Annotated in this window: 59 protein-coding genes and 1 tRNA gene (2 of these 60 cut by a window edge); 24 read left to right on the top strand and 36 right to left on the bottom strand. The window is 73.3% G+C overall.

What is annotated here, in order from left to right; genetic code table 11:
- On the bottom strand, positions 1–671 hold the 5' portion of the coding sequence (gene lysA / locus ACYU8I_RS05540) for a diaminopimelate decarboxylase (protein ID WP_460838329.1). It extends 760 nt beyond the left edge of the window; only the first 671 of its 1,431 coding nucleotides appear in the window; it begins with the start codon at positions 669–671; its stop codon lies beyond the left edge, outside the window.
- Between the two features lie 2 nt (positions 672–673).
- Complete coding sequence (argS, locus tag ACYU8I_RS05535) at positions 674–2,329, bottom strand: arginine--tRNA ligase (RefSeq protein WP_460838327.1); 1,656 nt, start codon at positions 2,327–2,329, stop codon at positions 674–676.
- Positions 2,330–2,445: 116 nt separating this feature from the next.
- On the opposite strand from argS, the gene ACYU8I_RS05530 reads away from it, so the two are divergent.
- Positions 2,446–2,518 (top strand) — tRNA-Arg (locus ACYU8I_RS05530).
- Between the two features lie 35 nt (positions 2,519–2,553).
- On the opposite strand, the gene ACYU8I_RS05525 is transcribed toward ACYU8I_RS05530, so the two are convergent.
- The 4 genes from ACYU8I_RS05525 to ACYU8I_RS05510 all read right to left on the bottom strand — a co-directional run bounded on the left by ACYU8I_RS05525 (position 2,554) and on the right by ACYU8I_RS05510 (position 6,584).
- Positions 2,554–3,252 (bottom strand): TetR/AcrR family transcriptional regulator, encoded by a 699-nt coding sequence (locus tag ACYU8I_RS05525; RefSeq protein ID WP_460838325.1) that lies wholly within the window; start codon positions 3,250–3,252, stop codon positions 2,554–2,556.
- A 5-nt stretch (positions 3,253–3,257) separates the two neighbouring features.
- A complete protein-coding gene (locus ACYU8I_RS05520) occupies positions 3,258–4,952 on the bottom strand; it encodes an FAD-dependent oxidoreductase (protein ID WP_460838323.1) in 1,695 nt (564 codons plus the stop codon).
- 21 nt (positions 4,953–4,973) lie between these two features.
- A complete protein-coding gene (locus ACYU8I_RS05515; RefSeq protein WP_460838321.1) occupies positions 4,974–5,957 on the bottom strand; it encodes an AurF N-oxygenase family protein in 984 nt (327 codons plus the stop codon).
- A 126-nt stretch (positions 5,958–6,083) separates the two neighbouring features.
- Positions 6,084–6,584, bottom strand: coding sequence for a CAP domain-containing protein (locus ACYU8I_RS05510; RefSeq protein WP_460838319.1), 501 nt, complete (start codon positions 6,582–6,584; stop codon positions 6,084–6,086).
- A gap of 329 nt (positions 6,585–6,913) precedes the next feature.
- On the opposite strand from ACYU8I_RS05510, the gene ACYU8I_RS05505 reads away from it, so the two are divergent.
- Together ACYU8I_RS05505 and ACYU8I_RS05500 are read left to right on the top strand one after the other, a co-directional pair.
- Positions 6,914–10,807, top strand: coding sequence for a multifunctional oxoglutarate decarboxylase/oxoglutarate dehydrogenase thiamine pyrophosphate-binding subunit/dihydrolipoyllysine-residue succinyltransferase subunit (locus ACYU8I_RS05505; RefSeq protein WP_460838316.1), 3,894 nt, complete (start codon positions 6,914–6,916; stop codon positions 10,805–10,807).
- A gap of 20 nt (positions 10,808–10,827) precedes the next feature.
- Complete coding sequence (locus ACYU8I_RS05500; RefSeq protein WP_460838313.1) at positions 10,828–11,013, top strand: DUF6104 family protein; 186 nt, start codon at positions 10,828–10,830, stop codon at positions 11,011–11,013.
- A gap of 315 nt (positions 11,014–11,328) precedes the next feature.
- Here the strand turns inward: ACYU8I_RS05500 and ACYU8I_RS05495 are convergent, their stop codons facing one another.
- From ACYU8I_RS05495 to ACYU8I_RS05485, 3 genes are all read right to left on the bottom strand, one after another.
- On the bottom strand, positions 11,329–11,535 hold the full coding sequence (locus tag ACYU8I_RS05495) for a hypothetical protein (RefSeq protein WP_460838311.1): 207 nt from the start codon (positions 11,533–11,535) through the stop codon (positions 11,329–11,331).
- A gap of 89 nt (positions 11,536–11,624) precedes the next feature.
- Positions 11,625–12,806, bottom strand: coding sequence for a fatty acid desaturase family protein (locus ACYU8I_RS05490; RefSeq protein ID WP_460838309.1), 1,182 nt, complete (start codon positions 12,804–12,806; stop codon positions 11,625–11,627).
- Positions 12,807–12,856: 50 nt separating this feature from the next.
- Positions 12,857–13,951 carry a ferredoxin reductase gene (locus ACYU8I_RS05485; RefSeq protein WP_460838307.1) on the bottom strand — a complete coding sequence of 365 codons (1,095 nt, stop codon included), beginning with the start codon at positions 13,949–13,951 and terminating at the stop codon, positions 12,857–12,859.
- A gap of 127 nt (positions 13,952–14,078) precedes the next feature.
- Between ACYU8I_RS05485 and ACYU8I_RS05480 the strand changes: the two genes are divergently transcribed.
- Together ACYU8I_RS05480 and ACYU8I_RS05475 are read left to right on the top strand one after the other, a co-directional pair.
- The gene (locus tag ACYU8I_RS05480; RefSeq protein ID WP_460838306.1) at positions 14,079–15,311 is read left to right on the top strand and encodes a metal-dependent hydrolase family protein; all 1,233 of its coding nucleotides are present in this window, start codon (positions 14,079–14,081) and stop codon (positions 15,309–15,311) included.
- 9 nt (positions 15,312–15,320) lie between these two features.
- Entirely contained in the window at positions 15,321–15,980 is a 660-nt protein-coding gene (locus ACYU8I_RS05475) for a TetR family transcriptional regulator (RefSeq protein ID WP_460838303.1), read from the top strand.
- A gap of 9 nt (positions 15,981–15,989) precedes the next feature.
- Here ACYU8I_RS05475 and ACYU8I_RS05470 read toward each other — a convergent pair whose 3' ends face one another.
- The 5 genes from ACYU8I_RS05470 to ACYU8I_RS05450 form a co-directional block, all read right to left on the bottom strand.
- The gene (locus tag ACYU8I_RS05470; protein WP_460838301.1) at positions 15,990–17,447 is read right to left on the bottom strand and encodes an MDR family MFS transporter; all 1,458 of its coding nucleotides are present in this window, start codon (positions 17,445–17,447) and stop codon (positions 15,990–15,992) included.
- A gap of 122 nt (positions 17,448–17,569) precedes the next feature.
- Positions 17,570–18,241 (bottom strand): SDR family oxidoreductase, encoded by a 672-nt coding sequence (locus ACYU8I_RS05465; RefSeq protein WP_460838299.1) that lies wholly within the window; start codon positions 18,239–18,241, stop codon positions 17,570–17,572.
- Complete coding sequence (locus tag ACYU8I_RS05460; protein WP_460838296.1) at positions 18,238–19,218, bottom strand: zinc-binding dehydrogenase; 981 nt, start codon at positions 19,216–19,218, stop codon at positions 18,238–18,240. Before ACYU8I_RS05460 ends, ACYU8I_RS05465 begins: the two co-directional genes overlap by 4 nt.
- A 75-nt stretch (positions 19,219–19,293) precedes the next feature.
- Positions 19,294–20,532: an NAD(P)-dependent malic enzyme gene (locus ACYU8I_RS05455; protein WP_460838293.1), complete on the bottom strand. Its 1,239-nt coding sequence runs from the start codon at positions 20,530–20,532 to the stop codon at positions 19,294–19,296.
- Between the two features lie 132 nt (positions 20,533–20,664).
- A complete protein-coding gene (locus ACYU8I_RS05450) occupies positions 20,665–21,006 on the bottom strand; it encodes a S24 family peptidase (protein ID WP_460838290.1) in 342 nt (113 codons plus the stop codon).
- 104 nt (positions 21,007–21,110) lie between these two features.
- On the opposite strand from ACYU8I_RS05450, the gene sodN reads away from it, so the two are divergent.
- From sodN to ACYU8I_RS05435, 3 genes are all read left to right on the top strand, one after another.
- A complete protein-coding gene (sodN, locus tag ACYU8I_RS05445; RefSeq protein ID WP_460838288.1) occupies positions 21,111–21,512 on the top strand; it encodes a superoxide dismutase, Ni in 402 nt (133 codons plus the stop codon).
- Between the two features lie 179 nt (positions 21,513–21,691).
- A complete protein-coding gene (locus tag ACYU8I_RS05440) occupies positions 21,692–22,063 on the top strand; it encodes an ATP-binding protein (RefSeq protein WP_460838498.1) in 372 nt (123 codons plus the stop codon).
- A 19-nt stretch (positions 22,064–22,082) separates the two neighbouring features.
- The gene (locus ACYU8I_RS05435; RefSeq protein WP_460838286.1) at positions 22,083–22,871 is read left to right on the top strand and encodes an RNA polymerase sigma factor SigF; all 789 of its coding nucleotides are present in this window, start codon (positions 22,083–22,085) and stop codon (positions 22,869–22,871) included.
- A gap of 16 nt (positions 22,872–22,887) precedes the next feature.
- Here ACYU8I_RS05435 and ACYU8I_RS05430 read toward each other — a convergent pair whose 3' ends face one another.
- Positions 22,888–23,820: a threonine/serine dehydratase gene (locus ACYU8I_RS05430; protein WP_460838284.1), complete on the bottom strand. Its 933-nt coding sequence runs from the start codon at positions 23,818–23,820 to the stop codon at positions 22,888–22,890.
- On the bottom strand, positions 23,817–24,230 hold the full coding sequence (locus ACYU8I_RS05425; protein WP_460838282.1) for a hypothetical protein: 414 nt from the start codon (positions 24,228–24,230) through the stop codon (positions 23,817–23,819). Before ACYU8I_RS05425 ends, ACYU8I_RS05430 begins: the two co-directional genes overlap by 4 nt.
- A 306-nt stretch (positions 24,231–24,536) precedes the next feature.
- Between ACYU8I_RS05425 and ACYU8I_RS05420 the strand changes: the two genes are divergently transcribed.
- Positions 24,537–24,788, top strand: a complete 252-nt coding sequence (locus ACYU8I_RS05420; RefSeq protein WP_460838279.1) for a WhiB family transcriptional regulator — start codon at positions 24,537–24,539, stop codon at positions 24,786–24,788.
- Positions 24,789–24,802: 14 nt separating this feature from the next.
- Here the strand turns inward: ACYU8I_RS05420 and ACYU8I_RS05415 are convergent, their stop codons facing one another.
- Positions 24,803–26,290, bottom strand: coding sequence for a sensor histidine kinase (locus ACYU8I_RS05415; RefSeq protein ID WP_460838276.1), 1,488 nt, complete (start codon positions 26,288–26,290; stop codon positions 24,803–24,805).
- 80 nt (positions 26,291–26,370) lie between these two features.
- Between ACYU8I_RS05415 and ACYU8I_RS05410 the strand changes: the two genes are divergently transcribed.
- The gene (locus ACYU8I_RS05410; protein WP_460838273.1) at positions 26,371–28,059 is read left to right on the top strand and encodes an acetolactate synthase; all 1,689 of its coding nucleotides are present in this window, start codon (positions 26,371–26,373) and stop codon (positions 28,057–28,059) included.
- 11 nt (positions 28,060–28,070) lie between these two features.
- Complete coding sequence (locus ACYU8I_RS05405) at positions 28,071–28,580, top strand: GNAT family N-acetyltransferase (RefSeq protein ID WP_460838271.1); 510 nt, start codon at positions 28,071–28,073, stop codon at positions 28,578–28,580.
- Positions 28,581–28,584: 4 nt separating this feature from the next.
- Here ACYU8I_RS05405 and ACYU8I_RS05400 read toward each other — a convergent pair whose 3' ends face one another.
- The 7 genes from ACYU8I_RS05400 to ACYU8I_RS05370 form a co-directional block, all read right to left on the bottom strand.
- Positions 28,585–28,962, bottom strand: a complete 378-nt coding sequence (locus tag ACYU8I_RS05400) for a thioesterase family protein (RefSeq protein ID WP_460838268.1) — start codon at positions 28,960–28,962, stop codon at positions 28,585–28,587.
- Positions 28,959–29,477 (bottom strand): DUF6882 domain-containing protein, encoded by a 519-nt coding sequence (locus ACYU8I_RS05395; RefSeq protein WP_460838265.1) that lies wholly within the window; start codon positions 29,475–29,477, stop codon positions 28,959–28,961. Before ACYU8I_RS05395 ends, ACYU8I_RS05400 begins: the two co-directional genes overlap by 4 nt.
- 99 nt (positions 29,478–29,576) lie before the next feature.
- Positions 29,577–29,651, bottom strand: a complete 75-nt coding sequence (locus ACYU8I_RS05390) for a 50S ribosomal protein bL37 (protein ID WP_369759046.1) — start codon at positions 29,649–29,651, stop codon at positions 29,577–29,579.
- 83 nt (positions 29,652–29,734) lie between these two features.
- Positions 29,735–30,007, bottom strand: a complete 273-nt coding sequence (rsrA, locus tag ACYU8I_RS05385) for a mycothiol system anti-sigma-R factor (RefSeq protein WP_460838262.1) — start codon at positions 30,005–30,007, stop codon at positions 29,735–29,737.
- Positions 30,004–30,681 carry a sigma-70 family RNA polymerase sigma factor gene (locus ACYU8I_RS05380; RefSeq protein ID WP_460838261.1) on the bottom strand — a complete coding sequence of 226 codons (678 nt, stop codon included), beginning with the start codon at positions 30,679–30,681 and terminating at the stop codon, positions 30,004–30,006. Before ACYU8I_RS05380 ends, rsrA begins: the two co-directional genes overlap by 4 nt.
- 190 nt (positions 30,682–30,871) lie before the next feature.
- The gene (locus tag ACYU8I_RS05375) at positions 30,872–31,507 is read right to left on the bottom strand and encodes an alpha/beta hydrolase family protein (RefSeq protein WP_460838259.1); all 636 of its coding nucleotides are present in this window, start codon (positions 31,505–31,507) and stop codon (positions 30,872–30,874) included.
- Positions 31,504–32,280, bottom strand: coding sequence for an SOS response-associated peptidase (locus ACYU8I_RS05370; protein ID WP_460838257.1), 777 nt, complete (start codon positions 32,278–32,280; stop codon positions 31,504–31,506). Before ACYU8I_RS05370 ends, ACYU8I_RS05375 begins: the two co-directional genes overlap by 4 nt.
- 111 nt (positions 32,281–32,391) lie before the next feature.
- On the opposite strand from ACYU8I_RS05370, the gene ACYU8I_RS05365 reads away from it, so the two are divergent.
- From ACYU8I_RS05365 to rsgA, 3 genes are all read left to right on the top strand, one after another.
- A complete protein-coding gene (locus ACYU8I_RS05365; RefSeq protein WP_460838256.1) occupies positions 32,392–32,919 on the top strand; it encodes a DoxX family membrane protein in 528 nt (175 codons plus the stop codon).
- 100 nt (positions 32,920–33,019) lie between these two features.
- The gene (gene aroA, locus ACYU8I_RS05360; RefSeq protein WP_460838496.1) at positions 33,020–34,285 is read left to right on the top strand and encodes a 3-phosphoshikimate 1-carboxyvinyltransferase; all 1,266 of its coding nucleotides are present in this window, start codon (positions 33,020–33,022) and stop codon (positions 34,283–34,285) included.
- A gap of 2 nt (positions 34,286–34,287) precedes the next feature.
- Entirely contained in the window at positions 34,288–35,283 is a 996-nt protein-coding gene (gene rsgA / locus ACYU8I_RS05355) for a ribosome small subunit-dependent GTPase A (protein ID WP_460838254.1), read from the top strand.
- Between the two features lie 4 nt (positions 35,284–35,287).
- Here rsgA and ACYU8I_RS05350 read toward each other — a convergent pair whose 3' ends face one another.
- Positions 35,288–35,710 carry a DUF2231 domain-containing protein gene (locus tag ACYU8I_RS05350; protein ID WP_460838252.1) on the bottom strand — a complete coding sequence of 141 codons (423 nt, stop codon included), beginning with the start codon at positions 35,708–35,710 and terminating at the stop codon, positions 35,288–35,290.
- 41 nt (positions 35,711–35,751) lie between these two features.
- Between ACYU8I_RS05350 and hisN the strand changes: the two genes are divergently transcribed.
- Positions 35,752–36,630 (top strand): histidinol-phosphatase, encoded by an 879-nt coding sequence (gene hisN, locus ACYU8I_RS05345; RefSeq protein WP_460838250.1) that lies wholly within the window; start codon positions 35,752–35,754, stop codon positions 36,628–36,630.
- 81 nt (positions 36,631–36,711) lie between these two features.
- Positions 36,712–37,143: a CBS domain-containing protein gene (locus ACYU8I_RS05340; protein WP_460838248.1), complete on the top strand. Its 432-nt coding sequence runs from the start codon at positions 36,712–36,714 to the stop codon at positions 37,141–37,143.
- Position 37,144: 1 nt separating this feature from the next.
- Here the strand turns inward: ACYU8I_RS05340 and ACYU8I_RS05335 are convergent, their stop codons facing one another.
- Positions 37,145–38,359 carry a macrolide family glycosyltransferase gene (locus ACYU8I_RS05335; protein WP_460838246.1) on the bottom strand — a complete coding sequence of 405 codons (1,215 nt, stop codon included), beginning with the start codon at positions 38,357–38,359 and terminating at the stop codon, positions 37,145–37,147.
- A gap of 53 nt (positions 38,360–38,412) precedes the next feature.
- Between ACYU8I_RS05335 and ACYU8I_RS05330 the strand changes: the two genes are divergently transcribed.
- Positions 38,413–39,006, top strand: a complete 594-nt coding sequence (locus ACYU8I_RS05330) for a TetR/AcrR family transcriptional regulator (protein WP_460838244.1) — start codon at positions 38,413–38,415, stop codon at positions 39,004–39,006.
- A gap of 15 nt (positions 39,007–39,021) precedes the next feature.
- On the opposite strand, the gene ACYU8I_RS05325 is transcribed toward ACYU8I_RS05330, so the two are convergent.
- Positions 39,022–39,684 (bottom strand): HAD-IA family hydrolase, encoded by a 663-nt coding sequence (locus ACYU8I_RS05325; protein WP_460838243.1) that lies wholly within the window; start codon positions 39,682–39,684, stop codon positions 39,022–39,024.
- Entirely contained in the window at positions 39,677–41,455 is a 1,779-nt protein-coding gene (locus ACYU8I_RS05320; RefSeq protein WP_460838241.1) for a DEAD/DEAH box helicase, read from the bottom strand. The genes ACYU8I_RS05325 and ACYU8I_RS05320 overlap by 8 nt, the downstream gene beginning before the upstream one ends.
- 83 nt (positions 41,456–41,538) lie before the next feature.
- On the opposite strand from ACYU8I_RS05320, the gene ACYU8I_RS05315 reads away from it, so the two are divergent.
- Genes ACYU8I_RS05315 through ACYU8I_RS05300 form a run of 4 tightly spaced genes read left to right on the top strand, consistent with a single transcriptional unit; the run spans position 41,539 to position 44,130 of the window.
- Complete coding sequence (locus ACYU8I_RS05315; protein WP_460838240.1) at positions 41,539–42,552, top strand: permease; 1,014 nt, start codon at positions 41,539–41,541, stop codon at positions 42,550–42,552.
- Complete coding sequence (locus tag ACYU8I_RS05310) at positions 42,549–43,211, top strand: TIGR03943 family putative permease subunit (RefSeq protein ID WP_460838238.1); 663 nt, start codon at positions 42,549–42,551, stop codon at positions 43,209–43,211. Before ACYU8I_RS05315 ends, ACYU8I_RS05310 begins: the two co-directional genes overlap by 4 nt.
- A 32-nt stretch (positions 43,212–43,243) precedes the next feature.
- Positions 43,244–43,618, top strand: coding sequence for an FKBP-type peptidyl-prolyl cis-trans isomerase (locus ACYU8I_RS05305; protein ID WP_460838236.1), 375 nt, complete (start codon positions 43,244–43,246; stop codon positions 43,616–43,618).
- A gap of 5 nt (positions 43,619–43,623) precedes the next feature.
- Entirely contained in the window at positions 43,624–44,130 is a 507-nt protein-coding gene (locus ACYU8I_RS05300) for an ASCH domain-containing protein (RefSeq protein ID WP_460838234.1), read from the top strand.
- A 280-nt stretch (positions 44,131–44,410) separates the two neighbouring features.
- Here the strand turns inward: ACYU8I_RS05300 and ACYU8I_RS05295 are convergent, their stop codons facing one another.
- Together ACYU8I_RS05295 and ACYU8I_RS05290 are read right to left on the bottom strand one after the other, a co-directional pair.
- Complete coding sequence (locus ACYU8I_RS05295) at positions 44,411–44,644, bottom strand: RNA-binding S4 domain-containing protein (RefSeq protein ID WP_460838494.1); 234 nt, start codon at positions 44,642–44,644, stop codon at positions 44,411–44,413.
- Positions 44,645–44,700: 56 nt separating this feature from the next.
- Positions 44,701–45,969: a DUF445 domain-containing protein gene (locus tag ACYU8I_RS05290; protein ID WP_460838231.1), complete on the bottom strand. Its 1,269-nt coding sequence runs from the start codon at positions 45,967–45,969 to the stop codon at positions 44,701–44,703.
- Between the two features lie 118 nt (positions 45,970–46,087).
- Here ACYU8I_RS05290 and ACYU8I_RS05285 point away from each other — a divergent pair, with 118 nt between their 5' ends.
- The 3 genes from ACYU8I_RS05285 to ACYU8I_RS05275 all read left to right on the top strand — a co-directional run bounded on the left by ACYU8I_RS05285 (position 46,088) and on the right by ACYU8I_RS05275 (position 48,949).
- On the top strand, positions 46,088–46,567 hold the full coding sequence (locus ACYU8I_RS05285) for a glutathione peroxidase (RefSeq protein ID WP_460838229.1): 480 nt from the start codon (positions 46,088–46,090) through the stop codon (positions 46,565–46,567).
- Between the two features lie 85 nt (positions 46,568–46,652).
- Entirely contained in the window at positions 46,653–47,813 is a 1,161-nt protein-coding gene (locus tag ACYU8I_RS05280; protein WP_460838227.1) for an acyl-CoA dehydrogenase family protein, read from the top strand.
- 8 nt (positions 47,814–47,821) lie between these two features.
- Entirely contained in the window at positions 47,822–48,949 is a 1,128-nt protein-coding gene (locus tag ACYU8I_RS05275; protein WP_460838226.1) for an acyl-CoA dehydrogenase family protein, read from the top strand.
- 62 nt (positions 48,950–49,011) lie between these two features.
- On the opposite strand, the gene ACYU8I_RS05270 is transcribed toward ACYU8I_RS05275, so the two are convergent.
- The 6 genes in view from ACYU8I_RS05270 to ACYU8I_RS05245 are tightly spaced (at most 11 nt apart) and all read right to left on the bottom strand, a layout consistent with a single transcriptional unit that may run on beyond the window.
- Positions 49,012–50,451 carry an FGGY family carbohydrate kinase gene (locus tag ACYU8I_RS05270; protein WP_460838224.1) on the bottom strand — a complete coding sequence of 480 codons (1,440 nt, stop codon included), beginning with the start codon at positions 50,449–50,451 and terminating at the stop codon, positions 49,012–49,014.
- A complete protein-coding gene (locus ACYU8I_RS05265) occupies positions 50,448–51,524 on the bottom strand; it encodes an NAD(P)-dependent oxidoreductase (RefSeq protein WP_460838223.1) in 1,077 nt (358 codons plus the stop codon). The genes ACYU8I_RS05270 and ACYU8I_RS05265 overlap by 4 nt, the downstream gene beginning before the upstream one ends.
- Positions 51,521–52,762, bottom strand: coding sequence for a sugar ABC transporter permease (locus ACYU8I_RS05260; protein ID WP_460838221.1), 1,242 nt, complete (start codon positions 52,760–52,762; stop codon positions 51,521–51,523). Before ACYU8I_RS05260 ends, ACYU8I_RS05265 begins: the two co-directional genes overlap by 4 nt.
- Entirely contained in the window at positions 52,759–53,598 is an 840-nt protein-coding gene (locus ACYU8I_RS05255; RefSeq protein WP_460838219.1) for an ATP-binding cassette domain-containing protein, read from the bottom strand. Before ACYU8I_RS05255 ends, ACYU8I_RS05260 begins: the two co-directional genes overlap by 4 nt.
- Before the next feature lie 11 nt (positions 53,599–53,609).
- Positions 53,610–54,707, bottom strand: coding sequence for an ABC transporter substrate-binding protein (locus ACYU8I_RS05250; RefSeq protein ID WP_460838217.1), 1,098 nt, complete (start codon positions 54,705–54,707; stop codon positions 53,610–53,612).
- A protein-coding gene (locus tag ACYU8I_RS05245) for a histidine phosphatase family protein (protein WP_460838216.1) crosses the window boundary here: on the bottom strand, positions 54,704–54,813 show its 3' end. It continues 577 nt past the right edge of the window; the window shows 110 of its 687 coding nt (coding positions 578–687); the start codon falls outside the window, past its right edge — the gene reads right to left on this strand; the stop codon is at positions 54,704–54,706. Before ACYU8I_RS05245 ends, ACYU8I_RS05250 begins: the two co-directional genes overlap by 4 nt.

Genomic DNA, 54,813 nt, shown 5'->3' with positions numbered 1-54,813 from the left:
CGGCGTACGGCCTCGAGCGCGTCGCCCGAGCTGATCGAGAAGCCGAACTTCTGGTCCTCGTGGGCGGTGGCGATGTACTCGTGGGTGTGCGCCTCCACCCCCGGCGTCACCCGCACCATGACGCGGGCGGTGCGCCCGGTCTCCTCGGTCAGCGCCTCGAGCCGGGCCAGCTCGTGGAAGGAGTCGACGACGATGCGGCCGACGCCGAGCTCGAGCGCCCGGCCCAGCTCGGCGACCGACTTGTTGTTGCCGTGCAGCTCGACGCGCTCCATCGCGAAGCCCGCGCGCTCGGCGACGGCGAGCTCGCCCGCGGTGCAGACGTCGAGGTGCAAGCCCTCCTCGTCGATCCAGCGGGCGACCTCGGTGCACAGGAACGCCTTGCCGGCGTAGTAGACGTCGAAGTCGTGGAAGGCCTCGCGGAAGGCGGCGGCGCGGGCACGGAAGTCGGTCTCGTCGAGGACGTACGCCGGCGAGCCGTGCTCGGCGACGAGGTCGACCAGCCGGACGCCGCCCACCTCGAGCACCCCGTCGACCTTGCGGGCCGTGGTCGACCACAGCCGCGGGACGAGCGCGTTGACGTCGCCACCGTCGCCGGAGCGGGGGTCGCGCAGCCAGGCCGGGCCGCGGACCGAGACCGCGGCGTGGGCCCATCCGGCTTCGTGCGCACGCACGACTACATCCGCTCGGGCGCGGACACGCCCAGCAGGTCGAGGCCGTTGGCCAGCACGGTGCGCGTCGCCTGCACCAGCAGCAGCCGGGCGCGGTGCAGGTCGGTGGTCTCCTCGTCGCCCATCGGCAGCACCCGGCAGGTGTCGTAGAACCGGTGGTAGGTGCCGGCGAGCGACTCGAGGTAGCGCGCGACCCGGTGGGGTCCGCGCAGCTCGGCGGCGCTCGTCACGACCCTCGGGAAGTCGGCGAGCGCACGGAGCAGCTCGCCCTCCTTCTCGTGGGTCAGCAGCGCCGGGTGGGAGGCGGCCTCGACGCCGAGGTCGGTGGCGTTGCGCATCAGGCTGGCGACCCGGGCGTGGGCGTACTGCACCGTGAAGACGGGGTTGTCGTTGCTGCGGCTCGCCCACAGGTCGAGGTCGAGGTCGATGTTGGAGTCGGTGGAGTAGCGAGCCAGGGCGTAGCGCGCGGCGTCGACCCCGATGGCGTCGACCAGGTCGTCGATGGTGACGACGGTGCCGGCGCGCTTCGACATCCGCAGCGGCTGGCCGTCGCGCACCAGGTTGACCATCTGTCCGATGAGGATCTCGAGGTTGACGCCCGGCTCGTCACCGAAGGCGGCGCACATCGCCATCATGCGGCCGACGTAGCCGTGGTGGTCGGCGCCGAGCATGATGAAGCAGCGGTCGAAGCCACGGCTGCGCTTGTCGAGGTAGTAGGCGAGGTCGCCCGAGAGGTAGGCCCCGGTGCCGTCGGCCTTGATCACGACCCGGTCCTTGTCGTCGCCGAACTGCTCGGTGCGCAGCCACAGAGCGCCGTCCTGCTCGTAGGTGTTGCCCAGCTCGCTCAGCCGGGCGATGGCCTTGTCGACGGCGCCCGACGTGTGCAGGTCGTTCTCGTGGAAGTAGACGTCGAAGTCGACGCCGAAGTCGTGCAGGGTCTGCTTGATCTCGGCGAACATCAGCTCGACGCCGACCTGGCGGAAGACCTCCTGCGCCTCGTCGTCGGGCAGGTCGAGCACGTCGGGACGCCGCTCGCGCACCTGCGTGGCGATCTCGCCGACGTAGGCGCCGCCGTAGCCGTCCTCCGGCACGGGACGACCGTGGGCGGCGGCGAGCAGCGAGCCGCTGAAGCGGTCGATCTGGCCGCCGTGGTCGTTGAAGTAGTACTCCCGCGTCACCTCGGCGCCGGTCATGGCGAAGATGCGGCCCAGCGCGTCGCCCACCGCCGCCCACCGCACGCCGCCGATGTGGATCGGCCCGGTCGGGTTGGCCGAGACGAACTCGAGGTTGATCTTCTCGCCCGCGAACGCCTCGGTGCGCCCGTACGCCGCTCCGGCCGCGACCACGTCGGCCGCCACCTGACCCTGGGCGCCGGCCTCGACGGTGATGTTGAGGAAGCCCGGGCCGGCGACGTCGACCGCGCCGACCCCGTCGGTCTCGCGCAGCCGCGCCGCGAGCAGGTCGGCGAGCGCGCGCGGGTTGGTGCCGGCCTTCTTGGCCAGCTGCATCGCGACGTTGGTGGCGTAGTCGCCGTGGCTGCGCTGGCGGGGTCGCTCGACCGTGACCTGGGTCGGGACACCCTCGGGGAGCGCGAGGTCACCGGAGGCGACCAGGGCCTCGAGGGCGTCGACGACGGCTGTCGACAGCTGCTGCGGAGTCACTTCCCCAGGGTATCGGCGGCACCGGTTTCACCGACCGCCGGACCGCCCGGTACTGTCTGCCCCCGAGCAGCACCCGCGCGGCCGCCACAGCACCGTCTCACCACCAGGTCGCGCGAGCCTCCGTAGCTCAGGGGATAGAGCACTGGTTTCCGGTACCAGGTGTCGCAGGTTCGAATCCTGCCGGAGGCGCCCACATCGTCAGGCCCGCTCGTCAGGCCCCCTCGTCAGGCCGTCTCGGCGGCCTGCAGCAGCTGCTGCAGGCTCAGGTGCGGGTCGATGTCGAGCCCGAGCCGCCGCGCGTGGCCGTCGAGCAGGTACCACACCGACTGCGCCAGCAGCACCGACAGCCGCTCGGCCGCCGGCTCCTCCGCGCCCCGGGCGACCCAGCGTCGTACGGCGCCGAGCACCGCGCCGACGAGCCCGTAGGCGAGCGGCGAGACGGACGCTCGCTCGTCGTCGCCGAGCTCGACGCCGAGCAGGTCGATGGCGGTCTCGAGGACGACCACCAGCGTCTCCGCCACCGCGGCGACGCCCTCCTCGGCGCCCCCGCCGGTGTCGGCGAAGGCGTAGAGCGCGGGGTGCTCGACCACCCAGGACACGTAGGTGGCGACGATGCGACCGATGATCTCGTCGACGGTGCCGTCAAGATTGACCTCGGGCAGCAGCCGCGAGCTGAGCCCGGCGCCGATCTGCACCTGGATCGCACGGTCGAGGTCGGCCCGGTCGGCGAAGTGGCGGTAGACGACGCTGCGGTTGAGCCCGGCGCGCTCGGCGATCTGCTGGACGTGGAACTCCGCCCCGGGTGCGCCACCCTCGACCACCTCGAGCGCGGCGTCGATGATGTCCTGGCGTCGCTGGCGGTTGTGGGCGTCCCAGCGCGACTGGCGACCGTCCTTCGGGGTGCTCGTCGGCCGTGTCGCCACCGTGCTCACCCCCGTCGGCCGGACCCCCTGGTCAGGACCGTGCTGAGCCGCAGCGTAGACCGCGGCCCGGGTCGGGGTCGCGCGGCGACGGCGACCGCGACGGCCTCGTCGACGTCGACGACCTTCTCGCGCGGGGCTCCACGACCGGCGCCTCGGCGCCGCTCCTCGCGGTCGAGGGCCCGCCAGTCGGCCAGGTCGAGCCCGACCACGAGGTCGGGGCCTGGACCGGCGGCTGGGCCGACTCCTGCGTCGAGGTCGTCGAGCAGGCTCGCCACGGTCTCCTCGGCGTCGCTCTTGTTGGTACCGATGAAGCCGCTGGCGCCGCGCTTGACCCAGCCGGCGACGTAGAGGCCCGGGCGCACCCGGCCTCGCTGGTGGGGCACCGTGCCGGTGACCGGGTCGTGCGGCAGGTCGGTGACCGGCCGGCCGCGGTAGCCGATGGAGCGCAGCACCAGGCCGCAGCCGATCACCTCGTGCTCCCCCGTCGGCTCCGCGACGACGGCGCCACCGGCGCCGGTGACCAGCCGGGTGCGGGCCACCACCAGCCCGCCCACGCGGCCGGAGCCGTCGTCGAGCAGCCGGACCGGCTGCGCGCAGAACCGCAGCACCACGGCTCGGCGGCCCGGCGTGCGCGGGCGGTCGGCGAGCCCGGCGAGCAGGGCCACCCGCTGACGCGCGGCCGGGTCGTCGCCGGTCGGCTCGAGGGCCTCGGCAGGCGCCTCGACGACGACGTCGACGGCCCCGCTGTCGGCCAGCGCGACCAGGCCGACGAGCTCGGGCACGGTGAAGGCGGCCTGCGCGGGACCGCGTCGGCCGAGCACGACGACCTCGCGCAGCCGGCTCGCGTCGAGCGCGGCGTGGGCGTGGGGGGCGACGTCGGTGGCGACGAGGTCGGCCGCCGGGCGGGCGAGCAGGCGGGCGACGTCGAGCGCGACGTTGCCGTTGCCGACCACGACCGCGCGCTCGTGGTCGAGCGGCACCTCGAGGTCGCGGGCGTCGGGGTGGCCGTTGTACCAGGCGACCACCTGCGTGGCCGGGAGCGAGCCGCGCAGCTGCTCCCCCTCGATCCCGAGGGCACGGTCGGTCGCGGCGCCCACGCAGTAGACGACGGCGTCGTAGTGCCGCTCGAGGTCGGCGAGGCTGACGTCGCGACCCACCTCGACACCGAGCCGGTAGCGGAACCCCGGCTGGTCCTCGATCGCGGTGAACAGCCGCTCGACGCGCTTGGTGTGCGGGTGGTCCGGGGCGACGCCGGCACGGACCAGGCCGTACGGCGCCGGCAACCGGTCGAGGACGTCGACCGACACCTCCGGGTGCTTGAGCAGCTCGTCGGCGGTGTAGAGCCCCGCCGGCCCCGCTCCCACGACGGCCACCCGGAACGGACCGGGTCGTCGCAGCCGCCGCTGCTCGGCGACGGGGGCGAGGGGGGCACGGTCGGCGTGGGGGAAGCAGTCGTAGTAGGCCGCGTTGATCGCCACGAACGGCTCCTCCGAGGGCGACAGCCGCGTGTGCGGCTTGACGGCGTCGACCGGGCAGGCCGACGCGCACGCCCCGCAGTCGACGCAGGAGGTGCCGTCGACGTACAGCATCTCGGCGGTGGCGAAGCCGGGCTCGCCCGGCGTGGGGTGGATGCAGTTGACCGGGCAGGCGACGACGCACGAGGCGTCGGCGCAGCACGCCTGCGTGACGACGTAGGGCACGGGGCGGACCGTCCGTGGGCCTCAGGCCGCGGCCGAGGCGACCTGGCTGCGGTGGCGCGAGGCCCGCCCGTCGATGCCCAGACGGCGCCAGACCCAGCGGGCGGGGCGGTTCATCAGGCCGCAGTCCTCGACCAGCATCCGCACGTCGCCGAACAGGTCGCGCAGGAACTTGCGCGACTCCGGGGAGTCGAACCACACCTCCCGGGCGACCTGGCGCGGGATTCCCATGTCGCGCCGGGCGCGGCGGCTCGGCACGAGGATCTCGCCGGCCAGCCAGCGCATCACCACCGGGACCGCGACCGAGAGCAGGGCGCGGTCGAACCGGGTGAGCCGGTCGGCACGGTGCTCGAGGTACTGGTGGGCGAAGCCGATGTGCCGGGCCTCCTCGGCCACGTGGATCTGCATGATGCGACGCAGCAGCGGCGGCATGTCGTCGCCTGCCCGCAGGATCGACTTCTGCACGTGGTCGATCGGCTCCTCGCCCGCCAGGACGCCGAAGAAGAATCCGTACGGCACCAGCGTGGCCGCGATCGGCAGCACCGGCGCGAGCGTGGTGAACAGCCGCGAGCCGCCCGGGACGTCCTGCCCGCTGCGGTTCACGAACTCCTGGAACATCTGGGTGTGGTGGGTCTCCTCGGTCGCCTCGTGGGTGCAGTAGCGGAACTCCGCGGACCCGTGGGGCAGCGAGAACGCGTAGTTCATCAGCCCGGCGATGAGGATCTGCTCGAACTGCAGGCCGACCTTGGTGACGTTGGCCTGCCGGTAGAGCCCGATCCGGATGCGCTCCTCGAGCGGCAGCGCCTGGTACCAGGAGTGCCGTCCGAGCGCGTCGACCTCCGGCAGCACCCACCGCGGGTCGGTCGGGTCGACGGCGTGGTCGGGATCGTCCCAGGCGATGTCGAGGAACGCGTCGAAGTGCCGGTGGACCGACGCCTCCGAGAGGGTGAGCAGCCGCTCCTCGTAGCTCGCCCCGTCGGCCTGGCCACGATCCTGCGTCGTCGTCATCGCGCTCACCTCTCGTCGTGCGCCCGGGCGACGACCGGGCGGCGGGTCGGTCCGACGAGGTTAGTGCGACTCGGTGTCGCGAGTAAAGGGGTTACCGCAACGCGTGTCGCGGTTACCGCGGCGCCGTCAGGAGCCGAAGACCTGAGCGGCGTACACCCGGCCGCTGCGGGCGTGCTGCACGGCGTCGACCCCGATGGTCCGGTAGCGCTTGCTGAGGATGTTGCGCTTGTGGCCGGGCGACTTCATCCACATCTGCACCACCTGGGCGGCGGACATGCTCGGCGAGCGCCAGGCGACGTTCTCTCCGGCGGTCCGCAGGTTGCACTCGCGCAGGACGGGACGCAGGACCTGGTGGTACATCCGGTTCTTGCGGGCCATGGCGTTCGCCTGCTTGGCGGCGAAGCGGTCGACGCAGCTCGCCGCACGCAGCGGCTTGAGGTCGCGCTCGGCGCGCTCGGCGTTGACCAGGGCGATCACCTGGTCGTCGAAGCTCGACTCGATCGCCCGGGTGGCCGGCTCGCCGCCGGCCTGGGCCGGCGCGGCCGCGAGGCCCAGCGACAGCGAGGAGGTGACGACGAGGGCGCCCACGAGACGGGCGGCGCGGGTGGCGACGATGCGGTGGTGCATGATCTCGGTCCTTCGTGATGGCGGGTCCCCGTATAGGACAACCGTCACATAGAACGCGTACCGGTGCATACCAATCGAGACTATTAGTCCGAATTATGTGCGTATCGCCCTCGCGTGTGGTGGCCGCGGCCCGGGGACGTGGTCGGACCTCCCGTCACCCCCGCGACCCGGCACGACCTGCTGGCCGACGGGCCGGCTGACGGGCCGACTGACGGGCCGACTGGCGGGCCGACTGGCGGGTAGCGGCCTGCGGTGCAGGCGCGGGTGGCCTGGGACTAACCTGTCCAGAGGTCACACACCCACGGTCTGGAATAGAGGCGGAACACACCGTGCCCGAGTCCTCGGAAAAGGCAGCACCCTCCGGTTTCGGAGCCAACGAATGGCTCGTGGAGGAGATGCACGAGCGCTACCGCAAGGACCCGCACAGCGTCGACAAGGTGTGGTGGGACTTCTTCGACCACCAGGGCGACGACGCCCGGTCCGGCGAGGCTGCGGGGGGCACCAACGGTGCCGCCGAGAAGACCGCCGAGACGACCGCCGAGAGGGCCACGCAGGAGCCGGCCGGCACGCAGGACGAGAAGCCGACCGCGAAGGCCGCCCCGACGTCCGGGCGACCTGCTGCCGAGCCCGCCGAGAAGCCCGCCGAGAAGCCCGCCGAGAAGCCCGCCGACAAGCCCGCCGCTGCGAAGAAGAGCGAGACCGTGACCCAGAGCGCCTCCGAGCCCGAGCAGAAGACGAACCAGAAGCAGGCCACCAAGCCCGCCAACAAGACCGGCACCAAGAACGGCACCAAGAACGGCACCAAGAACGGCACCGAGGACGGGAGCGACCAGGCCGCGGAGAAGCCGGCCGAGCCGACGTACACCGTGCTGCGCGGCGCGCCCGCACGCACGGCGGCCAACATGGACGCCAGCCTCACGGTGCCGACCGCCACCAGCGTGCGCTCGGTGCCGGTCAAGCTGCTGTGGGACAACCGCATCGTCATCAACAACCACCTCGCCCGCGCTCGAGGCGGCAAGGTGTCGTTCACCCACCTGATCGGCTTCGCCCTGGTCAGGGCGCTGCAGTCGATGCCGGAGATGAACGTCGGCTTCGACACCGTCGACGGCAAGCCCAACCTCATCACCCCGGCGCACGTCAACCTCGGCCTGGCCATCGACCTGCCGAAGCCCGACGGCACCCGCCAGCTGCTGGTGCCGAGCATCAAGGGCGCCGAGCAGATGGACTTCGCCCAGTTCTGGACCGCCTACGAGGAGCTCGTCCGCAAGGCGCGCGGCGGCAAGCTCACCGTGGCCGACTTCCAGGGCACCTCGATCAGCCTCACCAACCCCGGCACCATCGGCACCAACCACTCGGTGCCCCGCCTGATGAAGGGCCAGGGCGCCATCATCGGCGTCGGCTCGATGGAGTACCCGCCCGCCTTCCAGGGGGCCTCGGAGGAAACGCTGACGCGCAACGCGATCAGCAAGGTCATGACGCTGACCTCGACCTACGACCACCGGGTCATCCAGGGGGCCCAGAGCGGCGAGTTCCTGCGCCGGGTCCACCAGCTGCTGCTCGGCGAGGACAACTTCTACGACGACATCTTCCGCGCGCTGCGCATCCCCTACGAGCCGATCCGCTGGTCCAACGACATCTCGGCCAACCACGACGACGAGATCAGCAAGCAGGCCCGCATCCTCGAGCTGATCCACGCCTACCGCGTGCGCGGCCACATGATGGCCGACACCGACCCGCTCGAGTACAAGCAGCGCAGCCACCCCGACCTCGAGGTCGAGAGCCACGGACTGACCCTGTGGGACCTCGACCGCGAGTTCGCGACCGGGTCCTTCGGCGGCGAGCGCCGGTTCATGAAGATGCGCTCGATCCTCGGCATCCTGCGCGACTCCTACTGCCGCACCGTCGGCATCGAGTACATGCACATCCAGGACCCCGAGCAGCGCCGCTGGATCCAGGAGCGTGTGGAGCAGCCCCACCGCAAGCCCCCGCGCGAGGAGCAGCTGCGGATCCTGCTCAAGCTCAACCAGGGCGAGGCCTTCGAGACCTTCCTGCAGACCAAGTTCGTCGGGCAGAAGCGCTTCAGCCTCGAGGGCGGGGAGACCACGGTCGCGCTGCTCGACGAGATCTGCGAGGCCGCCGCCGAGGCCGGCCTCGACGAGGTCAGCATCGGCATGGCCCACCGCGGCCGGCTCAACGTGCTGGCCAACATCGTCGGCAAGAGCTACAGCCAGATCTTCCGCGAGTTCGAGGGCAACATCGACCCCCGCACCGTCCAGGGCTCGGGCGACGTGAAGTACCACCTCGGCGCCGAGGGCGAGTTCGTCTCCGACCACGGCGACACCGTCAAGGTGTCGGTGGCCGCCAACCCCTCGCACCTCGAGGCGGTCGACCCGGTCCTCGAGGGCGTCGTGCGCGCCAAGCAGGACGTGCTCAACCAGGGCGAGGTCTTCCCCGTGCTGCCGCTGCTGGTGCACGGCGACGCGGCGTTCGCCGGCCAGGGCGTGGTCGCCGAGACCCTCAACCTCTCCCAGCTGCGCGGCTACCGCACCGGCGGCACCGTGCACGTCGTCGTCAACAACCAGGTCGGCTTCACCACCTCCCCGGCTGCGTCGCGCTCGTCGCTCTACTGCACCGACGTCGCCCGGATGGTCCAGGCCCCGATCTTCCACGTCAACGCCGACGACCCCGAGGCGTGCATCCGCGTCGCGCGGCTGGCCTTCGAGTACCGCCAGGCCTTCAACAAGGACGTCGTCATCGACCTGGTGTGCTACCGCCGCCGCGGTCACAACGAGGGTGACGACCCGTCGTACACCCAGCCGCTGATGTACGACCTCATCGAGCAGAAGCGTTCGGTGCGCAAGCTCTACACCGAGTCGCTGATCGGTCGCGGCGACATCACGCTCGAGGAGGCCGAGCAGGTCCTGCGCGACTACCAGCAGCAGCTCGAACGGGTCTTCACCGAGGTCCGCGAGGCCACCTCGGCGCCCAAGGGCTGGACGACCGTGCCCGACTACCCCGAGAAGAGCGCCGAGGACTACACCACGGCGGTCCCCGCCGAGGTGCTCAAGCGCATCGCCGACGCCTACGTCTCGGCACCCGAGGGCTTCACCGTGCACCCGAAGGTGCTGCCGCAGCTGCAGCGCCGGTCGGCGGCGATGAAGGAGGGGCCGATCGACTGGGGCGCAGGCGAGATCCTCGCCTTCGGCTCGCTGCTGATGGACGGCCGCACCGTGCGCCTGGCCGGCCAGGACTCGCGCCGCGGCACCTTCGCCAGCCGCTTCGCGACCATCATCGACCGCCACAACGCCCAGGAGTGGACGCCGCTGTCCAACCTCAGCGAGGACCAGGCGAAGTTCTACGTCTACGACTCGCTGCTCTCCGAGTACGCCGCCCTCGGCTTCGAGTACGGCTACTCCGTGGCCCGGCCCGACGCCCTCGTGGCGTGGGAGGCGCAGTTCGGCGACTTCGTCAACGGCGCCCAGACGGTCATCGACGAGTTCATCACCTCGGGCGAGACCAAGTGGGGCCAGCAGTCGGGCGTCGTCCTGCTTCTCCCCCACGGCTACGAGGGCCAGGGCCCCGACCACTCCTCGGCCCGCATCGAGCGGTTCCTGACGATGGCGGCCGACGACGCCTTCGTGGTCGCGCAGCCGTCGAGCCCGGCCAGCTACTTCCACCTGCTGCGCCGCCACACCCTCGGCCAGCGGCACCGACCGATGGTCGTCTTCACGCCGAAGTCGATGCTGCGCCGCAAGGAGGCGGCCTCGCAGCCCGAGGACTTCACCACGGGCACCTTCGAGCCGATGATCAGCGACCGCGCCGTCGACCCCGCGAAGGTCGACACGGTGCTGCTGTGCAGCGGCCGGATCACGTGGGACCTCGTGGTCGAGCGGGCCAAGCGCCAGGGCGACGACCTGACGACCGCCATCGTGCGGCTCGAGCAGCTCTACCCGCGCCCGACCGAGGACGTCGCGGAGGAGCTGAAGCGCTTCCCGAACCTCAAGGAGGTCCGCTGGGTGCAGGACGAGCCGGTCAACATGGGCCCCGCCCCGCACCTGCGGCTCAACATGTTCCCCGCGCTCGACCACCCGGTGCGCGTGGTCTCGCGTCCGGCGTCGACCTCGCCGGCCGTGGGCCAGGCCAAGCGCCACGCCGAGGAGAACAAGCAGCTCCTGGGCCAGGCCTTCGCCGAGCCGCGCGCGCAGGCCGAGCAGAAGTACTGAGCGCGACGGCGGCCTGAGCGGTGTACTTCACCGACCGCGGCATCGAGGAGCTGCTGCGCCGGCGCGGCGAGGAGGACGTCGCGATCTCGTGGCTCGCCGACCGGCTGCAGGAGTTCACCGACGTCCACCCCGAGCACGAGGCGGCCGTCGAGCGGCTGGCCACCTGGCTGGCCCGCCTCGACGACCCCGACGACGACCTCGCCTGACACCTGCCCCGTCGCCTGCTCCCTGAGGAGGTTGCGCAGCCCGTCGCCCGCTTCCTGAGGAGGTTGCGCAGCCCGTCGCCCGCTCCCTGAGGAGGTTGCGCAGCCCGTCGTCTGCTCCCTGAGGAGGTTGCGCAGCCCGTCGCCTGCTCCCTGACGACGTCGCTCAGCCCGTCGCCTGCTCCCTGACGACGTCGCTCAGCCCGTCGCCTGCTCCCTGAGGAGGTTGCGCCGCAACCGTCTCGAAGGGCCCTGCCACCCGTCCACGACCGGCGGGAGCCGGCCTCCTCGACGTCCGGAGGGCCGGGGGCGGACGGGTCAGTCGTCCGGCTGGTCGCGCAGGGCGCGCTTGGTGGAGTCGCGGATCTCGAAGATCTCGGTGGCGAAGCCGCCGAGCGTGCGGGCGACGTCGCCGACCGCGGTGGTCAGGATGGTTGCCACCGTGCCGACGGTGTTGGCCGCAGCGGTGACGCCGTCCTGCACGGCGTCCTTGCGGATCTCGTTGCGGGTGAGCTCGTCGCCCATCGTCGCGGTCCTTCCTCGTGCGTAGATGCGTGCACCCTCCTGGGCCAGTGTGGCCCAGGAGGGTGCGGTGCCGGTACGTGCTCTCGGTCTCAAGCGGCGACGCGCTCGTCGAGCGGAGCGGCGGGCGCCTTGGGCTCGACGGAGCCCTTCCGGTCCGGCAGGGCGAGGCGGCCGATCTTCTTCGCGACGCTCCACAGCTGCTTGTGCAGCGGACCGGTCGTGTACTCCAGCCCGTAGCGGTCGCAGATCTCGCGGATCTCCGGCGCGATCTCGGGGTAGCGCTTGGCCGGCAGGTCCGGGAACAGGTGGTGCTCGATCTGGTGCGACAGGTTGCCCGACATGATGTGGAACAGCGGGCCGCCGGAGATGTTGGCCGAGCCGAGCACCTGGCGGTAGTACCAGTGGCCGCGCGACTCCTCCGGCTTGCCGTCGGGGCCGACCGAGTCGAGGCACTCCTCCTGGGTGAAGGTCTCCGCGCCGGCCGGGAAGTGGCCGCAGAAGATGATGTTGAAGGCCCACACGTTGCGGATCAGGTTGGCCGCGGCGTTCCCCGCGAGGGTCAGCGGGAAGAGCGGACCGGTCAGCGCCGGGAACAGCACGTAGTCCTTGAGCGCCTGCCGCTTGACCTTGCGCATGATGCCGCGGTGCAGGGCGGCGTTCTCCTCGATCTTGCGCTTGCCCGCGACGATGTTCTCGACCTCGAGGTCGTGCAGGGCGACGCCCCACTCGAAGAACACCATCAGCAGGAAGGCGTAGACCGGGTTCCCCAGGTAGTAGGGGTGCCACTTCTGGTCCTCGTCCATCCGCAGGATGCCGTAGCCGATGTCGCGGTCCTTGCCCAGGACGTTGGTGAAGGTGTGGTGGATGTAGTTGTGGCTGTACTTCCACTGCGAGCTGGGGCAGACGTTGTCCCACTCGAACATCCGGGAGTTGAGGCCCGGGTCGCCCATCCAGTCGTACTGGCCGTGCATGACGTTGTGCCCGACCTCCATGTTGTCGAGGATCTTCGACACGGCGAGGGCACCGACGGCGAGCGGCCAGGCCGGGGGCAGGTACATCAGCGCGCGGCCGGCGACCTCCAGCTGGCGCTGGCGCTTCAGGACGGTGCGGATGTAGTCCGCGTCGTGCTCGCCCAGGTCGTTGAGGACGCGCTGGCGGATGGCGTCGAGCTCGTCGCCGAACGCCTTGAGCTGCTCGGGGCTGAGGTGGACCTTGCCGCTCAGCGGGTCCTTCACCGACGAGGTGACGGGTGCGGTCTGGGTGGTGCTCATCAGAACTCCTTCTTCCTTCTCGAGCTCGTGAACGTGGGGGGACGGATCGGTCAGAGGTCGACGACGCAGTCGCCGACGGGCTGGGAGACGCAGACGCGGATCTCCTCGTCGGGCAAGGAGGACTCCTCGCCGGTGGTGACGTTGCGGACCGTGCCCTCCTGCTTCGTCGCGACGCAGGAGAAGCAGATGCCCATGCGGCAGCCGAACTCGGGCTTCAGGCCGAGCGCCTCGGCCTGCTCGAGCAGCGTGGCGCCGGTGTTGGCGGCGTCCTTGCCGGACGCGGCGAAGCTGACCTCGCCCTCGGCGGTGCCGGAGCCGCCGGCGGGGCGCGTGGAGAGCTTGAAGAACTCCGAGCGCAGCCGCGGGTTCTCGGCGTACGCCGCGTGCACCAGGTCCATCATCCCGGCCGGGCCGCAGGCCCAGGTGTCGGTCTCGGCGTAGCCCGGCACCAGCCTGCGCAGCGCCTGCTCGCTGAAGACGTCGTCGCCGTAGTGCAGCTTGACGGTGACGCGGTTGTCGGCCCACGCGATCCGCTGCAGCTCCTCGGCGAAGATCTGGTCCTCGGGCGAGCGGGCGTAGTGCAGGAACGTCACCTTGCGGCCGGCGTGGCCGTCGTACCCGTCGCGAAGCAGCGTGCGCAGGTGCGACATCGCGGGCGTGATGCCGGAGCCACCGGTGATGTAGAGCAGGTGGTTGTTGGTGGGCGTCGACGGGCTCTCGACCAGGGTGAAGTCGCCCTGCGCCTGCGAGAGGTGCACGACGAGGCCCGGCTGGGCCTCCTCGACGAGGTACTTGCTGACGAGGCCCTCGGCGTGCGAGCGCACCGTGATCGTGAACTCCTCGCCCGGGGCCGAGGCCGCGGACGAGATGGAGAAGACGCGGGTGGTGCGTCGGGCGCCGGGGACCTCGACGCCGACCTGCACGTGCTGGCCGGCGCGGTGCCCGCGCCAGGTGTTGGTGGGCTGCAGGCGGAGCGTGGCGACGGGGTGCTCGCCCGACGTCTCGCGGACCACCTCCGTGACCGTCGCGCGGACCTCGTTGGCGGCCCACATGGGGTTGACCAGCTCCAGGTAGCGGTCGACCGTGTGCGGCGAGGCGAGTGCCTCGAGCACGCGGGACCGGAGCACACGCTGGGTGATGCTCATGTCGGTGCGACCTCCCTCACACTCGGTGTACATCTGTGCACCAACGATCCCAAGCGGCGTCCGCGCAGGTCAAGGCGCTGCCGGGGTGACGCCGCCCACGCGAGCGCCGTCACACTAGGGTCGGGGGATGACACGGACCCTGTTCTCGGGCGGACTGGTCTTCGACGGCACGACCGCGCCGCCGGCGCCGGGCGACGTCGCGGTCGAGGCAGGACGCGTCGTCGCGGTCGGCCCCGACCTCGCGCGCTCCTGGGAGGCCGACGAGGTCGTCGACGTGACGGGCGGCTACGTCTCGCCCGGCTTCTTCGACTGCCACGTGCACGTCACGCTCGACGCCCCCAGCCAGGCCCGCATCCTCGAGACGCCCTTCAGCCTGCAGTTCTACGCCGCAGCGGCCAACCTCGCGACGACCCTGCGCACCGGCATCACGAGCGTGCGCGACGCGGGCGGCGCCGACCTCGGCATCCGCACCGCCCTCGAGCGCGGCATGATCCCCGGCCCGCGCACCCAGATCTCGATCATCATGCTGAGCCAGACCGGCGGGCACGGCGACGACTGGCACGTCTGCGGCGGCCACGCGCCGTTCTTCGTCCCCCACCCCGGTCGGCCCGACGGCGTGGTCGACGGCCCGCACGAGGTACGCCGCCGCGTCCGAGAGCTCGTCCGGGCCGGGGCCGACGTCATCAAGGTGGCGACGACCGGCGGGGTGCTCTCCCCCACCGACGACCCCCGGCACCCGCACTTCCGCGACGACGAGGTCGCCGAGATGGTCGCCGAGGCGACGGTGGCCGGCATCCACGTCATGGCGCACGCCCAGGGTGCCGAGGGCATCAAGACCGCGCTGCGCAACGGCGTGCGCTCCATCGAGCACGGGATCTACCTCGACGAGGAGGCCATCGAGATGATGCTCGAGCGTGGCGCCTGGCTGGTACCGACGCTGCACGCACCCCGGGCGGTGATCACCGCCGCCGAGGCCGGTCTGCCCCTGCCCGCCAGCGTCGTGGCGAAGGCCCGCGACGTCGCGGGGGCCCACGTCGACAGCGTGCGCCGGGCGCACGAGGCGGGGGTCCGCATCGCGATGGGCACCGACTGCGGGGTGGGCCCGCACGGCACCAACCTCGAGGAGCTCGGGCTGATGGTCGAGGCCGGGCTGAGCCCGATGGAGGCGCTGCACGCCACGACCGGCTCGGCGGCCGACCTGCTCGACGTGGCCGCCGACCGGGGCCGGATCCAGGAGGGCCTGCGGGCCGACCTCGTGGTCGTCGACGGCGACCCGCACGACGTCCACGGGCTGCGCGAGCGGGTGCGATCGGTGCACCTCGACGGTTGCGAAGTGCATCGACGTCCCCCGCCGCCGTAGGGTCGGCACATGTCCCCCGCCCAGGCCAGCCGCACCGACGCGTCCGTGGACGCGCGGCCGGAGACCCGCGGCGAGCGCAAGGAGCGCACCCGGCGGGCCATCCTCGACGCCGCCCTGGTGCTCTGCCAGGACAGCAGCCTCGTGGCACTGTCGCTGCGCCAGGTGGCCAAGGAGGTCGGCATCGTGCCGACCGCCTTCTACCGCCACTTCGACTCGATCGAGGACCTCGGCCTCACCCTGGTCGAGGAGTCCTTCGTGTCGCTGCGCGCGATGCTGCGCGACGTACGTCGCACCGACCCGCAGTTCCGCGACATCATCGACCAGTCGGTCAGCGTGGTGCTCAACCACACCCGCTCGCACCACGACCACTTCGCCTTCATCATGCGCGAGCGTCGCGCCGGGCCCCCCGCGGTCCGGGAGGCCATCAACAGCCAGATCGCCCTCGTCGAGCGCGAGCTCGCCACCGACCTGCGCCCCCTGGTGCCGCCGCACTGGTCCGACGGCGACGTGGCCGTGCTGTCCAACCTCATCGTGACGCTGATGGTCGGCATCGTGGAGTCGCTGCTGCCGGCCCGCCCCGACGAGGAGGACGAGATGGCCGCCCGTGCCCGCACCCAGCTGCGCATGCTGCTCATCGGGGCCCTGCAGTGGGAGTCGCGGCCCGCCTGAGCCGAGCCCTCACACGGCGCTGGTCTGCTGCTCCTCGACCGGCGTGGTGACGACCGGCCCGCGACCGGTGCGCGCGACCAGCGCGAGCACGACGACCACCGTGAGCACGCCGACGACCGCGGAGGTGCCGAACGCCCAGCGCACGCCCTCGACCGCGGCCGCGCCGGCGTCGCCGCCGGCACCGACGAGCGAGCCCGTGCGCACGCTCATCACGGTGACCGCGAGCGCCGTGCCGACGGCCCCGGCCACCTGCTGCAGGGTGCCGAGCAGGGAGCTGCCGTGGGAGTACAGGTGGGGCGGCAGCGCGCCCAGCCCCAGGGTGAACAGCGGCGTGAAGAGCATCGCCAGGCTCACCATGAGCACGACGTGCAGCGCGAGCACGGCGCCGACGCCGACGTGCGGCAGCAGCAGCGCCAGCGCCGTGGTGCTGCCGAGCAGCATCAGGGCACCGGGCAGCACCAGCGGTCGCGGGCCGAAGCGGTCGTAGGCACGACCGACGCGCGGGCCGAGCAGGCCCATCGCCAGGCCACCGGGCATCACCAGCAGACCGGTCTCGAGCGGCGAGAGCCCCCGCTGCTCCTGCAGGTGCAGCGGCAGCAGGATCATCGCGCTCAGCATCGCCATGAACCCCAGCGACATCGCGACGAGCGCCAGGGCGTACGTCGGCACCCGCAGCGTGCGCAGGTCGAGCAGCGGCTCGCCGCTGCGCTGCAGCCGGCGCTGGCGCAGCACGAACGCCGCCACGCCGACCGCGCCGGCGCCCGCGGCGGCGTACGCCGTGCCGGACGCGGCGTGCTCACCCAGCTCGGCGAGCCCGAAGACCAGGCCGCCGAAGCCGACCGCGGCCAGCACCACGCTGAGCAGGTCGAGCGAGCCCTCGCGGGTCTCGCCCACGTCGCGCAGGCCACGCAGCCCGCCGACGGCGATCAGCACCGCCACCGGCAGCACCAGGCCGAAGATCCAGCGCCACGACAGCTGCTGCAGCACGACGCCCGAGACCGTGGGGCCGAGCGCCGGCGCGACCGACATGGCCAGCGTGACGTTGCCCATCACCCGGCCGCGGTCGGACTCGGCGACGATCGCCATCAGGGTGGTCATCAGCAGCGGGATCATCACCGCCGTGCCCGAGGCCTGCACCACGCGCGCCACCAGCAGCACCGCGAAGGTCGGCGCCACGGCGGCCAGCAGGGTGCCGGCGACGAAGGTGCTCATCGCCAGGCCGAAGACCTGGCGCGTGCGCAGCCGCTGCAGCAGGAAGCCGGTGGTGGGGATCACCACGGCCATCGTCAGCATGAAGACGGTGGTCAGCCACTGCGCGGCGCCGGCGTCGACGGAGAAGTCGGCCATCAGCTGCGGCAGCGCGTTGATCATCGTCGTCTCGTTGAGGATGACGACGAAGGTCGCGGCCACGAGCCAGCGCAGCACGGTGTAGTCGCGCGCCTGCTCGGCGCTCGCCTCGGGGGGCATCGGCGTTCCTCGGGTCTGCTCGGGTGCAACGGTCACGGGGAGGCAGACGTGCCTCGGGGACCGAACTCATCGGTGCCCCCGATCCTTCCCCGGGTCGGCTCCCGCCGCCACCCGGTTTCGGGTCAGGGGGTGCGGACGGTGACGTCGGTGAGGGTGGCGTCGCGCGGGAGGTCGAGCACGTGGAGGACGGCGTCGGCCACGGTGCCGGGCTGGATCCAGGCCGAGGCGTCGTACTCCTGGCCCTCCTGCCGGTGCACCTCGGCCTGCATCGGCGTGGCGGTGCGGCCGGGGTAGACGCTGCTGACGCGGACGCCGTGGGCCTTCTCCTCCTCGCGCAGCGCGTCGGCCAGGGCCCGCAGGCCGTGCTTGCTGGCGGCGTACGCCGCCCACCCGGGGTTGGCGCGCAGGCCGGCGCCGGAGTTGACCATGACGACCGTGCCCCGTGCCGACCGCACGGCCGGCAGCACGTGGCGGGTGAGCTCGGCGACGGACACGAGGTTGACCGTCAGCTGCTGCTGCCAGGCCTCGAGTGCGAGCTCGGCGACGGCGCCGAGGTCGACGACCCCGGCCGCGTGCACCACCCCGTCGAGGTGCTCGGGCCAGGTCGGTGCGGCGAGCGAGGCGGGGTCGGCCAGGTCGGCGACCACCACCTCCGCGCCCGACCAGCGCGCGGCCAGCTCGGACGCGCGCTCGGCGGAGCGCGCGACGAGCACGAGGTCGTCGCCCCGGCCGTGCAGCCGGTCGGCGAGCACCTCGCCGATGCCGGAGCCGGCACCGGTGAGGAGCACCCTCATCGGGTGAAGACGATCTTGCCGAAGATGTCGCCCTCGGCCATGGCGGCGAAGCCGTCGCGGGCCTGGTCCATCGGCAGGGTCCGGTCGACGACTGGGCGCTGCCCGCTCGCGTCGAGCAGGGTGACGAGGCCGGCCAGCTCGCTGCGGGTGCCCATGGTGGAGCCGACGACCCGGAGCTGCAGGAAGAAGATGCGGGTGAGCTCGGCGTCGTCGAGCTTCGGGCCGCTGGTGGTGCCGCTGGTGACGAGGACGCCGCCGGGGCGCAGCGAGCGGATCGAGTGCGACCAGGTCGCGCGGCCCACGGTCTCGATCACCCCGTCGACCTTGACGGGCAGCCGGGCACCGGACTCGAAGACCTCGTGGGCGCCGAGCTCGAGGGCCTTGTGACGCTTGCCCTCGTCGCGGCTGGTGGCCAGCACCCGCAGGCCGCCGGCCCGGGCGAGCACGATCGCGGCGGTGGCCACGCCCCCGCCGGCACCCTGCACGAGCACGGTGTCACCGGCCTTCAGGCCGCCCTGGGTGAACAGCATCCGGTAGGCCGTCAGCCACGCCGTGGGCAGGCACGCGGCCTCCTCGAAGGACAGCGAGGCGGGCTTGGGCACGACGTTGCCGCGGGGCACGGCGACCTTGTCGGCGAAGGTGCCCTGGTAACGCTCGCTCAGCAGCGAGCGCTTCGGGTCGAGGGTGTCGTCGCCACGCCAGGTCGGGTCGTTGACGACCGCGTGCACCACGACCTCGTTGCCGTCCTCGTCGAGGCCCGCGGCGTCGCAGCCGAGGATCATCGGCAGCGCCTCCTCGCGCAGCCCCACCCCGCGCAGCGACCACAGGTCGTGGTGGTTCAGCGACGCCGCCTTGACGGTCACGGTCGTCCACCCGTCGGGCAGTGCCTCCTCCTGGCCGGGCTCGGGCCGCTCGCCGACCACGAGGCCGGACAGCGGGTCGTCGGAGGAGAAGGACTCGGCGTAGACGGCGAACATGGCGTGACCGTACCCAGGTCTGCTGCCGCGCCCTGGCCGGGCCCGCGGCTGGTGGGCGTCGGGCTGCGCTGCCCGTCAGCGGCGGGCGACCCCGTCGTCGCGGGCGGCCCGGGCGACGGCGGCGGCGACCGCGGGGGCGACGCGGGGGTCGAAGGGCGACGGGATCACGTAGTCCTCGCGCAGCTCGTCGCCGACGATCTCGGACAGTGCCTTGGCCGCCGCGAGCTTCATGCCCTCGGTGATGGCCGAGGCCCGCACGTCGAACGCCCCGCGGAAGATCCCGGGGAAGGCCAGCACGTTGTTGATCTGGTTGGGGTAGTCGGAGCGGCCGGTCGCCACCACCCGGGCGTGCCGGTGGGCGACGTCGGGGTGGACCTCCGGGTCGGGGTTCGCCAGCCCGAAGACCATCGAGTCGGCCGCCATGGTCGCGACCAGCTCCTCGGGAACGGTGCCGCCCGAGACGCCGACGAAGGCGTCGGCGCCTGCGAGCGCGTCGGCGAGCGTGCCGCCGACCGCGGGCGCGGTCAGCTCGGCGAGCGCGCGCTTGGAGTCGTTGAGGTCGACGCGGTCGGGGTGGATGACGCCCTTCCGGTCGGTCACGGTGACCCGTCCGATGCCCGCGGCCAGCAGGATCTTGGTGACGGCGACACCGGCGGCGCCGGCGCCGGACACGACGACGTGGGTGCTCGCCGCGAGGCGGCCGGTCAGCCGCATCGCGCTCTCGAGCGCGGCCAGCGTCACGACGGCCGTGCCGTGCTGGTCGTCGTGGAAGACCGGGATGTCGAGACGCTGCTTGAGGCGCTCCTCGATCTCGAAGCAGCGCGGTGCCGAGATGTCCTCGAGGTTGACCCCGCCGAAGCTCGGGGCCAGGCGCACCACGGTCTCGACGATCTCGTCGACGTCGGTGGTGTCGAGGCAGATCGGCACGGCGTCGACGTCCGCGAACTGCTTGAACAGCACCGCCTTGCCCTCCATCACCGGCATCGCGGCACGCGGTCCGATGTCGCCGAGGCCGAGCACCGCGGTGCCGTCGGTCACGACGGCGACGACGTTGGGGGTCCAGGTGTAGTCCTGCGCGACGTCGGGGTCCTCCGCGATCGCCTGGCACACCCGCGCGACGCCCGGGGTGTAGGCGAGCGACAGGTCCTCCGGGCCGTCGAGCGGCGCCGAGGCGATCTCCATCTTGCCGCCGCGGTGCAGGTCGAAGACCGGGTCGCCCTCGCGGGGGCCGACAGGATCGGTGCCCGGAGCGGTGTCCGGAGCGGTGTCGGGAGCGGGACGAGACGTGTCGGTGGTGCGGTCGGAGACAACCATGGGAGCACTTCCTGGGGACGGGTCGACGAGGCGGGCTGGTGGCGGCGTCGACGCCGAGGTGCCCGGAGAGTGCCCGGAGATGGGGGCAGGGAAGGGGCCGGCGGAGCCGCTGCGTCGGGTGGTGACCCGGGCCTATGGTCGCACAGCACCCGGACCCAGACGGCGTGGGCGTGGCCACACCCGCACGGGTGTGACGCCCACCACGTCGACGGTGCCCGCCGACCACGAGTCGCGGCCCTCGCGGGGGTTGTCGCGGGTGACCCACCACCCCGCTCGGGGCGAGTCGCCGTCGTGGTGCTCGAGCCGCTTGACGGCGAGCACGCCGTCGGTGAAGCGGACCACGGCCACCTGCCCGCGCCGGGGCACGGCGACGTACCGCACCAGGAGGCGGTCACCGTCGCGCAGCGTGGGCTCCATCGAGGTGCCGCGCACGACGGCGAGGCCCCACCGGGGCCCCTCGAGCGGGTGGTTCACCGACACTCCTCCCGGGTACGGCGTCTGCGTGCCGCTCGCGCGACCCCGGGAGTAGTGTCGCCGACGTGGCCCGCACGACCACAGCCGACGCGAGAGGAACCCTGATGCTCCAGCACCTGTTCGCCCCCACCGTCGAGGTCAGCGCGCACTGCGACCTGCCCTGCGGCGTCTACGACCCCGCCCAGGCCCGCATCGAGGCCGAGTCGGTCAAGGCCGTCGTCCAGAAGGCCCTCGACAGCGACGACGCCGACTTCCGCACCCGCGCGATCCTCATCAAGGAGCAGCGCTCCGAGCTGGTCAAGCACCACCTGTGGGTGCTCTGGACCGACTACTTCAAGCCCCCGCACTTCGAGAAGTACCCGCAGCTGCACCAGCTCGTGAACGAGGCCACCAAGCTGGCCGGCGCGAGCGGCACCAAGGGCGAGCTCGACGTCGAGACCGCCGACCAGCTCTTGGCGAAGATCGACGAGATCGCCGAGATCTTCTGGGAGACCAAGAAGGGCTGAGCCCTGACGGCACCCGCCGCACGAGCCCCTCGCGCCGCCTCCGGCGCGGGGGGCTCGTCGCGTCCCGGGTGGGTACCTCTCCGGCATGCGAACCCAGGACGCGCCGGCCCGAAGCGCACTACTCTGGGCGAGTCTGTCCCGCCCCAGTCCAGCGGCGTTGTAGGAAGGGCCCCGTGCGCATGCGATCCGACGTGGAGCTCCGGCTCCCGGCCGAGTCCGCCTACGTGGCCGTGCTCCGCATGACCACGGCCGGTCTCGCCGCACGTCTGGACTTCACCCTCGACGACATCGAGGACCTCCGCATGGCGGTCGGTGAGGCCTGCGCACTGGTGCTGGAGCACGCAGACGACCACGGCGACCTGCGGGCGGCCTACGACCTGGGTGCGGGATCCATCAGGGTCTCCATCTCGGCCTCCGCCCACGGGTCCGACCTCGACTCCGACAGCTTCGGCTGGCAGGTGCTCACCGCCCTGACCAGCGACGTCGAGTCGCGGCGCGACGGCCGTGACCTGTGGGTCTCCTTCACCGTCCGCTCCAGCATCACGGCCTGACGTGCGCGACCTGGCCCCGGTGGACGCGTCCCACGAGGAGCGTCGACGTGTCGACCACCGGGCCGTCAGCCGGCGGCTCTTCGCGGAGATGTACGCCGCGGACACCACGCCGGCGCGCCGCCGCGGCGTCCGCGAGGAGCTGGTGCACCTCCACCTGCCGCTGGTCGAGCACTGCGCCAACCGCTTCCGCAACCGCGGCGAGCCCTTCGACGACCTCGTCCAGGTCGGCACCATCGGCCTGATCAAGTCGGTCGACCGCTTCGACGTCAGCCGCGACGTCGAGTTCTCGACGTACGCCACCCCGACGATCATCGGCGAGATCAAGCGCTACTTCCGCGACAAGGGCTGGGCGATCCGGGTGCCCCGGCGGCTGCAGGAGCTGCGGATGGCCATCACCCGGGCCAACGCGCAGCTCGCCCAGGACCTCGGTCGGTCCCCCACGCCCGCCGAGCTCGCCGAGCACCTCGGCCGCGACGTCGAGGAGGTGCTGGAGGGCCTCGAGTCGTCCAACGCCTACGCCACCGTCTCCCTCGACGCGGGCGACGACGGCCCCGACTCTCCCACCGGTCTGCTCGAGAGCCTCGGGGCCGACGACGAGGCGCTGGCCCACGTCGAGGTGCGCGAGTCGATCAAGCCGCTGATCGAGCTGCTGCCGCAGCGCGAGCGCCGCATCCTGCTGCTCCGCTTCTTCAAGGGCATGACCCAGACCCAGATCGCCGAGGAGATCGGCGTCTCGCAGATGCACGTGTCGCGGCTGCTCAGCCGCACCCTCGCCCAGCTGCGCAGCGAGCTGCGCGAGGTCGGCTGAGCGTCGTCGAGCGGGCTCAGCCCAGCGTGGCGGGGTCGGTGTTGGCCCCGCACACCACCACGGCGACCCGCTCGTCGACGGCGGGCCGGTAGGCACCGCTGCGCAGCCCGGCCCACGCCGCCGCGGCCCCGTGCTCGGAGGGCACCCGCGCCTCGTGCCACAGCTCGCGGCGCGCCCGCTCGACGTCGTCGTCGGTGACCAGCACCGAGACCGGTGCCGTGCGCCGTGCCACCTCGAGCGCGATGTCGCCGACCCGGCGCGCCCCGAGCGAGTCGGCGGTGACGCCCGAGACCGCCACGTCGACCGGCTCCCCCGCCGCCAGGGCGGCGTGGAGCGTCGGGATCCGCTCCGGCTCGACCGCGACCACCCGCGCCCGGCCCTCCAGCGCCGCGGCCACCCCGCCGAGGAGCCCACCGCCACCGACCGCGACCACGACCGTGTCGAGGTCGGGCACGTCGTCGAGCAGCTCCAGCGCCAGGGTGCCGGCGCCCGCCACCACCTCCGGCTGGTCGTAGGCGTGGCACCACAGCGCACCGGAGCTCGATCGGTGCTCGAGCGCAGCCTCCACGGCCTCGGCGAACTCCGCCCCGCCGACGCGCACCTCGGCCCCGTGCTCGCGCAGCCGGGCGAGCTTGCCGGCCGGCACGGTGGCCGGCACGAAGACCGTGGCCGGCACGCCGAGCAGCCGTGCCGCCCAGGCGTGGGCCAGGCCGGCGTTGCCGCCGGAGACCGCCACCACCCCTGCCGACGCGTCGAGCTCGCCGCGCTCGCGGGCGGCGAGCTGGTGGTTGAGCGCACCGCGGGCCTTGAAGCTGCCCGTGCGCTGCAGGAACTCGCACTTCAGCCAGAGCGGGTGCGGCCCGGCGTCGTCGAGGGCCAGCACCGGCGTGCGCCGCACCCGCCCGCGCACCCGGTCGGCCGCGGCCAGCACGTCGTCGCGGGTGGTCACTCCTCGTCCCGGGCGCGCTCGATCGCCTCGATCGAGCGCGGGTGCAGCAGCCCGACCAGGACCAGCGCGGCGGCGACGACCAGGGTCACGGAGACCGGCCAGACCCCGCGGAAGGTCCACGCGAGCCCCAGCCACACCAGCTGGGCCAGCAGCACCGGCCCGCGCGCCCACGGCCGGGTGCGGTGCAGCCCCCACGCGCACAGCAGCAGCCCACCGCCGTACAGGGTGAAGAAGACGGTGGTGGTGAGCCCCAGCACCAACCGGTCGCTGTCGATCGAGACCGCCTCCGCGACCGCACCCACGACCACGAGCAGGCCCTGCACGAAGGTCAGGCTCGCCGCCACCGCGAGCGGGGCGGGAGCGGGCGAGCCCCAGGTGCGTTCGGCAGCGGGCCGGTCGTCGGGATCCACGCGCCCGACCCTACGTGGGCGCTCTCCCCGCACCGTGGCGTCGGGGCGCGCCGACGACGGAAACCGTGGCCGTACGCCGCTGCGACGCACGGACCGGCACGTGGTCACCGCGCGCAACCGCGTATTCCTACCCCACCTGTGACCCAGCCGACCACCAGGGGGTCTTGTGTCGAGGACCACGAGTTGCCAGTCTTGGGCGGTGCGCCGGCCACGACCTGGTCGATGCGCGCCCCCCGGCCCTCACGGATCTGCTGGCCGGGACGCCTCGTGAACTTCGTTTCACCAAGCTGGAGGAACCCCTCACTCATGGATTGGCGCCACCGTTCCGCATGCCTCGACGAGGATCCGGAGCTGTTCTTCCCCATCGGCACGACGGGCCCCGCGATCATGCAGGTCGAGGAGGCCAAGAAGGTGTGCCGGCGATGCGAGGTGCGCGAGCAGTGCCTCGCGTGGGCCCTCGAGGCGGGGCAGGACCACGGCGTCTGGGGCGGCATGAGCGAGGACGAGCGCCGCGCGCTGAAGCGGCGCAACGCCCGGGCGCGGGTGCGCACCGCCTGACGGCCGCCTGAGGTTCAGGCCCGCCGCAGCGGCACCACGACCTCGGCGCAGGTGCCGCCGCTCCCGTCGTCGCGCGCGCTGAGCGACAGCGTGCCGCCGAGCTCCTCCACGAGCGTGCGCACGATCGACAGGCCCAGGCTCGACGTCGAGCCCTCGTCGAAGTCGGGCGGCAGCCCGGTGCCGTCGTCGAGCACCCGCAGCGAGAGCGTCGCCGCGTCACGGGCGACGCGCACCAGCACCGTGCCGGGGTGCTCCGGCCCGCCCGAACCCGCCGGGAACGCGTGCTCGACCGCGTTCTGCACCAGCTCGGTGAAGACCATCGCCATCGGGGTCGCGACCTCGGAGCCGACGGGTCCGAAGCTGCCCTCGCGCCGTGCGTGCACCGGGCGGGTGGTCGCGCCGACGTCGGTGACCAGCCGGGTCAGCCGGTCGGCCACCGCGTCGAAGTCGACCTGCTCGTCGTAGGTCTGGCTCAGCGTCTCGTGCACCACCGCGATGGCGCCGACGCGGCGTACCGCCTCCTGCAGCGCGACCCGGCCCTGCCCGGGGTCGATGCGGCGCGCCTGCAGCCGCAGCAGCGCGGCGACCGTCTGCAGGTTGTTCTTCACGCGGTGGTGGATCTCGCGGATGGTGGCGTCCTTGGTCACCAGCTCGCGCTCGCGGCGGCGCAGCTCGGTGACGTCGCGGAGCAGCACCAGCGCCCCGGTGCGGCTCCCCTCGGGGCGCAGCGGGATCGAGCGCACCACCACGGTCGCCTGCTCGTTGCCGAGCTCGACGTCGGCGCCGCTGCGACCCCCCAGGACCCCGGTCACGACCTCCTCCTCGGCGCGCACGTCGGGCGGCACCAGCTCGCGGGTGACCTCGGCGAGCGAGCGGCCGGCCAGGTCGCCGACCAGGCCGAGGCGGCGGTAGACCGAGAGCGCGTTGGGGCTGGCGTAGGCCACCCGCCCGGCCGGGTCGAGCCGCACGAAGCCGTCGCCGACCCGCGGGGTGTCGGCCCGGTCGGAGGTCTCGTCGGGCAGCGGGAACCCCCCGCCGGCGATCATCTGCGAGAGCTCGGTCGCGGCCTGCAGGTAGGACAGCTCGAGCCGGCTCGGCGTGCGCACGCCCTGCAGGTTGGTGCTGCGCGCGACCACCGCGACGAGCCGGGTGCCGCGACGCACGGGGATGGCCTCGACGCGCACCGGCACGTCGTCGCGCCACTCGGGGTCACCCTCGCGGGCGATCCGGCCGTCGCGCAGCGCGGCGTCGACGAGCGGGCGGCGGCCGACGGGCAGGAAGTCGCCGACGACGTCGTCGACGAGCGCCGTGGGTCCGGTGGTGGGACGCATCTGCGCCCCCGCCCAGTAGCCGCTCGAGTCGGCGGCGGGCAGCCACAGCACGAGGTCGGCGAAGCTGAGGTCGGCCACGATCTGCCAGTCGGCGACCAGCCGCTGCAGCCAGGCGACGTCGGCCGCGTCGAGGTCGGTGCGCGCCGCGGCGAGGCTGCGGAGGGAGGGCACGCAGGCAGCCTAGGACGGGTGCCCGTCACCACCGCTCGGGACGGGTGCCGTTACCCATGGGTAGGGCTACGCTCGCGGGCATGACCCAGGCACCCGAGACCGAGACCGGCACGAGCGGGGAGGGCGTCGAGGCCCACGCCGGGAAGCACGCCGTGGAGGTGGCCCGCGCCCACGGCGTCGAGACCATGTTCACCCTGTCGGGCGCCCACGTCTTCCCGATGTACGACGGCGCGGTCACCGCCGAGCCGCCGATGAAGATCCTCGACGTGCGCCACGAGCAGACCGCCGCCTTCGCCGCCGAGGCGACCGGCAAGCTGACCCGGGTGCCCGGCCTCGCGGTGCTCACCGCCGGTCCGGGTGTCACCAACGGCGTCAGCGCGATCGCCCAGGCGCAGTTCGCCGGCTCGCCGATGGTCGTGGTCGGCGGTCGGGCCCCGGCGAACCGCTGGGGCAGCGGCTCGCTGCAGGAGCTCGACCAGCCGCCGATCCTCGCCCCGGTCTCGAAGGCCGCCCGCACCATCCACACCGCCGGCGAGGTCGCCGGGGGCATCGACGACGCCTTCCGCACCGCCGGCTCCTCGCACCGCGGTCCCGTCTTCGTCGACGTGCCGATGGACGCCTTCTTCGACACCGCGACCAGCGTCCGTCCGCCGGTCGGCGAGCGCCACCGGCAGGAGCCCGACCCCGACGCCGTCGCGAGCGTGGTGAGCCTGCTCGGCGAGGCGCGTCGGCCCGTGCTCGTGCTCGGCACCGACGTGTGGGCCGACGGCGCCGAGCACGCCGCCCTGCGCCTGGTCGAGGACACCGGCCTGCCCACCATCACCAACGGCATGGGGCGCGGTCTCGTGCCCGGCGGCCACCCGCTGCTGGTGACCAAGGCCCGCGGCGCCGCCTTCACCGGGGCCGACCTCGTTGTGGTCGTCGGCACCCCGCTCGACTTCCGGCTGGGGTACGGCGTCTTCGGCGGGAAGGACGGCGCCACCCCGGCCCGCGTGGTGCACCTGGCCGACTCCGAGGGGCAGGTCTCGGGCCACGCCGAGCTCGCGGCCCGTGCCCACGGCGACCTCGGGCTGCTGCTCGACGGCGTGCGCGAGGGCGTCCACGGGCTCGCGCAGCGCCCCGACTGGGCCGGCTGGGTCGCCGAGCTGCAGGACACCGTCAGGGCTGCCGCCGAGCGCGACCGCGCGCTGCTCTCGGCCGAGGCCGACCCGATCCACCCCGCCCGCATCTACGGCGAGCTCGTGCCGCGCCTGGCCGAGGACTCGGTGGTCATCGGCGACGGCGGCGACTTCGTCTCCTTCGCCGGCAAGTACGTCGAGCCGCAGCGGCCCGGCGGCTGGCTCGACCCGGGCCCCTACGGCTGCCTGGGCGCGGGCCTCGGCGGAGCCATCGCGGCCCGGCTCGCGCGACCCTCGGCGCAGGTCGTGCTGCTGTACGGCGACGGCGCCGCCGGCATGTCGCTGATGGACGTCGACACCCTGGTGCGCCACGACCTGCCCGTCGTCATGGTGTGTGGCAACAACGGCGCGTGGGGCCTGGAGAAGGGCCCGATGCAGATGCTCTACGGCTACGACGTCGCCGCCGACCTCGCCCCCGCCACCCGCTACGACGACGTGGTGAAGGCGCTCGGCGGGGCCGGCGAGACCGTGACCGACCCGCGTCAGATCGGCCCCGCGCTCGACCGGGCCTTCGCCTCGGGCGTCCCCTACATGGTCAACGTCATCACCGACGTCGAGGCGGCGTACCCCCGCAACACCTTCGGGATCTGAGGACCGACGCCGTGTCCTCCATCGTCGTCGCCCGCGCCGGTGCCGACGACCTCGACGAGGTCGGGCGGCTCACGGTGGCGGCGTACGTGCCCGTCTACGTCGCCGCCGACGACGACTACGCCGCGCACCTCGCCGACGCCGCCGGCCGCCACGAGGCGGCCGAGGTCCTGGTGGCCCGGCAGGGCGAGCTCGGCGAGACCGACGAGCCGGTCGTCGGCACGGTGACCTTCTGCCCGCCCGGCTCGTCGTTCCGCGAGATCGCCCGCGACGACGAGGGCGAGATGCGGATGCTCGCCGTCGACCCCCGCGCGCGCGGCCGCGGCGTGGGGCAGGCCCTGGTCGAGCACTGCCTCACCGCCACCCGCGAGCTCGGGCTCCGCGGCGTCCGCATCTCCACGCTCGCCGGCATGACCAGCGCCCACCGGCTCTACGAGCGGCTCGGGTTCGAGCGGGCGCCGGACGACGACTGGTCGCCGGTCCCCCACGTGCAGCTTCTCGCCTACGCCCTGCGCTGGGACTGAGCGGTCACAGGCGCGAGAGGAACCGCTCGGTGCCGACCACGACGCGGGTGACCTCGCCCGAGCCGACGAGCCGGCCGGCCTGCCGTGCGGCGACGGAGAGGCGCACCAGGCGGCCGTCGACGTGCACGACCGACGCGGTGACCTCGAGCACCGCGCCGACGGGGCTGGGTGCCTGGTGGTCGAGCTGCACCCGGGTGCCGACGCTGGTCTCGCCGTCGTTCAGCGCGGGCGCCAGCGCCTCGCAGGTGGCTGCCTCGCACCACGCCAGCAGCACCGGGGTGCCGAGCACGGGCAGGCTGCCGGAGCCCACCGCGACGGCGGTGTCGCCCTCGCCGACGGTGCGCTGCAGGGTCGCGGCCAGGCCGGGCTCGATCGCGCTCACGGCTGGTTGACCGAGAAGCTGGAGCGCTCCTTGCCGGGCCCGCGGACCTCGACGTCGCCGAAGACGACGTACGTCGCCAGCGAGCCGCGAGCGGGCGGGACCAGGCCGGTGCAGCCGCCGACCCGGAAGGCGAGGGCGACGAGGTCCATCGCCTGCTGCTCCTCGAGCCGCAGCGGCGAGGCCGAGAGCGCGAAGACCTGCTGCTCGACGCCCCACGTGCGCACCAGCTCGGCGGTGCGCTGCAGGCCCGGGACGATCGTCGGGTTGTCCCACGACCAGACGAAGGTGCCGGAGTCGGGGCTCCAGGAGCCGAGCACCTGGGCGGGGGCGCTCACGGTGATGTCGTCGAAGCGCCACACGATCGTGCCGGAGCGCTGGTCGAGGCTCCAGGACCGCTCGTCGCCGAGGCCCCAGCGCTCGTGGTGGACCCGGATGGCCTCGACGATCATCTCGTGGCCCTGCAGCATCAGGGCGCCGAGGTCGGGCTGCTCGTCGGTCGGCGTCTGCGGTGTCACGGGCACCATCATCCCTGGCCCGTGGTCGTGGCGGGGCCGGGGGACGCAGAGAGCCCCGGACCGTGGGGTCCGGGGCTCGTCGCGACGCCTGAGCAGAGGTCAGGCGTTGGGGCGCTTGCCGTGGTTCGCGCCCTTCTTCTTGCGCGCACGGCGCTTGCGGCCGGTCTTGCCCATGGGGACCTCCTGGTGTGGATCAGCGGCCATCATCCCAGGTGGCCGCGGGATGCGCGACATCGGGCCCCAGGCGCAGGTAGGTCTCAGTCGCGGGAGATCTCGACCTGCACCTGCTGGATCGACAGCATCACGCGCTGCCGCAGCCCGGCCGGTGCCTGCTCGGAGCACGACCGCGCAACCAGCGTCTTGACGGTGCGCTCGAGGTCGTAGCGCGCCAGGCACGGGCCGCACTCCTCGAGGTGCTGCTCGATCTGCGAGCAGTCGGCCTGGTCGAGCTCGTTGTCGAGGAAGAAGAAGACCCGGCCCAGGACCTCGGAGCAGTCCTGCGGGGCGTGGGGCTCGGTGGCGCCGCTCATCGTGCTCCTCCCTTCGCCTTCGCGGCCGCGACCGTCTCCTCCGGGAGCAGGTCGTTGTCGCGGACGTAGTCGGTCAGCATCGAGCGCAGCTGTCGACGACCGCGGTGCAGCCGCGACATCACCGTGCCGATGGGCGTGCCCATGATCTCGGCGATCTCCTTGTAGGGGAATCCCTCGACGTCGGCGAGGTAGACCGCCAGCCGGAAGTCCTCCGGGAGCCGCTGCAGGGCGTCGGTCACGTCGGAGCTCGGCAGCCGCTCGAGCGCCTCGAGCTCGGCCGACTTCAGCCCCGTCGAGCTGTGCGACTCGGCGCGGGCGAGCTGCCAGTCCTCGACGTCCTCGGCCATCGACTGCTGCGGCTGCCGCTGCTTCTTGCGGTAGGTGTTGATGAAGGTGTTGGTGAGGATCCGGTAGAGCCACGCCTTGAGGTTGGTGCCCGGCCGGAACTGGTGGAAGCTGCCGAACGCCTTGGCGAAGGTCTCCTGCACCAGGTCCTCGGCGTCGGAGGGGTTGCGCGTCATGCGCATCGCCGCGGCGTACAGCTGGTCGAGGAAGGGCAGGGCGTCGCGCTCGAAGCGCAGCTGGCGCTCGGCTTCGGTCTCGGTGGCAGGGTCGACAGCGGCATGGTCGACAGGGGTGGGGTCGACCTGCTGGTCGTCGTGGCTGGTCGTCATCGCCGTCCAGGTTAGCGGGGTGCCGCCGACCGACGACGCGTCCGACCGGAGCGGCCGCAGCCTCTGGTCGGCGGTCTCGGACCGCTCCAGGGTGCTGTGCAGGGCACGGAGCACGGGGCCTCCTCGGGTGGGGTGTACGCCGGCACAACGCCAGGGCGCCCCGGGGCATTCCGACGGCCCGGGCCACTCCTCAGGCCCGGGCGAACTCCCGCACCAGCCACTCCAGGGTGGCCTCGACGACCAGGCCGAGGGCCTCGTCCTGGGTGATCGGGCCCCGCTTGCGCACGTGCAGGCCGTGGTCGGCGTCGGGCACGGGCACCAGCTCGACGTCGTCGGGGAACTCCTCGGGCGTGCCGAAGGCGTCGCGCTCGCCCTGCACCACCAGCGTGCGGAGCCGGGCCCGCTGCAGCTCGTCGAGGCGCGAGGACCCCGGCTTGCCGGGCGGGTGCAGCGGGAAGGCGAGCGCCAGCACGGCGCTTGCGCCGACGCCCCTGGCGATCCGGCAGGCCGAGCGGGCGCCCGCGCTGCGGCCGCCGAGGACGAGCGGCGCGCGGTTGCGCATCTGGTCGACGGTCGCGGTGTAGCAGGCGTCGATGATCGCCGGCGCCGGTGCCAGACGCTTGCCCTCGCGGCGCCACGGCATCTCGACGAGCGTCGTGGAGACGTCGTGACGCGGCAGCCGGATCGCCAGCGCCTGCAGGTCGTCGGCGTCGATGCCGCCGCCGGCGCCGTGGGTCAGCACCAGCGTGGCCAGCGGCCGCTTGGCGCGTCGTACGACGAGGCGCGCCTCGCCGCGCGGGGTCGGCACCAGCCGCTCGGAGGTCACGGCAGGTCTCCCTCGGGCAGCTCCTCCAGCGGCAGCGGCTCGAGGAGCTCGGGGCCGTTGTTGCGGACGTTGGAGACCAGCGTCGAGACCGGAAAGGCCTCGAGCCGCCCCGGGGCGGCCGGGACCAGCAGGTCGCGCAGCTCGTCGGGGTCGGAGCGACGCGGGTCGAGCCAGGCGTCGTAGCGCTCGCGGGGCAGCATCATCGGCATCCGGTCGTGGATGCGGCCCAGGGAGTCCTCCGCCTGGGTGGTGATCACGCTGCAGGTCCAGCGGAAGCGGTCGGGGTCGTCGTCGGCCCGGTCGGGGTCGCGCCAGATCTCGTAGAGCCCCGCCATCGCGAGCAGGCCACCGTCGGTGGGCCGGATGAAGTAGGGCTGCTTGCGCGGCTTGCCGGCCTTGGTCAGCGCCTCGGTGGGGTACCACTCGTAGTAGCCGTCGGCGGGGAGCAGCGTGCGCCGCTTGGCGAAGGCCCGGCGGTAGGCGGGCTTGTCGGCCAGCGTCTCGACGCGGGCGTTGATCATGCGGTTGCCGATCGAGGGGTCCTTGGCCCAGAACGGCACCAGCCCCCAGCAGAGCGCCCGCAGCTGGCGCTGCGGCGGGTCGTCGGTCTCGTCGGAGGGCGGACGCTCGACCACGGCGTAGACCTGCTTGGTCGGCGCGACGTTGAAGTCGGGCTCGAGGTGCGGCAGCGCCGGCGCGTCACCGCCCACCAGGACGTCGAACTCCTCCGCGAGGTCGTCGGGCGTCCGGCTCGAGGCGTAGCGACCGCACATGCGCCGGAGGTTACCCGGGTCCACCGACGGCGTGGCCACGCCGCCACAGCCCCTCCGGGGCGCTGCTCGCGGACCGGCGTGAACGCCGCGCGTATGGGGTAAACCAGGGCCATGAGCCTCATCCGTCTCGTCGCCCGCCCGCTGCTCGCCTCGACCTTCGTGCTGGGGGCGGTCAACGCCCTGCGCCAGGCCCCGGCCCTGGAGGAGAAGGCGAAGCCGGTCACCGACGCGGTCGCGCCGCAGCTGCAGAAGGCCGTGCCCCAGCTGCCCAACGACCCGGTGACGCTCGTCCGGATCAACGCCGGGGTGCAGCTGCTCGCCGCCCTCGCGCTGGCCAAGGGCACGGCCCCGCGCGTCTCCAGCACGGTCCTCGCGGCCTCGCTCATCCCGACCACGATCGCCGGCCACCCGTTCTGGGAGGAGAGCGACAAGGCCGCCAAGCAGCAGCAGCTGCTGCAGTTCACCAAGAACGCCTCGGTCCTCGGCGGGCTCATCCTGGCCGCGGTCGACACCGAGGGCCGCCCGGGCGTCGCCTGGCGCGCCCAGCACGCCGGCCGCAGCGCCGCGAGCCACGCTCGCCGCGAGGCCAAGCACGTGCGCCGCGAGGCGCGGCTCGCCGCCAAGGCCATCAAGCCCTGATCGCCCGGCGGGCGGGCGGTCCCGTCTCGGTAGCCTCTCTCCGGTGACCGCCCCCTCCCCCGGCTCCAAACCGGGCTCCGAACCAGGCTCCGAACCCGGCCTGCCCCACGCCGACCTCTGGCCGGCCCCGGTCGCGCACGCCCCGGTGTCGGCCACGGTCGCCCTGCCCGGGTCGAAGTCGCTGACCAACCGGGCGCTCGTGCTCGCGGCGCTCTCCGACGGCCCGAGCACGGTGCACCGGGCGCTGCGCTCGCGCGACACCGAGCTGATGGCGACCGCGCTGACGACGCTGGGCTCGACGGTCGACACCTCCGGCGCCGACTGGCGGGTCACGCCGGGCCCGCTCCGCGGCGGCACGATCGACTGCGGCCTGGCCGGCACCGTGATGCGGTTCGTGCCGCCCGTCGCGGCCCTGGCCGACGGCCCCGTCGGCTTCGACGGTGACGCCCACGCCCGCACCCGCCCCATGGGGGCGGTGCTCTCGGGCCTGCGCGACCTCGGCGTCCGCGTCGACGACGACGGCCGCGGCACGCTGCCCTTCACCGTGCACGGCACCGGGTCGGTGCGCGGCGGCACCGTCGTCATCGACGCCTCGGCGTCCAGCCAGTTCGTCTCGGCGCTGCTGCTCGCCGGAGCGGCGTACGACGAGGGCGTCGACCTGCGCCACGACGGCGAGCCGGTGCCCTCCCTGCCCCACATCGACATGACGGTCGCGAGCCTGCGCGAGCACGGCGTCGAGGTCGACGACACCGACGCCGACCGCTGGCACGTGCCACCGCGGGCCGTGCGGGCCACCGACGTGACCGTCGAGCCCGACCTCTCCAACGCGGCGCCCTTCCTCATGCTCGCCCTCACCAGCGGTGGGTCGGTCACCGTGCCGGGCTGGCCCGCGGCCACCCACCAGGCCGGCGACGAGCTGCGCGAGCTGCTGACGCGCATGGGCGCCGACGTCGCGCTCGACGACGCCGGGCTCACCGTGCGCGGCACCGGCACCATCGAGGGCATCGACGTCGACCTGCACGACGTCGGCGAGCTCACCCCGGCGGTCGCGGCGCTGTGCGCCCTGGCGACCTCGCCGTCGCGGCTGCGCGGGGTCGCCCACATCCGCGGCCACGAGACCGACCGCCTCAGCGCGCTCGCCGCCGAGCTCGCCGGCCTCGGCGCGGTCGTCGACGAGCACGACGACGGGCTGAGCATCCGCCCGGCGACGCTGCACGGCGGCGAGTTCAAGACCTACGCCGACCACCGCATGGCCCACGCCGCCGTCGTCGTCGGCAGCCGGGTCGACGGCGTCCTGGTCGAGAACGTCGCCACCACGAGCAAGACCTTCCCCGGCTTCGCCGAGGTCTGGGCGGGGCTGTTCTAGGCGTGGGTCGCACGGGCCGCTACGGGCAGGACGACCCCGAGAGCTACGAGCGCCCCCGGCGTCGCACCCGCCCGCGCACCAAGGAGCGGCCGACCTACGACGACGCGGTCCCCGCCGTCGTCGTCACGGTCGACCGCGGCCGCTACACCTGCCGGCTGGTCTCCGACGAGGACGTCCTCGTCACCGCGATGAAGTCCCGCCCGCTCGGCCGCAAGGGCGTCGTCGTCGGCGACGAGGTGCGCCTGGTCGGCGACGTCACCGGCGACGACGGCTCCCTGGCCCGGATCGTGGTCGTGGACGAGCGGCGTACGACGCTGCGCCGCACGGCCGACGACGACGACCCCGTCGAGCGGGTGGTCGTCGCCAACGCCGACCAGCTCGTCGTGGTGGTCGCCCTCGCCGACCCGCCGCCACGGCAGGGCCTGGTCGACCGCGCGCTGGTGGCGGCGTACGACGCCGGCATGGACCCCCTGCTGTGCCTGACCAAGGCCGACCTGGCCGACCCCGAGCCGCTGCTCGCGGCGTACCGCCCGCTCGAGGTGCCCCACGTGGTCACCCAGCGCGGCACCGACCCCGACGAGCTGCGCGACCGCCTCGAGGGCCGCACCAGCGTGCTGCTCGGTCACTCGGGCGTCGGCAAGTCGACCCTGGTCAACGCGCTGCTGCCCGATGCCGGTCGCGAGACGGGCAGCGTCAACGCCGTGACCGGACGCGGCCGCCACACCTCCACGAGCGCGCTGATGCTGCACCTGCCCGACGGCGGCTGGATCGTCGACACCCCCGGCATCCGCTCGTTCGGCCTGGCGCACGTCGACCCCGGTCGGCTGATCGAGGCCTTCCCCGACCTGCACGCCCTGACCGTCGACTGCCCGCGCGGCTGCAGCCACGCCGACGACGCCCCCGAGTGCGGCCTCGACGCGGCCGAGGGCACCCGGGCCGAGCGGGTCGCCTCCTTCCGCCGGCTGCTGGCCTCGCGGGAGGCGGCGGCGGAGTGGTGAGCCGCTAGCCCCAGACCGACTGCGCCCCGAGGTCGCCGGTGACGACGACGAGCACGAGACCGCCGATGCCGACGAGGGCGGTCAGGACGGTCAGCACCGTGGCCACCCTGGCCCGGCGCGCGGTGGCCGCGGCGCCCGCGGCGAGCACCGTGAAGCCGATCATCACGGTGCGCAGCAGCTCGGCGCGCTCCTCGTGCTCCTCGATGAGCGGCGAGCGGGGGCCGCGGGTCTCCACGAGGTTCTCGCCGGTCAGGATCGCGGCCTGGATGCTCACCAGCGCGACCGCGGCGAGCACGAGCAGCGGCCAGCGCAGCCGGGGTCGCCACGACGGGACGAGCGAGGCCAGGGCCGCCAGCACGGCGAGCGGCGTGAGCACGACCGCGGCATGCACCACGAGCGGGTGCGCCGGGATCCCGTTGATCTCCATGTGCGGAAGGTAGACCCGGAGCCTGAGCCTAGGCTGTGAGCATGGCTGCCGACTTCACCGACGACCTGCGGCTGGCGCACGTCCTCGCCGACGACGCCGACTCCACGTCGCAGAGCCGGTTCAAGGCGCTCGACCTGCACGTGATGACCAAGCCCGACCTGACGCCGGTGACCGACGCCGACACCTCCGTCGAGGAGGGCGTGCGCAGGGTGCTCTCCCGCGCGCGCCCGCGCGACGCCGTGCAGGGCGAGGAGGAGGGCACCACCGGCCACGGCCAGCGCCGGTGGGTGGTCGACCCGATCGACGGCACCAAGAACTTCGTGCGCGGCGTCCCGGTCTGGGCCTCGTTGATCGCGCTGATGGTCGACGACGAGGTCGTCGTCGGCGTGGTCTCCGCGCCCGCGCTCAACCGGCGGTGGTGGGCGATGAAGGGCGGTGGTGCCTGGACCGGCAAGTCGCTGCTGCGCGCCAGCCGCTGCCAGGTCAGCGACGTCTCGCGGGTCGAGGACGCCTCGCTGTCGTTTTCCTCGCTGCACGGCTGGGACGAGCGCGGTCGGCTCGACGACTTCCTGGCCCTGTCGCGGCGCGTGTGGCGCACCCGTGGCTACGGCGACTTCTGGTCCTACATGCTCGTCGCCGAGGGTGCCGTCGACATCGCCGCCGAGCCGGAGCTCGCGCTGCACGACATGGCGGCGCTCGACGTCATCGTGCGCGAGGCGGGCGGCAGCTTCACCTCGCTCGAGGGCACCCCCGGCCCCAACGGCGGCAACGCGCTCGCCACCAACGGCAAGCTGCACGACCAGGCGCTGGCGTTCCTCGGCTCCCACGACGACCACGACCCGCACGCCGAGCCGGAGGGTCCCGGCGGCACGGTGCACGACCTCAGCGCCCGGCGCGCCGCCCCGCCCGAGGCCGACTGACCGAGACCTCCCGGTCCGTCCCCTGTCGCCGCCGCGGCTGCGGCACTACTGTCGTCGCACTCGAGGCCCCGGGAGGCGACGATGAGGATCAAGGACGTGCTGCAGGCCAAGCCGAGCCAGGCGGTGGTCACCATCGAGCCGGGCGCCACGGTCGCCGACCTCGTCGCGCTGCTCGCCGAGCACAACATCGGTGCGGTCGTCGCGAGCGGCGACGGCGCGTCCGTCGACGGCATCGTCAGCGAGCGCGACGTCGTGCGCCGCCTCGGCAGCGGCGACGACGTCCTGGCCAGCACCGTCTCCGACATCATGACCAGCACGGTGCACACCTGCGGGCTCGGCGACGACCTCGACGAGCTGATGGCGCAGATGACCGAGCGCCGGATCCGCCACGTGCCGGTCGTCGACGACGGTCACCTGGTCGGCGTCGTCAGCATCGGCGACGTGGTCAAGAGCCGCATCACCCAGCTGGAGTTCGAGCGCGACCAGCTCGACTCCTACGTGCACCAGACCTGAGTCACCGGCAGCCGGCCAGCAGCGACTCGACGACCTCGACCGCCCGCCCGGCACCACCGAGCCGCGCGAGCTCCTCGGCGACCTCGCGCGACCGGGTGACGACGTCGGGAGCCGTCACCCTGGCGAGTGCGTCGCGCAGGGCGCCCGGGGTCGCGTCGCCGGTGTCGACCCGCACGGCCACCCCCGCGGCGACGAGGGCGTCGGCGTTGTCGAGCTGGTCGACGTCCTGCGGCACCGCGATCATCGGGGTGCCGCTCGCCAGGCCCTCGTTCGCACCGCCCATGCCGGCGTGGGTGACGAAGACGTCGGCGTGCTCGAGCACCTCCACCTGCGGCACCCACCGCACCAGCTCGACGTGGTCCGGCACCGGCCGGTCGCCGGTGACCGCCGCCAGGTCGGTGCTGCGGCCGACCTGGAGCACGACGTGCCAGCCGTCCAGGTCGCCGAACGCCTCGAGGCAGGCCCGGTAGAAGTCCGGCCGGTCGGTGAAGGCCGTGCCGAGCGAGACCAGCAGGACCCGGCGACCCGCGGGCGGGGTCCACGCGCGGGCGGGGTCGGTGCGGCGTACGGCCGGACCCACGAACACGTAGCGCTCGCGGTCGACCCGGTCGGCGTGCGGCTGCATCGACTCCGGCACCAGCACCACGCACCGCGGTGGGCGACCGAGGTAGCGCAACGGATCCTCCTCGACGCCCCAGGCGCGCAGCATCGCGGACTGCCGTGCGAGGTACGCCGCGCCGCGCTCGTCGGTGCGCAGCCACTGGTGGAAGTCGGCCATGTCGTCCTCGTAGCCCTCCCACGCGACGTACGTCGGTGACAGCTGCAGCGCCGGTATCCCCCAGTGGTCGGCCAGCAGCCGTCCGGCGATGCCGGCGATGTCGTAGAGCACGAGGTCGGGCCGGTCGTCGAGGTACCGGTCGTGCACCGCCGGCACCATCACCTCGTACTCGTCCTGGAACGCCGTCAGGTGGTCGATGGCGTCGCCGTCGAAGCCCGCCCCCGGAGCCTGCTCGCCCTCGGCCCCGGCGTGGTTGACCCGCGGCAGCACCGAGTCGTACGGCGCCAGCTCGGCGCCGACCGCCTCGACCTCGTCGCGGAAGGCCGGGTCGTTGACGTAGGTGACCCGGTGACCGCGCTCGACCAGGCGTCGGAGCACCTCGAGGTGCGGGTAGACGTGCCCCGGGGCCGGGATGCTCACCATCGCGACGTGTGCCATCGATCCTCCTGATCGAAACGGAACGTTTCGTTTTGCGGCGCTATCGTGCCCGCGTGACGACGTCCGCCGCAAGTCGGCCGCTCCCCCGCTCCGAGCGCGCGCGGCGCGCGGTGCTCGACGCCACGCTCGCGCTGGTGACCGAGGTGCCCTACGCGACACTGACGATCGAGGCCATCGCGGCCCGGGCGGGGGCGAGCAAGGCGACCGTCTACCGCCACTGGCGCTCGAAGGGCGCGCTCGTGGTCGACGCGCTGGCCGACGCCAACGCCCGCGACCCCGAGTCGACGTACGGCCTGCCCGACACCGGCGACCTCCGCGCCGACCTCGCCACCGTGCTCCGGGCGACGGTCGACGAGCTCAACGACCCCGTGCTCGGCGCGCTGCTGCGGGCCCTGAGCGTCGAGACGCTGCTCGACGAGGGGCTCCGGAACCAGGTCGTCGAGAGGATCTTCACCCCTCAGCTGCGCGCCTTCGAGACCCGCTTCGCGACCTCGGACGCGGCCGGCGCGACGGATCCGCTGGTCGCGCTCGAGGTGGTCGTGGCGCCGTTGTTCCACCGGTGGCAGCAGGGGACCGCGCCCCTCACCCACGCGTACGCCGACGAGGTCGCGCGGCTGGCCGTTCGCGCGCTGACCGGGCGCGAGTGACGCCTGTCGTCCGGGTCAGCCGAAGGTCAGCACGATCCCGTCGGGCCCCGGCTCGACCCGCACCGACGTCAGGTCGGTGACGTGGACGTCGGGGTCGTGATCCGCGGCGACGGGACCGACGCCGACGACGCGCATGCCGGCGGCCCGCGCCGCGGCGACGCCGGCACCGGAGTCCTCGAAGACGACGCAGTCGGCCGCAGCCACTCCGAGCGCGGCGGCGCCGGCGAGGAAGCCCTCGGGGTGCGGCTTGCTGGCCGTGACGTCCTCGGCGACGACCTGCACCGGGAGCGGCGTTAGCCCGGCGGCCCCCATCCGGCTGCGGGCCAGGTCGGCGGACGCCGAGGTCACCATCGCACGGCGTGTCCCCGCGAGCGCCTCCAGGAAGACGGTCGCACCGGCGATCTCGACGATGCCCTCGGTCTCGGCGACCTCGCGCGAGAGCAGGGAGGCGTTGTCGGCCAGGTTGTCGGCGTGCGGGCGGTCGGGCAGCAGCTCGGCCATGCTCTCGTGGCCCTGCCGGCCGTGCACCACGGAGATCACCTCGGCCGGGTCGAGGTCGTGCTCGCGGGCCCAGTCGGTCCAGATCCGGTCGACCGCCGCCGTGGAGTCGACGAGGGTGCCGTCCATGTCGAGCAGCACCGCGCGGCAGGCGAGGTGCACGAGGTCGCGCTCAGTCACGCTTGTGGCGCGGCTTCTTGCCGGGCCGGTCCGCGTGCTTGCCACCCGGGCCGCCGGGCGGGCCGGAGCGACGTCCGGGCGGGCCGTCGTCGAGGGCGAGCTCGATGAGCTTGCCGCTGATGCGGGTGTCCTTGAGCCGCGCCCAGGCGCCCTCGGGCAGGTGCCGCGGGAGCTCGACCAGGGTGTGGTCGGGGCGGATGGAGATCTTGCCGAAGTCGCTGCGCCGCAGCCCACCCTCGTTGGCGAGCGCCCCGACCACCTGGCGGGGCTCGACGCGGTGGCGCTTGCCGACCGCGATCCGGTACGTCGCGTAGTCGCCGCCACCGCGCGGCCCGCCGCGTTCGGGGCGAGCGCCGCCACCCTGCTCCCGGGCCTCCCGCTTGGGCCGCGGCGGCTCCTTGATCTCCTGCGCCGGGTCGAGCAGCAGCGGCTCGTCGCCCTGGGCCACGATCGCGAGCGCAGCGGCCACGTCGACCTCGGGCACGTCGTGCTCGCGCACGTAGTGGGCGACGATGTCGCGGAAGCGCTCGACCCGCGCCGTCTGCTCCAGCGCCGTGGTGATGGCGTCGTCGAAGCCCGAGAGCCTCGAGGCGTTGACGTCCTCCACGCTCGGCAGCGACATGACCTGCAGCGGCTGGCCCACGGCCTTCTCGATGTGGCGCAGCAGGTAGCGCTCGCGGGGGGTGACGAAGGAGATCGCGTCGCCGGAGCGACCCGCCCGGCCGGTGCGGCCGATGCGGTGCACGTAGGACTCGGTGTCGGTGGGGATGTCGTAGTTGACGACGTGGCTGATGCGGGGCACGTCGAGGCCGCGCGCGGCGACGTCGGTCGCGACCAGCACGTCGAGGGCGCCGGAGCGCAGCTCCTCGACCGTGCGCTCGCGCTGCTGCTGCACGACGTCGCCGTTGATGGCGCGGGCGCCGAAGCCGCGGGCGCGGAGCTTCTCGGCGAGCATCTCGGTCTCGTTCTTGGTGCGCACGAAGACGATCGCGGCCTCGAAGCTCTCGACCTCGAGGATGCGGGTCAGCGCGTCGACCTTCTGCGGGTAGCTGACCATCAGGTAGCGCTGGGTGATGTGCGACGACGACGCCTGGGTGCGCTCGACGGTGACCTCGTCGGCGTCGTCGAGGTACTTCTTCGACAGCCGTCGGATCGCGGGGGGCATGGTCGCCGAGAACAGCGCCACCTGCTTCTCGGCCGGCGTCTCGGCCAGGATCGTCTCGACGTCCTCGGCGAAGCCCATGTTGAGCATCTCGTCGGCCTCGTCGAGCACCAGGAAGCGCAGCTGCGACAGGTCGAGGGTGCCCTTCTCGAGGTGGTCCATGATGCGGCCGGGGGTGCCGACGACGACGTGCACGCCGCGGCGCAGCGCCGAGAGCTGCACGCCGTACCCCTGGCCGCCGTAGACCGGCAGCACCTTGACGCCGCTGAGGTGGGCGGCGTACCGCTCGAACGCCTCGCACACCTGCAGCGCCAGCTCGCGCGTCGGCGCAAGCACGAGGCCCTGCACCGAGCGGTCGTCGACGTCGAGCCGGTCGAGCAGCGGCAGCGCGAAGGCGGCGGTCTTGCCGGTGCCGGTCTGCGCGAGGCCGACGACGTCGCGACCGGAGAGCAGCGAGGGGATGGTGCGGGCCTGGATGGGCGAGGGCACCTCGTAGCCGACGTCGGTCAGCGCCCGCATCACCTCCGGGCCGAGGCCGAGGTCGGCGAAGCGGACGGTCGGGTCGGTGTCGTCGGACGGCTGGTCGTGCGGGTCCTGCTCGGTGCTCACCCGTAGACGGTAGAGGCCTCGGGGCGCCGGACCGAATCGCGCGGTGCCCGGCTTGACGACGGTTCCCGTTGTACGGTGCTGCGGTGACCGAGACGACGGCACCCGAGAGCCCCCCGGGGAACGACGCGTCGGACGCCGTGCGCCGCGACCGGCTGGTCGGTCAGCCCGAGCTGGTCGTGCTCGCCCTGCTGCTCCTGCTGCTGGGCCAGGGCTGGATCAGCGGCATGCTCGACGGCCCGGCGGTGCGCGCCTGGGCCGCGATGTTCGTCGCGATCGTGGTGCAGGCGCTGCCCTTCCTCGTCGGCGGCGTGCTGGTGGCAGCCCTGATCTCGACCTTCCTCAGCGAGCGGATGGTGCGCAAGGTCATGCCGACCAACCCCGCCGCAGCCGTGCCGGTGGCCGGCGTCGCGGGCGTCGGGCTGGTCGGCTGCGAGTGCGCCTCGATCCCCATCGCGGGCAGCGTTATGCGCCAGGGCGTCGCCCCGGCCGCCGCGCTGACCTTCCTGCTGGCCGCGCCCGCGGTGAACCCCGTCGTCGTGGTCTCCACCCTGGTCGCCTTCCCCGGCATGCCCGAGATGGCGCTGGCGCGATTCGCCGCCTCGATGGCCACGGCGGTGGTCGTCGGCTGGCTCTGGATCAAGGTCGGCAAGCGCACGCCGCCCCGGCTCGACCGCGTCGGCGCCCACGAGCACGGGAAGGGCATCGGCGGCTTCCTCGGGCTGGTGCACCACGACCTCGTCGAGTCGGCCGGGTACGTCGTCATGGGCGCGATGATCGCCGCGGCCGTCAACGCCTTCGTCCCCCGCGCCGTGCTCGACACGCTCGGCGGCAACCTGGTGGTGGGTGTCGTCGTGATGGCGCTGTTCGCCTTCGTGGTGGCGCTGTGCTCGCAGACCGACGCGTTCGTCGCCGCCTCGCTCACCGCCTTCTCCCCCACCGCCCGGCTGGTCTTCCTCGTGGTCGGCCCGGCGATGGACGTCAAGCTGGCCAGCCTCGAGGCCGGCTACTTCGGCCGCCGCTTCGCGGCCGTCTTCGTCCCGCTCGTGGTGGTCGTCGCCACCCCCTGCGCCGTCCTCGTCGGGTGGTGGCTGCTGTGATCCTGCGGACCCAGGGCGTCGTGCTGGCGCTGACCGGCGGCGTCTGCGCCCGGCTCGCGCTCACCGACGTGCACCTGCGCTACGTCAACGGCTGGATGAGGTGGCCGCTGCTCGCCACCGCCGTCGTGCTGCTGGCCCTGGCCGTGCGCGTCGTGGGCCTGGCCGGCCGGGAGACGCACGAGCACCGCGCCCCCGCCGCCGCGTGGCTGCTGCTGGCACCGGTGGTGGCCGTCTTCGTCATCAGCCCTCCGGCGCTGGGCGCCTACACCGCCGAGCGCAACTCGGTCGCCGTCGCGGTCGACCAGGACTGGGGCGGTGTCGACGACTCCCAGCCGATGCCGGTGGGCGAGTTCCAGTCGCGCGCGCAGTGGGACGACACCCTGGCCGGGCGCACCGTCGAGCTCGTCGGCTTCGTGACCCGGGCCGACGACGGCGACGGCTGGGTGCTCAACCGCCTGGCCATGTCGTGCTGCGCCGCCGACGTCATCGGCTACCAGGTGCGCGTCGAGGGGGCGTCCTCCCCGCCCGTCGAGAGCTGGGTGCGCGTGACCGGCCGGTGGGTCGACCCGGGCACCGCCGAGATCCCCCGACCCGGCCTGCCCGTCGTCGAGGTGTCCGACGTACGGCCCACCGAGGAGCCGGCCCAGCCCTACGAGTGAGCCGCCCCCGCCCGCCGTGGCAGGGTGGAGCCATGACTGCAGAGAAGCCCGAGATCGACTTCCCCGACGGCCCGCCGCCCTCCGACCTGGTGGTGACCGAGCTCGTCGAGGGCGACGGCCCCGAGGCCACGTCCGGCAGCACCGTGTCGGTGCACTACGTCGGCGTCGCCCACTCCACGGGCGAGGAGTTCGACGCCTCCTACAACCGCGGCGCCCCCCTCGACTTCCGCCTCGGCGTCGGCCAGGTCATCAGCGGCTGGGACACCGGCGTGCAGGGCATGAAGGTCGGCGGTCGCCGCCAGCTCGTGATCCCGCCGCACCTCGGCTACGGCGACCGCGGCGCCCGCGGCGTGATCAAGCCCGGCGAGACGCTGATCTTCGTCGTCGACCTGATCGGCGTGCGGTAGCCCGCATGACCGGCAGGGGCACCTCCGAGGGCGAGCTCGAGCGCTTCTGGGCCGACGCCCGCGTGCGCGGCCGCCTCACCGGGCTGCCGGCGTACTTCGGCCCGACCGTGCTCGCCTCGGTGGTGCCCCCCACCTTCGCCTTCTCCGACGAGCACGCCGAGGCCGACCGGCTGCTCGAGCAGGTGCTCGACGGCACCCGCACCGCCAGCGCGACCCCGCTCTTCGCCTACGAGCAGGCCGGCGCGTCGCTCCCCGCCGTCGGCGACCTCTCGATCGCGCTCGACGGCGACGACCGCCCCCGCGCCCTGCTCGCCACCACCGGCGTACGCACCGTGCGTGCGGCCGACGTCGACCTCGACCACGCCCGCGCCGAGGCCCACGACTCCGTCGCCGCCTGGCGCGCCGACCTGCCCGGCGTCGGCGACGACACCCCCGTCGTGCTCGAGACCTTCGCCGTCCTGCACCCCGCCACGCAGTCGGGCGCCACCTTCCGCGCCATGTTCGGGCGCTGAGGTTCCCGTCGCCAGGCGCAAAGTCACTGGTGGACCAGTGACTCTGACGCTGGACGCGGCAAACAATCGTGGCTCAGCGTCAGTCTTCGTGGCTCAGTGGCGCCGTACGACCGCGCGACACCCCACGGGGGACCGCCAGTCCGACTCGGCTGCCGACCTACCAACCTCCCGGCAGCTCTCCCCGGCGGGGCCGCAAAGTCACTGGTGGACCAGTGACTTTGCCGCTGGACGCGGCAAACAATCGTGGCTCAGCGTCAGACTTCGTGGCGCAGCGGAGCACCTACCAGGGCAAGTCGTCGGGCACCGGCTCGGAGCTGATCACCACCGGCGGCGGGGCGTCGTCGACCAGCAGGGCGACGACGGCGCCGGCGCGGAGCTGGCGGCCCCGGCGGGTCTCGACCTCGCCGTCGACGCTGACGAGGCCGGCGGCGATGAGCTCCTTGGCCTGGGCGCCGTCCTCGACGAGGTCGGCGAGCTTGAGCAGCTGGCCGAGACGGATGACGTCGTCGGTGATCGCCACGGGCACCGGCTCGGGCTCGCGGGCGGGCGGCGTACGACGGCCGAAGAGCTTCACAGCACCAGTGTGACGGCGTGGATGACGACGCCGACCAGGCCGCCCACGATGGTGCCGTTGATGCGGATGAACTGCAGGTCGCGACCGACGTGCAGCTCGATCCGGCGGGCGGCCTCGTGGCCGTCCCAGCGCTCGATGGTGGCGGTGATGACGCTGGTCAGCTCCTGGCCGTAGCGGTCGACCGCCCAGACCACGAGGTCGGCGGCGCGACCCTCGAGGCGGGCGCGCAGCTCGTCGTCGCGCTCGAGGCGCTCGCCGAAGGCGACCAGCTCGTCGGCCGCGCGCCGCCGCAGCGGGCCGGTCTCGTCGTCGAGGGCGCCGAGCAGCCCGGTGCGCAGCGAGGCCCACAGCGCCATGCCGGTGCGCACCAGCTGCGGCTGCCCGAGCAGCCGGCGCTTGAGGGTCTCGGTGCGCTCCTGCGTCTCCGGGTCGTGCTGGAGGTCCTCGGAGAGCTGGCGCAAGAAGCTGTCGAAGGCCTCGCGGGCCTGGTGGTGGGGGTCGCGGCGGATCTCCGCGACCCAGCGGATCGCCTCGAGGTGCAGCCGGCCGACGACGGCGCTGTTGACCCGCTCCGGGGCCCACCACGGTGCGCGCGAGGCGACCACGTCGGTGAACTCGTCCTCGTGCTGCACCAGCCAGTCGTGGGCCTCCTCGAGCACGAGGTCGACCAGGCCGTGGTGCGAGCCGTCGCGCACCACCTCGGCCAGGAAACCGCCCGCCAGCGGGGCGACGGGCTCCTCGGCGAAGCGCGGGAGGATCACCTCGCGCACCACCTGCTCGACGTCGTCGTCCCTGAGCCGGCGCAGGGCCATCGCGACGACGGTCGCTCCCTCGGCGGCGACGCGGTCGGCGTGGTCGCGGTCGGTCAGCCAGGTGGCGAGGCGGCGTACGACGCCCGCGGCCGCGAGGCGGTCGCGCACGACCTGCTCCTGCAGGAAGTTCTCGGCGAAGAACTCCTCGAGGCTCTTGCCGAGCTCGTCCTTCTTGCGGGGCACCAGCGCGGTGTGCGGCACGGGCAGGCCGAGCGGGTGACGGAACAGCGCGGTGACGGCGAACCAGTCGGCCATCGCGCCGACCATGCTCGCCTCGGCGCCGGCGTTGACGAAGCCCAGGAAGCCGTCCTGGTCGAGGGTCAGCACGTAGACGACGGCGGCGAGCACCAGCAGGCCCAGCGCCACCGCCTTCATCCGCCGCAGCCGCGAGAGCCGCTCGGCGTCGGCCGCGGGGTCTCCGGCCATCAGGGGGGTCGCAGTCACGGTCGCCACGCGGCGAACCTACCGAGGCCGTGGCCGAGAACACCGGGCGACCACGTGCGCGCAGCACCAATCCGGGGCACCGTTGAGCACGAACCCCCGGCGACCCCACCACCCCAGGAGGACCCTCGTGCCCAAGCTCGGCGACTTCACCGCGACCACCATCGACGGCGAGGACCGCGACCTCGCGACGTACGACGGCCAGGTCGCCCTGGTGGTGAACACCGCCTCGGCCTGCGGCTTCACCCCGCAGTTCGAGGGCCTGGAGAAGCTGCACCAGACCTACGCCGACCAGGGCCTGGTGGTGCTCGGCTTCCCGAGCAACCAGTTCAACCAGGACAGCGGCAGCGACGAGGAGATCGGCGCCTTCTGCCAGAAGAACTACGGCGTGAGCTTCCCGATGTTCTCCAAGGTCGACGTCAACGGTGACTCCGCCCACCCGGTCTTCCGGTGGCTGACCTCCGAGAAGAAGGGCCTGCTCGGCGAGAAGGTGAAGTGGAACTTCACCAAGTTCCTCGTCGGTCGGGACGGCAAGGTCATCAAGCGCTACGGCTCGACCACCAAGCCGGAGAAGATCGCGGGCGACATCGAGAAGGCGCTCGCCACCTGAGCCGGCTCCGACCTCCTCGTACTGCGCGGTAACCTCGAGCGTGCCCGGCTGCCCGGCCGGGCGCAGCCGTGGTCAGGAGTGATCGATGCAGCTGGCGCTGTCGAAGGACAACCAGGAGTTCCGCGAGGAGATGCGGACCTTCTTCACCGAGAAGGTCCCCACCGAGATCCGCGACAAGGTGCGCTCGGGCCGTGAGCTCGGCAAGGACGCGATCGTCGAGTCGCAGCGCATCCTCAACGCCGCCGGTCTCGCCGTTCCCTCGTGGCCCGAGGAGTGGGGCGGTCGCGGCTGGACGCCGCTGCAGCGTCACATCTGGCAGCAGGAGATGGAGCTGGCCTGCGTGCCGGCGCCGCTCGCCTTCAACGCCGGCATGATCGGCCCGGTCATCGCGCACTTCGCGAGCCAGGAGATGAAGCAGACGTTCCTCCCGCCCACGGCCAACCTCGACATCTGGTGGTGCCAGGGCTTCTCCGAGCCCGACGCCGGCTCCGACCTGGCCTCGCTCAAGACCAAGGCCGTCCGCGACGGCGACGGGTGGGTCATCGACGGGCAGAAGACCTGGACCACGCTCGGACAGCACGCCGACTGGATCTTCGTGCTCTGCCGCACCGACCCCGACGCCCCCAAGAAGCAGCAGGGCATCTCGATGATCCTGGTGCCGATGGACACCGAGGGCGTCACGCTGCGGCCGATCAAGCTGATCGACGGCGGCAAGGAGGTCAACGAGGTCTGGTTCGAGAACGTCCGCGTCCCAGCCGACAACCTCGTCGGCGAGGAGAACCAGGGCTGGACGATGGCCAAGTTCCTGCTCGGCAACGAGCGGGTCGGCGTCGCGCCGGTCGGGCAGTCCAAGCGTCGCCTGGCCGACCTCAAGAGCCACGCCCGCACGACCGGCCTGCTCGACGACCCGGTCTTCGCCTCCAAGGTCGTCGAGCTCGAGAACGACCTGCTCGCGCTCGAGCTCACCGCGCTCCGCGTGGTCGCCAACTCCTCCGAGGGCAAGCCCCACCCGGCCTCGTCGGTGCTCAAGCTGCAGGGCACGGTGCTGCAGCAGGCCGTGACCGAGCTGTACGTCGACGCCGCCGGCCCGCTGGCCCTCGCCTCGGGCGCCGGCAGCGACTCCGAGGTGCCCGACTGGGCGCAGGTGGCCGCACCGTCGTACCTCAACTACCGCAAGGCCTCGATCTACGGCGGGTCCAACGAGATCCAGCGCCAGATCATCGCCGGCACCATCCTCGGTCTCTAGGAGCAGACATGGACTTCACCCTGGACGACGAGCAGAAGGCGCTGCGCGACGCGGTCCGCAGCCTGCTGTCCGGCTTCGACAACGAGCAGCGCCGAGCCACCGTGGCCGAGGACCCCGGCTTCTCCGAGGAGCGCTGGGGCCAGATGGCCGAGATGGGCCTGCTCGGCCTGCCCTTCAGCGAGGCCGACGGCGGCATGGGCGCCGGCCCGGTCGAGCTGTCGCTCGTGTGCGAGGAGCTCGGCCGCGTGGTCGCGCCCGAGCCTTACGTCGAGTCCGTCGTGCTGGCGGGCGGCCTGGTCGCCGCCCTCGGCACCGCAGAGCAGAAGGCCGACGTGCTCGGCGCGGTCTCGGCCGGCGAGCGCGTGCTGGCCGCGGCCCTGCTCGAGCCCGGCTCGCGCTGGGACCTCGCCGCCGACGACGTGGTCGAGAAGGACGGCGCCCTCACCGGCACCAAGGAGCCCGTGCTCGTCGGTGGGCGCGCCGACCAGCTCGTGGTCTCGGCCCGCACCGATGCCGGTCTCGGCCTCTTCCTCGTCACGCCCGGCGACGGCGTCACCGTGACGTCGTACGCCACCTTCGACGGCGGCCGGGCGGCGCGCGTGGTGCTCGACGGCGCACCGGCGACCCGGCTCGGCGACGGCTCGGTCGACGCCTCCGCGGCGCTCGAGCGCGTCGTGGCGGCAGCCAAGATCGCCTACTGCCACGAGGCGCTGGGCCTGATGGAGTCGGCGCTGCAGCGCACCTCGACGTACCTCACCCAGCGCAAGCAGTTCGACACCACGCTCAACCGGTTCCAGGCGCTGACCTTCCGCGCGGCCGACATGTACACCTCGGTCGAGCTCACCCGCTCGATCGTCGAGTGGGCCTCGATGGTCATCGCCGACCCCGGCTCCACCTCGGCGCAGGTCACCGAGGCGGCACGACGCGCCAAGCTGCAGGTCTCCAAGGCCGGGCGCCACGTCGGCCAGGAGGCGATCCAGCTGCACGGCGGCATCGCCATGACCGACGAGTACGCCGTCGGCCACATGACCGCCCGGCTGACCGCCATCGACCACCTGCTCGGTGACGGCCGCGCCCAGGCCGCCCACCTCGTCGGCGCCCTGACCGACCACGAGGTCATCGACCCGCTGCGCTGACCCACGTCACACGCCGCGCCGTCCACCTGCTCGGTGGGCGGCGCGGCTGCGTCGGCAGGCGGTCAGTGCCCGCCGCGGACCCGCCGCAGCCCGGTCAGGCGGCGCGACCAGTCGTCGCGGGTGCCCGGGTCGGGCTCGTAGGAGCGCTCGCGGGAGCCGAGGCGGGCGCGGGCGGCCACGAGGTCGTCGTGGTGGCCGAGGGCGACCTGGCCGTGCAGCACGGCTCCCAGGGCCCCGACCTCCTCGACGTCGCCGCGCACCACGACGGCGCCCGTCGCGTCGGCGATGAGCCGGCACCACAGCTCGCTGCGGGCGCCACCGCCGCAGACCGCGAGCCGGTCGGCGCCGCCGGCGGCCTCGACGCAGTCGGCGACGGCGAGGGTGAGCCCGTCGAGCACCCCGCGCGCGACCTCGGCCGGACCGTGGTCGTGGCCGAGGCCGTGCATTCCGGCGGCAGCCGCCGGGTCGAGGAACGGCGCGCGCTCGCCGCCCGAGGAGAGGTACGGCGCGAACAGCGGCACGTCACCCTCGGCGCGCGCCGCGAGGCGCACCACCGCGACGGCGTCGTCGAGGCCGAGCAGCCGGGCGGCCCAGTCGAGCGCCTCGGTGCCGGTCAGGGTGGCGTAGGCGACGAGGTCACCCTCGGGCGGGCCCGACGGCAGCGTCATGCCGGCCGGCTCGCGGTCGAGGCGCGGCCCGTCGCTCGCCACGCCCACGCACAGGGTGGTGCCGAGGATCGCCACGGCCGCGCCCGGCACGACCGCACCCGTGCCCGTGGCGGCCGTCAGCACGTCGTACGGCGCCAGCACGCACGGCGTGCCCTCGGGCAGCCCGACCTCGCGGGCGGCGGCGGCCGTCAGCGGGCTGACCGCCGACTCCCCCGCCACCACCTCGGGCAGCAGCCGACGCTCGTCGTCGAGCCCGAACATCGCCAGCAGCTCGTCGCTGTAGGACCAGCCGTCGGCGGAGCAGAAGGGGTTGGCCGCCTCGGAGCGCTCGAGCACGCGCTGCCCGGTGAGCCGCCGGTGCACCCAGCTGCCGCAGCTGAGCAGGGTGGACGCGCGCTCGAGGCGCTCGGGCTCGTGCTCGCGCAACCACCGCAGCTGGGCGCTGGCGAGACCGGGGGCGCCCATCGAGCCGGAGATCGCGAAGGCCCGCTCGAGGGTGCCGTCGCGGTGCCAGTCGTCGACCACGCCGCCAGCCCGGGAGTCGTTCCACAGCAGCGCCGACCCGCACGGCTCTCCGTCGGCGTCGACGAGCCAGGTGCCGTCGCCCTGCGCGGTGACCGCGACCAGGTCGACGGAGTCGCTCGCCCGGCCGGCGACCGCCGCGAGCACCCGGCGCGCGGCCCCCCAGACCTCGCGCAGGTCCTGCTCGCGGCGGCCGTCGCGCCCGGCCTGCACCCGGGTCGCCTCCGACTGCGAGTCGAGCTCGCGCAGGTCGGCGTCGAAGCGCACCGCCTTGACCCGTGAGGTGCCGACGTCGAGACCGATGGTGCTCACGACGTCCCTCCCGCGACGTCCGGGTTGGCGCAGTGCTCGAGCTCGCCCGTGTCGAGGTACGCCGCCACGGCGGCGACCGAGCGCGCCACCGACTGAGTGGCGACCTGCTGCGAGGCGCCCGCGAGGTGCGGCGTGGCGAGCACGTCGTCGCGGGTCAGCAGCGGCTCGTCGGGGGCGGGTGGCTCGGGGTCGAAGACGTCGGTCGCCACCCCGCGCAGTCGGCCCGACTCCAGCGCCGCCAGCAGCGCGGCCTGGTCGACGAGCTCGCCACGGGCGGTGTTGACGAGGTAGGCGCCGTCCTTCATGGCGCCGAAGGCGTCGGCGTCCATGAGGTGCCGGGTGTCGTCGGTGAGCCGGGCGTGCAGGCTCACGACGTCGCTGTGGGCCAGCAGGTCGTCGAGCGTCACCGGCTCGACCCCGCGCTCGCGCAGCACGGCCTCGTCGGCGTACGGGTCGTGCACCAGCACGGTCGACCCGAAGGCCTGCAGCAGCTCGGCCACGCGCAGCCCGATCGCTCCCGCGCCGACGAGACCGACGGTGCACGCCGACAGCTCGGGACCCGCCTGCTCGATGCGGAACGGGCCGGCGTCCCACCGGCCGCCGGCCAGCGCCCGCGACGCTGCGCCCACCCCGCGCGGCAGCGCGATCATCAGGCCGACGGTGAGCTCGGCGACCGCCCCGAGGTTGCGGCCCGGCAGGTAGGCGACGGGTACGCCGCTGCGGGTCGCGGCGGCGAGGTCGACGTTGACCGGCCCGCCGCGCACCGAGCCGACCACCCGCAGCCGGGGGGCCGCCTCGAGCACGCGGGCCGTGACCGGGGCCAGGTGGGTGAGCAGCACGTCGGCCTCGGCCACCAGCCCGACGAGGTCGTCGACGTCGCCGACCGCCTCGCGCACGCCGTCGACGTCGCCGAAGGGCTCGTCGGGCCAGCGGGAGGCGTGCAGCAGGGTCCGGGTGTCGGGGCCGAGCACCCGTCGCGCCTCCTCCGCGAACGCCTCGGCGGTGATGAAGCAGTCGCCGGCGCAGACGACGGTCAGCGGGCCGCTCGTGCCGCCCGTCGTGCCGCCCGTCATGCCGCACCGTGGGCGGCGCGCGAGCGCCGGGCCAGGGAGTCGACGAGCACCGCGATCGCGAGCACCGCGCCGGTGATCATGAAGCGCAGCGACGACGAGAGGTCGAGCAGCGTCAGGCCGTTGGAGATCGACTGGATCACGAGGATCCCCAGCAGCGCGGAGTACGCCGAGCCGCGCCCGCCGAACAGACTCGTGCCGCCGATGACGGCCGCGGCGATGGCGTTGAGGTTCACGTCGCCGGTGCCGGCCTGCTGGCTCGAGGAGGCCAGGCGCGCGGCGGCGAGCATGCCGCCGAGGGCGGCCAGCGTCGAGCACAGCACGAACGCGGAGGTGGTGATGCGCTTGACGTTGATGCCGGCGCGACGAGCGGCCTCCAGGTTGCCGCCGACCGCCATCATCGACCGCCCCCACCGGGTGCGGGTGAAGGCGTAGTTCATCGCCAGCACCAGGGCGGCGAAGAACAGGAACGTCCACGGCAGGCCCCGGTCGGTGTAGAGGTAGCTCACGCTGGCGCCGAGGACCACCAGCAGGACGACCGACCGGACCGCGACCAGCTGCACCGACGTCGCCGAGAGGCCCGCCTGGCGGCGGCGTCGGGCGTGCCGGAAGCCGGTCACGAAGCTGCCCACGCCGGCCAGCACGACCACGGCCCACGCCAGCCACAGCGGCACGAAGTAGATCTGACCGAGGCGCACCAGGAAGGAGTCGAAGGGCAGGTTGATCGAGCCCTCGCTGCCGAGCAGTGTCAGCTGCAGGCCCAGGAAGGCGAGCAGTCCGGCGAGGGTCGCGACGAAGCTCGGCATCGCGAAGCGGTTGAGCAGGAAGGCGTAGAGCAGACCGATGAGCGCGCCGGCGGCGAGCGCCAGGGCGATGGCCGCCAGCACCGGGACGCCGCGGTCGACCCACAGCACGCCCAGCAGCGCCGAGGACATGCCGCTGACCGAGCCGACCGACAGGTCGATCTGGCCGAGCACGAGCACGCAGACGATGCCGAGGCTGATGATGCCGACCGAGACGCTGTCGTAGAGCAGGTTGACGAGGTTGTTGCTGGACAGGAAGACCGGGTTGAGGGTCTGGAAGACCGTCCAGATCAGCACCAGGCCGACGACCACCGGCAGCGCGCCGATGTCACCGGCCCGCACCCGGCGGCCGAAGGCGCGCACGGCGCCCCCGATGCCCTCCTCGGCCACGTAGCGCTCGTCCTGGCGGTCGAGCCTGGGGCTCACCTGGGTCGTCATGACGCACCTCCGGCGTCGGCAGGGTCGGGTGCCTCACCCGTGCCGCGGCGGGCGGCACGGCGGGACACGGAGTTGTCGGTGGCGCCGGTGATGGCGCCGACGAGCTCGGCCGAGCTCGCGTCGGGGCCGAAGACGCCGTTGTTGCGGCCGAGCCGGAGCACGACGACGCGGTCGGCGACCGCGCGCACGTCCTCCATGTTGTGGCTGATCATCACCACGCCGAGGCCGCGCTCGCGCACCCGCTCGATGAGGTCGAGCACCTCTGCGGTCTGCGCGACCCCGAGCGCGGCCGTCGGCTCGTCGAGCATGATCACCTTGGGGTCGAGCAGCAGCGACCGCGCGATGGCCACGGTCTGGCGCTGACCGCCCGACAGCGACGCCACGGGGATGCGCAGGCTCGGGATGCGGGCCGAGAGCTCGTTGAGCAGCTCCCAGCTGCGCACCTCCATCTGCACCTCGTCGAGCCGCATCGGTGCGAGCTCTTGTCCGAGGAACAGGTTGGAGACGACGTCGAGGTTCTCGCACAGGGCGAGGTCCTGGAAGACCGTCGCGATGCCGAGCTCGAGGGCGTGGGAGGGGTCGCGGATCTCGACCGGCTGTCCCTCCCAGCGCACCTCGCCGCTGGTGGGGCGGTGCACGCCGGCCAGGGTCTTGACCAGGGTGGACTTGCCCGCGCCGTTGTCGCCGACGAGGGCCACCACCTCCCCGGGGTGCACCTCGAGGTCGATGTCGGTCAGCGCGTTGACCGCGCCGAAGGACTTGCTGACCGCGTGGAGGGAGAGCACCGGCGTGCCGGCCGGCACCCGCACCTCCTCGTGCTGCTGCGTGGTGGTCATCGGCGTGCCCCTCAGGAGATGCCGAGCTTCTGGCAGCCGGCGGCGTAGCGGCCGGTGCAGAGGTCGGAGGCCTTCGCGATCCCGGAGTCGATGATCTCGGCCTTCAGGTTCTCGGCCGTGATGACCTTCGGGGTGAAGAGCTGGCTCGGCGTGCCGAACAGCTCGGTCTCGCCCTTCGGGGTCTCGCCGTCGAGGAACTGGCCCGCGACCTTGGCGGCGGCCTCGGCGACGATCTCGCTGGGCTTGGAGATGGTGTTGTACTGGTCGCCCGCGATCACCAGCTGCAGGCCGGCCACGGTGGCGTCGTTGCCGGTCACCGGCGGCACCGGGTCGACGCCGGCGCCCTTGAAGGCGGCGATCGTGCCGCCGGCCGTGCCGTCGTTGGCAGCGACCACGCCCACGATCTCGTCACCGAAGCGGGAGATCTGGCCGCCCACCCACTGCTGGGCGCGCGCCGGCACCCAGTCGGGGGTGTCGTAGGTGGCCAGCGGGTCCCAGCCGCCCTCCTCGAGACCGGCGCTGATGCCGTCGGCGATGAGCTTGGCGGCGGCGTCGGTCGGCGAGCCGTTGACCTGCAGCACGCCGCCGTCCTGGGGCGTGGTGCCGTCGGCCTCGAGCTTCTCGACCAGCGAGGTCGCGATGTCACGGCCGATCGCCTCGTTGTCGAACGACACGTAGTAGTCGGCGGCGACGTCGGGGATGGGCCGGTCGTAGGCGATGACCTTGACGCCCTGCCCCTGGGCCTGCTGCACCAGCCCGGCTGCGGCGCTGGAGTCGACGGGGTCGAGCACGATGACCTTGGCCCCGCGCGAGATCAGCGAGTTGAACTGCTGCTGCTGCTTGGTCGCGTCGCCGTCGGCGTTCTGGTAGACGACCTGGCAGTCGGGGCACTCCTCGGCCATGCCGGCCTCGAACCCCGGGGCGTCGGCGGTCTCGTAGCGCGTCGAGGCCTGGTCGGGCATGAGGAAGCCGACGACGGCGTCGTCGTTGCCACCCCCGGCACCTCCCCCGCCACCGGAGCTGCCGCAGGCAGCGGTGCCCATCGCCAGCAGCCCGGCGGCCACGAGGGCCGCGGGACGGCGCCCGGCGCGGATCATCGATCGGGTCATGGTGTCTCCTCCAGGGTGGTGGTGCGGGCGGGTGCCTCGGGGGTGGGTACGTCGGGAGCCGGCTGCGGCGGGGCGTTCAGCCGCACCAGCGCGGTGGACCGGGTGG

The sequence above is a fragment of the Nocardioides marmoraquaticus genome (genome assembly GCF_054777915.1).
This window is presented reverse-complemented; position numbering and strand designations above follow the sequence as displayed.

Excerpts from the sequence above, each read along its gene's own strand:
- ACYU8I_RS05515 (WP_460838321.1), bottom strand. The coding sequence starts at position 5,957 with ATGACGACGACGCAGGATCGTGGCCAGGCCGACGGGGCGAGCTACGAG.
- ACYU8I_RS05510 (WP_460838319.1), bottom strand. The coding sequence starts at position 6,584 with ATGCACCACCGCATCGTCGCCACCCGCGCCGCCCGTCTCGTGGGCGCC.
- ACYU8I_RS05495 (WP_460838311.1), bottom strand. The coding sequence starts at position 11,535 with ATGGGCGACGAGCTCACCCGCAACGAGATCCGCAAGGACGCCGTGCAG.
- ACYU8I_RS05490 (WP_460838309.1), bottom strand. The coding sequence starts at position 12,806 with ATGAGCACCACCCAGACCGCACCCGTCACCTCGTCGGTGAAGGACCCG.
- ACYU8I_RS05485 (WP_460838307.1), bottom strand. The coding sequence starts at position 13,951 with ATGAGCATCACCCAGCGTGTGCTCCGGTCCCGCGTGCTCGAGGCACTC.
- ACYU8I_RS05480 (WP_460838306.1), top strand. The coding sequence starts at position 14,079 with ATGACACGGACCCTGTTCTCGGGCGGACTGGTCTTCGACGGCACGACC.
- ACYU8I_RS05475 (WP_460838303.1), top strand. The coding sequence starts at position 15,321 with ATGTCCCCCGCCCAGGCCAGCCGCACCGACGCGTCCGTGGACGCGCGG.
- ACYU8I_RS05470 (WP_460838301.1), bottom strand. The coding sequence starts at position 17,447 with ATGCCCCCCGAGGCGAGCGCCGAGCAGGCGCGCGACTACACCGTGCTG.
- ACYU8I_RS05465 (WP_460838299.1), bottom strand. The coding sequence starts at position 18,241 with ATGAGGGTGCTCCTCACCGGTGCCGGCTCCGGCATCGGCGAGGTGCTC.
- ACYU8I_RS05460 (WP_460838296.1), bottom strand. The coding sequence starts at position 19,218 with ATGTTCGCCGTCTACGCCGAGTCCTTCTCCTCCGACGACCCGCTGTCC.
- ACYU8I_RS05455 (WP_460838293.1), bottom strand. The coding sequence starts at position 20,532 with ATGGTTGTCTCCGACCGCACCACCGACACGTCTCGTCCCGCTCCCGAC.
- sodN (WP_460838288.1), top strand. The coding sequence starts at position 21,111 with ATGCTCCAGCACCTGTTCGCCCCCACCGTCGAGGTCAGCGCGCACTGC.
- ACYU8I_RS05440 (WP_460838498.1), top strand. The coding sequence starts at position 21,692 with ATGCGATCCGACGTGGAGCTCCGGCTCCCGGCCGAGTCCGCCTACGTG.
- ACYU8I_RS05420 (WP_460838279.1), top strand. The coding sequence starts at position 24,537 with ATGGATTGGCGCCACCGTTCCGCATGCCTCGACGAGGATCCGGAGCTG.
- ACYU8I_RS05410 (WP_460838273.1), top strand. The coding sequence starts at position 26,371 with ATGACCCAGGCACCCGAGACCGAGACCGGCACGAGCGGGGAGGGCGTC.
- rsrA (WP_460838262.1), bottom strand. The coding sequence starts at position 30,007 with ATGAGCGGCGCCACCGAGCCCCACGCCCCGCAGGACTGCTCCGAGGTC.
- ACYU8I_RS05380 (WP_460838261.1), bottom strand. The coding sequence starts at position 30,681 with ATGACGACCAGCCACGACGACCAGCAGGTCGACCCCACCCCTGTCGAC.
- ACYU8I_RS05370 (WP_460838257.1), bottom strand. The coding sequence starts at position 32,280 with ATGTGCGGTCGCTACGCCTCGAGCCGGACGCCCGACGACCTCGCGGAG.
- ACYU8I_RS05365 (WP_460838256.1), top strand. The coding sequence starts at position 32,392 with ATGAGCCTCATCCGTCTCGTCGCCCGCCCGCTGCTCGCCTCGACCTTC.
- ACYU8I_RS05350 (WP_460838252.1), bottom strand. The coding sequence starts at position 35,710 with ATGGAGATCAACGGGATCCCGGCGCACCCGCTCGTGGTGCATGCCGCG.
- hisN (WP_460838250.1), top strand. The coding sequence starts at position 35,752 with ATGGCTGCCGACTTCACCGACGACCTGCGGCTGGCGCACGTCCTCGCC.
- ACYU8I_RS05340 (WP_460838248.1), top strand. The coding sequence starts at position 36,712 with ATGAGGATCAAGGACGTGCTGCAGGCCAAGCCGAGCCAGGCGGTGGTC.
- ACYU8I_RS05335 (WP_460838246.1), bottom strand. The coding sequence starts at position 38,359 with ATGGCACACGTCGCGATGGTGAGCATCCCGGCCCCGGGGCACGTCTAC.
- ACYU8I_RS05305 (WP_460838236.1), top strand. The coding sequence starts at position 43,244 with ATGACTGCAGAGAAGCCCGAGATCGACTTCCCCGACGGCCCGCCGCCC.
- ACYU8I_RS05300 (WP_460838234.1), top strand. The coding sequence starts at position 43,624 with ATGACCGGCAGGGGCACCTCCGAGGGCGAGCTCGAGCGCTTCTGGGCC.
- ACYU8I_RS05280 (WP_460838227.1), top strand. The coding sequence starts at position 46,653 with ATGCAGCTGGCGCTGTCGAAGGACAACCAGGAGTTCCGCGAGGAGATG.
- ACYU8I_RS05275 (WP_460838226.1), top strand. The coding sequence starts at position 47,822 with ATGGACTTCACCCTGGACGACGAGCAGAAGGCGCTGCGCGACGCGGTC.
- ACYU8I_RS05265 (WP_460838223.1), bottom strand. The coding sequence starts at position 51,524 with ATGACGGGCGGCACGACGGGCGGCACGAGCGGCCCGCTGACCGTCGTC.
- ACYU8I_RS05260 (WP_460838221.1), bottom strand. The coding sequence starts at position 52,762 with ATGACGACCCAGGTGAGCCCCAGGCTCGACCGCCAGGACGAGCGCTAC.
- ACYU8I_RS05255 (WP_460838219.1), bottom strand. The coding sequence starts at position 53,598 with ATGACCACCACGCAGCAGCACGAGGAGGTGCGGGTGCCGGCCGGCACG.
- ACYU8I_RS05250 (WP_460838217.1), bottom strand. The coding sequence starts at position 54,707 with ATGACCCGATCGATGATCCGCGCCGGGCGCCGTCCCGCGGCCCTCGTG.